General features: G+C 69.6%; 40 protein-coding genes, 1 pseudogene and 1 riboswitch. Of the genes and pseudogenes, 10 read left to right on the forward strand and 31 right to left on the reverse strand.

What is annotated here, in order from left to right; translation table 11 throughout:
• Positions 1 to 245: 245 nt before the first annotated feature.
• The 7 genes from NLI01S_RS06475 to ruvC form a co-directional block, all read right to left on the reverse strand.
• The gene (locus tag NLI01S_RS06475; protein WP_067600756.1) at positions 246 to 1,157 is read right to left on the reverse strand and encodes a GNAT family N-acetyltransferase; all 912 of its coding nucleotides are present in this window, start codon (positions 1,155 to 1,157) and stop codon (positions 246 to 248) included.
• Between the two features lie 96 nt (positions 1,158 to 1,253).
• Positions 1,254 to 3,434, reverse strand: coding sequence for a RelA/SpoT family protein (locus tag NLI01S_RS06480; protein WP_067600850.1), 2,181 nt, complete (start codon positions 3,432 to 3,434; stop codon positions 1,254 to 1,256).
• A gap of 665 nt (positions 3,435 to 4,099) precedes the next feature.
• The gene (locus NLI01S_RS06485; protein ID WP_067600759.1) at positions 4,100 to 4,648 is read right to left on the reverse strand and encodes an adenine phosphoribosyltransferase; all 549 of its coding nucleotides are present in this window, start codon (positions 4,646 to 4,648) and stop codon (positions 4,100 to 4,102) included.
• Positions 4,649 to 4,791: 143 nt separating this feature from the next.
• Positions 4,792 to 5,160, reverse strand: a complete 369-nt coding sequence (gene yajC, locus NLI01S_RS06490) for a preprotein translocase subunit YajC (protein ID WP_067600762.1) — start codon at positions 5,158 to 5,160, stop codon at positions 4,792 to 4,794.
• A 314-nt stretch (positions 5,161 to 5,474) separates the two neighbouring features.
• Positions 5,475 to 6,548, reverse strand: coding sequence for a Holliday junction branch migration DNA helicase RuvB (gene ruvB / locus NLI01S_RS06495; RefSeq protein ID WP_067600765.1), 1,074 nt, complete (start codon positions 6,546 to 6,548; stop codon positions 5,475 to 5,477).
• Between the two features lie 177 nt (positions 6,549 to 6,725).
• Positions 6,726 to 7,343 carry a Holliday junction branch migration protein RuvA gene (ruvA, locus tag NLI01S_RS06500; protein ID WP_067600768.1) on the reverse strand — a complete coding sequence of 206 codons (618 nt, stop codon included), beginning with the start codon at positions 7,341 to 7,343 and terminating at the stop codon, positions 6,726 to 6,728.
• Between the two features lie 48 nt (positions 7,344 to 7,391).
• Positions 7,392 to 7,940, reverse strand: a complete 549-nt coding sequence (ruvC, locus tag NLI01S_RS06505) for a crossover junction endodeoxyribonuclease RuvC (RefSeq protein ID WP_067600771.1) — start codon at positions 7,938 to 7,940, stop codon at positions 7,392 to 7,394.
• Positions 7,941 to 8,130: 190 nt separating this feature from the next.
• Between ruvC and NLI01S_RS06510 the strand changes: the two genes are divergently transcribed.
• The 5 genes from NLI01S_RS06510 to NLI01S_RS06530 are packed head-to-tail and all read left to right on the forward strand — an operon-like array spanning position 8,131 to position 12,858.
• Complete coding sequence (locus NLI01S_RS06510; RefSeq protein ID WP_223809135.1) at positions 8,131 to 8,907, forward strand: NUDIX hydrolase; 777 nt, start codon at positions 8,131 to 8,133, stop codon at positions 8,905 to 8,907.
• A gap of 35 nt (positions 8,908 to 8,942) precedes the next feature.
• Entirely contained in the window at positions 8,943 to 10,040 is a 1,098-nt protein-coding gene (locus NLI01S_RS06515) for a lipopolysaccharide kinase InaA family protein (protein ID WP_307600672.1), read from the forward strand.
• A gap of 46 nt (positions 10,041 to 10,086) precedes the next feature.
• Positions 10,087 to 11,073: a hypothetical protein gene (locus tag NLI01S_RS06520; protein ID WP_067600774.1), complete on the forward strand. Its 987-nt coding sequence runs from the start codon at positions 10,087 to 10,089 to the stop codon at positions 11,071 to 11,073.
• Complete coding sequence (locus tag NLI01S_RS06525; protein WP_084392369.1) at positions 11,070 to 12,428, forward strand: adenylosuccinate synthetase; 1,359 nt, start codon at positions 11,070 to 11,072, stop codon at positions 12,426 to 12,428. The genes NLI01S_RS06520 and NLI01S_RS06525 overlap by 4 nt, the downstream gene beginning before the upstream one ends.
• A gap of 4 nt (positions 12,429 to 12,432) precedes the next feature.
• The gene (locus tag NLI01S_RS06530) at positions 12,433 to 12,858 is read left to right on the forward strand and encodes a PPOX class F420-dependent oxidoreductase (protein ID WP_067600778.1); all 426 of its coding nucleotides are present in this window, start codon (positions 12,433 to 12,435) and stop codon (positions 12,856 to 12,858) included.
• Between the two features lie 149 nt (positions 12,859 to 13,007).
• Here the strand turns inward: NLI01S_RS06530 and NLI01S_RS06535 are convergent, their stop codons facing one another.
• The 13 genes and pseudogenes from NLI01S_RS06535 to NLI01S_RS06590 form a co-directional block, all read right to left on the reverse strand.
• On the reverse strand, positions 13,008 to 13,754 hold the full coding sequence (locus NLI01S_RS06535; protein ID WP_067600781.1) for a YebC/PmpR family DNA-binding transcriptional regulator: 747 nt from the start codon (positions 13,752 to 13,754) through the stop codon (positions 13,008 to 13,010).
• Positions 13,670 to 14,031 (reverse strand): annotated as a pseudogene (locus tag NLI01S_RS25110) (pyridoxal 5'-phosphate synthase glutaminase subunit PdxT); the annotation flags it as partial. The pseudogene NLI01S_RS25110 and the gene NLI01S_RS06535, both read right to left, overlap by 85 nt.
• Before the next feature lie 89 nt (positions 14,032 to 14,120).
• Complete coding sequence (pdxS, locus tag NLI01S_RS06540) at positions 14,121 to 15,032, reverse strand: pyridoxal 5'-phosphate synthase lyase subunit PdxS (RefSeq protein WP_067600782.1); 912 nt, start codon at positions 15,030 to 15,032, stop codon at positions 14,121 to 14,123.
• Between the two features lie 230 nt (positions 15,033 to 15,262).
• The gene (locus NLI01S_RS06545; RefSeq protein WP_067600785.1) at positions 15,263 to 15,769 is read right to left on the reverse strand and encodes a hypothetical protein; all 507 of its coding nucleotides are present in this window, start codon (positions 15,767 to 15,769) and stop codon (positions 15,263 to 15,265) included.
• Between the two features lie 26 nt (positions 15,770 to 15,795).
• Entirely contained in the window at positions 15,796 to 16,989 is a 1,194-nt protein-coding gene (locus tag NLI01S_RS06550) for a glycosyltransferase family 4 protein (RefSeq protein ID WP_067600787.1), read from the reverse strand.
• Entirely contained in the window at positions 16,982 to 17,881 is a 900-nt protein-coding gene (locus tag NLI01S_RS06555) for a phosphatidylinositol mannoside acyltransferase (protein WP_067600790.1), read from the reverse strand. Before NLI01S_RS06555 ends, NLI01S_RS06550 begins: the two co-directional genes overlap by 8 nt.
• A 55-nt stretch (positions 17,882 to 17,936) precedes the next feature.
• On the reverse strand, positions 17,937 to 18,572 hold the full coding sequence (pgsA, locus tag NLI01S_RS06560; protein WP_067600793.1) for a phosphatidylinositol phosphate synthase: 636 nt from the start codon (positions 18,570 to 18,572) through the stop codon (positions 17,937 to 17,939).
• Between the two features lie 135 nt (positions 18,573 to 18,707).
• Positions 18,708 to 19,277, reverse strand: a complete 570-nt coding sequence (locus tag NLI01S_RS06565; RefSeq protein WP_067600796.1) for an HIT family protein — start codon at positions 19,275 to 19,277, stop codon at positions 18,708 to 18,710.
• Between the two features lie 121 nt (positions 19,278 to 19,398).
• Positions 19,399 to 21,096, reverse strand: coding sequence for a DUF885 domain-containing protein (locus NLI01S_RS06570; protein WP_223809136.1), 1,698 nt, complete (start codon positions 21,094 to 21,096; stop codon positions 19,399 to 19,401).
• An 88-nt stretch (positions 21,097 to 21,184) separates the two neighbouring features.
• Positions 21,185 to 21,781, reverse strand: coding sequence for a GTP-binding protein (locus tag NLI01S_RS06575; RefSeq protein WP_067600800.1), 597 nt, complete (start codon positions 21,779 to 21,781; stop codon positions 21,185 to 21,187).
• A gap of 34 nt (positions 21,782 to 21,815) precedes the next feature.
• Positions 21,816 to 22,232 carry a DUF742 domain-containing protein gene (locus NLI01S_RS06580; RefSeq protein ID WP_223809137.1) on the reverse strand — a complete coding sequence of 139 codons (417 nt, stop codon included), beginning with the start codon at positions 22,230 to 22,232 and terminating at the stop codon, positions 21,816 to 21,818.
• A gap of 98 nt (positions 22,233 to 22,330) precedes the next feature.
• On the reverse strand, positions 22,331 to 22,732 hold the full coding sequence (locus NLI01S_RS06585) for a roadblock/LC7 domain-containing protein (protein WP_067600806.1): 402 nt from the start codon (positions 22,730 to 22,732) through the stop codon (positions 22,331 to 22,333).
• A 232-nt stretch (positions 22,733 to 22,964) separates the two neighbouring features.
• Positions 22,965 to 26,204 (reverse strand): sensor histidine kinase, encoded by a 3,240-nt coding sequence (locus tag NLI01S_RS06590; protein WP_067600809.1) that lies wholly within the window; start codon positions 26,202 to 26,204, stop codon positions 22,965 to 22,967.
• A 643-nt stretch (positions 26,205 to 26,847) separates the two neighbouring features.
• Between NLI01S_RS06590 and NLI01S_RS06595 the strand changes: the two genes are divergently transcribed.
• Complete coding sequence (locus NLI01S_RS06595; RefSeq protein ID WP_223809138.1) at positions 26,848 to 28,008, forward strand: M15 family metallopeptidase; 1,161 nt, start codon at positions 26,848 to 26,850, stop codon at positions 28,006 to 28,008.
• An 8-nt stretch (positions 28,009 to 28,016) separates the two neighbouring features.
• Here NLI01S_RS06595 and NLI01S_RS06600 read toward each other — a convergent pair whose 3' ends face one another.
• From NLI01S_RS06600 to NLI01S_RS06630, 7 genes are all read right to left on the reverse strand, one after another.
• Complete coding sequence (locus NLI01S_RS06600) at positions 28,017 to 28,682, reverse strand: hypothetical protein (RefSeq protein ID WP_067600814.1); 666 nt, start codon at positions 28,680 to 28,682, stop codon at positions 28,017 to 28,019.
• An 88-nt stretch (positions 28,683 to 28,770) separates the two neighbouring features.
• A complete protein-coding gene (locus NLI01S_RS06605; RefSeq protein ID WP_067600817.1) occupies positions 28,771 to 28,995 on the reverse strand; it encodes a hypothetical protein in 225 nt (74 codons plus the stop codon).
• A gap of 128 nt (positions 28,996 to 29,123) precedes the next feature.
• Positions 29,124 to 30,155, reverse strand: a complete 1,032-nt coding sequence (locus NLI01S_RS06610) for a LacI family DNA-binding transcriptional regulator (protein WP_067600820.1) — start codon at positions 30,153 to 30,155, stop codon at positions 29,124 to 29,126.
• A gap of 144 nt (positions 30,156 to 30,299) precedes the next feature.
• Positions 30,300 to 31,694 (reverse strand): GH1 family beta-glucosidase, encoded by a 1,395-nt coding sequence (locus tag NLI01S_RS06615; protein WP_067600822.1) that lies wholly within the window; start codon positions 31,692 to 31,694, stop codon positions 30,300 to 30,302.
• 173 nt (positions 31,695 to 31,867) lie between these two features.
• Entirely contained in the window at positions 31,868 to 32,734 is an 867-nt protein-coding gene (locus tag NLI01S_RS06620) for a MetQ/NlpA family ABC transporter substrate-binding protein (protein WP_067600826.1), read from the reverse strand.
• 69 nt (positions 32,735 to 32,803) lie between these two features.
• Positions 32,804 to 33,529: a methionine ABC transporter permease gene (locus tag NLI01S_RS06625; protein ID WP_067600828.1), complete on the reverse strand. Its 726-nt coding sequence runs from the start codon at positions 33,527 to 33,529 to the stop codon at positions 32,804 to 32,806.
• Entirely contained in the window at positions 33,526 to 34,482 is a 957-nt protein-coding gene (locus NLI01S_RS06630) for a methionine ABC transporter ATP-binding protein (protein WP_067600831.1), read from the reverse strand. The genes NLI01S_RS06625 and NLI01S_RS06630 overlap by 4 nt, the downstream gene beginning before the upstream one ends.
• Before the next feature lie 618 nt (positions 34,483 to 35,100).
• Between NLI01S_RS06630 and NLI01S_RS06635 the strand changes: the two genes are divergently transcribed.
• Together NLI01S_RS06635 and NLI01S_RS06640 are read left to right on the forward strand one after the other, a co-directional pair.
• Positions 35,101 to 36,150: a coiled-coil domain-containing protein gene (locus NLI01S_RS06635; protein ID WP_067600835.1), complete on the forward strand. Its 1,050-nt coding sequence runs from the start codon at positions 35,101 to 35,103 to the stop codon at positions 36,148 to 36,150.
• 519 nt (positions 36,151 to 36,669) lie between these two features.
• A complete protein-coding gene (locus NLI01S_RS06640) occupies positions 36,670 to 37,626 on the forward strand; it encodes a hypothetical protein (RefSeq protein ID WP_067600838.1) in 957 nt (318 codons plus the stop codon).
• An 86-nt stretch (positions 37,627 to 37,712) separates the two neighbouring features.
• On the opposite strand, the gene metE is transcribed toward NLI01S_RS06640, so the two are convergent.
• Positions 37,713 to 39,992, reverse strand: a complete 2,280-nt coding sequence (metE, locus tag NLI01S_RS06645) for a 5-methyltetrahydropteroyltriglutamate--homocysteine S-methyltransferase (RefSeq protein WP_067600841.1) — start codon at positions 39,990 to 39,992, stop codon at positions 37,713 to 37,715.
• Positions 39,993 to 40,132: 140 nt separating this feature from the next.
• Positions 40,133 to 40,355, reverse strand: a riboswitch (cobalamin riboswitch).
• Positions 40,356 to 40,581: 226 nt separating this feature from the next.
• Here metE and NLI01S_RS06650 point away from each other — a divergent pair.
• The gene (locus tag NLI01S_RS06650) at positions 40,582 to 42,111 is read left to right on the forward strand and encodes a polysaccharide deacetylase family protein (protein WP_067600863.1); all 1,530 of its coding nucleotides are present in this window, start codon (positions 40,582 to 40,584) and stop codon (positions 42,109 to 42,111) included.
• Between the two features lie 504 nt (positions 42,112 to 42,615).
• Complete coding sequence (locus NLI01S_RS06655; protein ID WP_067600867.1) at positions 42,616 to 44,061, forward strand: polysaccharide deacetylase family protein; 1,446 nt, start codon at positions 42,616 to 42,618, stop codon at positions 44,059 to 44,061.
• A 19-nt stretch (positions 44,062 to 44,080) separates the two neighbouring features.
• Here NLI01S_RS06655 and NLI01S_RS06660 read toward each other — a convergent pair whose 3' ends face one another.
• From NLI01S_RS06660 to NLI01S_RS06670, 3 genes are all read right to left on the reverse strand, one after another.
• Positions 44,081 to 45,256, reverse strand: a complete 1,176-nt coding sequence (locus NLI01S_RS06660; protein ID WP_067600870.1) for a quinone-dependent dihydroorotate dehydrogenase — start codon at positions 45,254 to 45,256, stop codon at positions 44,081 to 44,083.
• Entirely contained in the window at positions 45,253 to 46,176 is a 924-nt protein-coding gene (locus NLI01S_RS06665; protein WP_067600844.1) for a proteasome assembly chaperone family protein, read from the reverse strand. Before NLI01S_RS06665 ends, NLI01S_RS06660 begins: the two co-directional genes overlap by 4 nt.
• A 204-nt stretch (positions 46,177 to 46,380) precedes the next feature.
• The gene (locus tag NLI01S_RS06670) at positions 46,381 to 48,147 is read right to left on the reverse strand and encodes an ABC-ATPase domain-containing protein (protein WP_067600847.1); all 1,767 of its coding nucleotides are present in this window, start codon (positions 48,145 to 48,147) and stop codon (positions 46,381 to 46,383) included.
• Positions 48,148 to 48,487 lie beyond the last annotated feature (340 nt).

Consider the following 48,487-nt stretch of genomic DNA (forward strand, 5'->3'; position numbering starts at 1 on the left):
CCCGCCCAACAACCCCAAGGGTCTCTACCTCAGGCGCCCCACCAGGCGCCCCGGGCAGCACGAGGCCGGCGAAACCAGCGGCTCCCCCAAGATCAATGGGAACACGCCCGCCAACCCCACCACCAGCCCGAACTCCCCCGCCTGTGGATAACCCAGGGGAAGCCAACACCCGCAACCCGCTTCCCATATCCCGCTTCCCGACGGGACAAAACCGTCGAGGTGTCCGGGCTCCGGGGCCATGGTGCTCACCTGGCGCGACGCACGTACACGCGGCCGCGGTCGACCTCCTCGAAGCCGACCTTCGCGTAGGTCCTCGCCGGAGCCGGGTACAGCGGGTTGGGCGCGGTGTTGATGAACACGTGGTCACCACCTCGGCGGGCGGTCAGGGAGCACGCCTCCAATACCAGGGCGGCCGCCAGGCCTCGACGGCGGTGGACGGGGACCACTCCCAGGGGTTCGACCTCCGAGGTGCCGCTCTCGGCGTCGAACCACACCACGCAGCAGGCGGCCAGGGCGCCGTCCTGGGCCTGGACGACGAGGTCCAGTTCGGGATCGTAGAGCAGGGAGGCACGGGCCGCGTCGTAGTAGGCCCGGGAGAAACGGCTGTTCAGCGACGGGTCCACCGGACCCACGCTCTCCGGCCAGGGCAGGTCGGCGGGCTTCCAGGCGAGGCGGTGGCACTCCACCCGGGCCTCCTCCTCACCCGCGCGGACGGGCCGGATCACGTACCCCTCGGGCAGGGCCGGGGACTCCTCCGTGGCGGCTCGGCGCATCCAGGTGTCCAGAGCCCCTTCGTGCGCGAAGCCCGCCTTCTCGGCCAGGGATCGGAGCTCCTCGTCACCGTGGAAGACCGGCAGGTGCGTCTCGCCCTCGGTGCGCTCCAGGGCCCAATCCAGGAGGGCGGCCCCGGCCTCGGGGTCGGTATCGGCCCCTTCGAGGGTGATCCTGGTGTGCTCGGAGATGGCGTTGGCACCGGTGACCCCGGCCCAGGCGACGACCTCACCGTCTCGTTCGGCCACCGCCATCGGCCGGGGCATGTCCTCGGTGGCCGACTGCCAACCCAGACCACCGGGGTGGGTCCCCATCGGCCACGAGCGCCGGGCGAGCACTTCGAGCGCGCGAGTGTCCTCAGGGCACCGGGGACGGAGTTCGAGCACGAGGGCCTGCCTTCACCGATGGGGGCGTGTACGCGTACACGCTAACCACCGGCGTCCGGAGGGCACCATCGGTTTTCCAGCGAACCGAGTGTCGGGTCAGTTACGCACCCGGAAGACGTCGTAGACCCCGTCCACACCACGCACGGCGCGCAGCACGCTGCCCAGGTGGGTGGGGTCGGCCATCTCGAAGGTGAAGCGGCTCTGCGCCACCCGGTCGCGGCTGGTCTGCACCGTGGCGGACAGGATGTTGACGTGCTGGTCGGACAACACGCGCGTTATGTCGGACAGCAGCCGGGAGCGGTCCAGGGCCTCTACGTGCAGGGCGACCAGGAACATGGAGTCCTCGGTGGGCCGCCACTCGACGTCGACCATGCGTTCCTGGTCCAGGCTGGCGGCGTTGGCGCAGTCGGCGCGGTGCACCGACACCCCGTGCCCCTGGGTCACGAAACCGACGATGTCGTCACCGGGCACCGGCGTACAACACTTGGCCAGGCGCGCCCACACGTCGCTGTCGCCCGCCACGACCACGCCCGGGTTGCCCGAGCGTTGGCGCGTGGTGGCGGCCTTGGTCGGCAGCGAGGACTCGGCGATGTCCTCGGTGTGGCTGTCCAGCCCGCCCATGGAGTCCACGAGCTTGCTCACGATGCTCTGGGCGCTCACCTGGTGCTCGCCCACGGCGGCGTACAGGGCGTCCACGTCCGTGTAGCGCAGATCGCCGGCCAGGGCGATGATCGCCTCTCCGCTGAACAGGCGCTTGACCGGAAGCTCCTGCTTGCGCATGATCTTGGCGATCTCCTCCTTGCCCTGTTCGATCGCGGCCTCGCGTCGCTCCTTGGTGAACCAGTGCCGGATCTTGTTGCGGGCACGAGCGCTCTTGACGAAGTTGAGCCAGTCGCGGCTGGGCCCGGCGTCGGGGTCCTTGGAGGTGAGGATCTCCACGGCCTCGCCGTTGTGCAGCCCGTTCTCCAACGGCACGAGACGGCCGTTGATGCGAGCGCCGACGGTGCGGTGGCCGACCTCGGTGTGCACGGCGTAGGCGAAGTCCACGGCGGTGGCGCCCTCCGGCAGGGAGATCACGTCGCCCTGCGGGGTGAAGACGAACACCTCCTGCACCGACAGGTCGAAGCGCAGCGACTCCAGGAACTCGCCCGGGTCCTTGGTCTCCTGCTGCCAGTCGATGAGCTGACGCAGCCACTGCATGTCGGTGGTGCCCTTGGGCCTGGTCTCGGCCCCGGAGGAGTTGCGGTCCTCCTTGTACTTCCAGTGCGCGGCGATGCCGTACTCGGCGCGCCGGTGCATGGCGCGGGTGCGGATCTGGAGTTCGACCGGGTTGCCGGAGGGGCCGATGACCGTCGTGTGCAACGACTGGTACATGTTGAACTTCGGCATCGCGATGTAGTCCTTGAACCGGCCCGGCACCGGGTTCCATCGCGCGTGGATGGTTCCCAGCGCCGCGTAGCAGTCCCGCACGCTGTCCACCAGGACCCGCACCGCGATGAGGTCGTAGATCTCGTCGAAGCCGCAGTTGCGGGCGATCATCTTCTGGTAGATCGAGTAGTAGTGCTTGGGACGACCGCGCACGGTCGCCTTGAGCTTGGACTCGCGCAGATCACCCGAGACCGCCTCGATGACCTCTTGTAGGTACACGTCGCGCCGGGGAGCGCGTTCGGAGACCAGTCGGGCTATCTCGTCGAAGCGCTTGGGGTAGAGGGTGGCGAACGCCAGGTCCTCCAGTTCCCACTTGATGGTGTTCATGCCCAGGCGGTGGGCGAGCGGCGCGAAGATCTCCAGGGTCTCGCGGGCCTTCTTCTCGCGCTTGGCCTTCTTGGGCAGGTAGCGCAGGGTGCGCATGTTGTGCAGGCGGTCACAGAGCTTGATGACCAGCACGCGGATGTCGCGGGCCATGGCCACGACCATCTTGCGGACCGTCTCGGCCTGGGTGGCCTCGCCGTACTTGACCTTGTCCAGCTTGGTGACGCCGTCGACCAGGAGGGCGATCTCGTCGCCGAAGTCGGCTCGCAGCTCGTCGAGGGAGTAGTCGGTGTCCTCGACCGTGTCGTGCAGCAGGGCTCCGGCGAGGGTGGCCTCCTGCATGCCGAGTTCGGCGAGGATGGTGGCCACCGCGAGCGGGTGGGTGATGTAGGGGTCGCCGCTCTTGCGTTTTTGGTGGCGATGGTGGTGTGCGGCGACCTCGTAGGCGCGCTCGATCAGCCGGACGTCCACCTTGGGGTGGGTGGCGCGCACCGTCTTGATCAGTGGTTCGAGCACCGGGTTCATCGTCACTCCCCGCTGGGCGCCGAGTCGGGCGAGCCTTCTGCGTACTCGCACGGTGGAGGGCGTGGTGGTCGCCGGCTGCCGTCCCTGGGCCTCCTGCCCGGAGTCGTCCTGCTCGGATACGTCGGAGGGCGCCGCTTGTTCCGCAGCGCCCTCCGGCCGTTCGTCACGTGGTCTGTCGTCGGGACTGGTGTGGTCCCCGTCGTTACGCCCCTGCGGCATACCGGCGTCCGCGTCGGTGTCCCCCCGCGAGGCACGTCCCTCGTCGGCGGTCGTCTCCGGTTCGGCGGCCGAACCCCGCGGGTCCTTCGACCCCTGCTCCCGTGCGGACACCGCTCCGGTCGAGACCACTTCGCTTGGCATGCCTACCTCCCGCGGATCCGCCCGGTGGAGCCGACAGTCCAAGGATCGGCTGCCTCCGGAACGCGTGCGTGTCATCAGGGCCCGTCACCGACGTGGCCGCCGCGGTCACCTCTCCCACCAGTCTAGTGGCGCCCGCCCAGGTGGGGCGGGGTGGTGGAACCGGACCCCTCATGCGTCGCCGTACTCCGGCGACCCGATGGTACGCGTCGTGACCCTGGTCACCGATTGCGTCACACCGAGTGCTGGTGTAGGTCAACGAGGAGGAACCGTCGCGCTATTCCCACCGTGCGCGCGAGGCCGTCCGGTCAGACCGAGAGGAGGGTGTGCAGCTCCACGTCGGGCAGCTTCTCGCGTCCTCGGAGCGCGGAGAGCTCCATCAGAACGGAGAATCCCACGACCGTACCACCAGCTTTGTGGACCAACTCCACCGCAGCCCTGCCCGTGCCACCCGTCGCGAGCACGTCGTCGACGATGAGGACACGGCTGCCCGGAGTGATCGCGTCGGCGTGGATCTCGACGGTCGCGGTGCCGTATTCGAGATCATAGGCCTGATCGATGGTGTCCGCGGGCAGTTTCCCCGCTTTGCGCGCCGGAACGAAGCCCGCGCCCAGCGCCATGGCCACGGGGGCACCGAAGATGAAGCCGCGTGCCTCCAGCCCGACGACGTGGTCGACGCCGACCCGGCGGTAGGGGGCACTGAGTCCGTCGACCGTGGCGGCGAAGGCCTCCCGGTGGTTCAGCAGCGGGGTGATGTCCTTGAACAGGATGCCCTCGTGCGGGAAGTCCGGAACGTCGCGGATGTTGGCCTCGATCAAGGCGAGGTCCGCGTCGGGCGTCACGGTGTCGTTGGTCATGGCGGCTCAGGCCTTCGTTTCAGATGGGAAGCGGGTTCGGCTGAAGTCACCGAAAAGCAGCGGTACCGGCCCCGGTGTTCGGGGGCCGGTACCGAAGTCTGTGGTGCGCCATGGGCGCGGGAGGAAACGAGTCCTCCGGGCTCCTAGCCCTTGGGCTTGTCGTCGTCCCCGAAGTCGGGACGGTCCTCGACCGGGGTGTCGTCGGCGGCGGGGGTGATGACCTCTCCGACACCGGCCTTGAGCATACGGATACGGGTGCCCGGAGCGATCTCCAGCAGCACGTCCTGGTCGTGGATCTCGACGATGGTCGCGAAGATACCCGCCTTGGTCATGACCTCGACGCCGGGAACCAGGGAGGTCTGCATCTGCATCTCCTGCTGGCGACGCTTCTGGTTCGGGCGCCAGAACAGGAGCCAGAAGACCAGGAGGATCAGTACGAAGGGAAGCAACATGCCGATGATGCTGCCCTCGCCCTGGGGGGCGTCCGCTGCGAGATTGATAAGGCCCTGCACGGGGCGTCCTTCCTGACGGTTCTCGTGGACGACGGCTGTCGACTCGTGACACCCGTGACGACCACCTTGCGGGTCGCCCGACCACGGCGGCCGGATTCACACCCGGCTTATACAACGCACCAGAGTGCCAACTCGTTCCGCCGATGTCGAAACGACACCTCACGGGGTGGTGCCCCGCTCTTGGCCGATACGTCCCAGTTTACGTGGCACGGGTCACCGGTCGCCATCCCCCCGGGTTCGGCGGGCTAACGGTTCGGCCCCGTTTTCGTTCGCGGGCTCCATCGTGACAGGTGGGAGCGGTCGACGCCCGGGCTTCAGGGCGTGGCGCCGTTGTCGCTCGTGGTACCGCCGGTGTTCGCGGCCGTCTGGGCGGCACCGAACGCGGCGTCGGGCGGCGGAGTGAGTCCCATGTGCGCCCAGGCCTGCGGAGTGGCGACCCTCCCCCGTGGGGTGCGGGCCAGGAAACCGGAGCGGACGAGGAAGGGTTCGGCGACCACCTCCACGGTCTCGGCCTCCTCCCCCACCGACACCGCCAGGGTGGACAGTCCCACCGGTCCGCCACGAAAGCGGTTCATGAGCACGTCGAGGATGGCCCGGTCCAGTCGGTCCAGGCCCAACTCGTCCACTTCGTACAGTTCCAGGGCGGCGTGCGCGTTGGCCAGGGTGAGCTGCCCGTCGCCGCGCACCTCCGCGTAGTCGCGGACCCGGCGCAGCAGCCGGTTGGCGATACGGGGCGTGCCGCGCGAACGCCCGGCGACCTCGCGGGCGGCGTCCTCGTCCAGGGGCGCACCGAGCAGTCCCGCCGACCGGTGCAGGATGCGCTCCAGTTCGGCGGGTTCGTAGAAGTCCATGTGCGCGGTGAACCCGAACCGGTCACGCAGCGGGGCGGGCAGCATCCCGGCCCGTGTGGTGGCTCCGACCAGGGTGAACGGGGCGATGTCCAGGGGGATCGCGGTGGCACCGGGGCCCTTGCCGACCATGACGTCGACCCGGAAGTCCTCCATGGCGACGTAGAGCATCTCCTCGGCGGGCCGGGCCATGCGGTGGATCTCGTCGAGGAAGAGGACCTCGCCCTCCTGGAGGGTGGAGAGCACCGCGGCCAGGTCACCGGAGCGTTCGATGGCGGGGCCGGAGGTGATGCGCAACGGAGCACCGAGTTCGGCGGCGATGATCATGGCCAGGGTGGTCTTGCCCAGACCCGGACCGCCGGACATGAGGATGTGGTCGGGGGCGCGGTTGCGACGCTGTGCGCTGTGCAGGACCAGGGACAGCTGTTCGCGGACCCGTTCCTGACCGACGAACTCGTCCAGTATTCGGGGGCGCAGCGCACCCTCGATCCGGAGTTCGTCGACGTCGGCCTCGGGTGAGACCGCATCGCGTTCGTGCACGGGGTTCTCCTTCAGGCCTTGTTGTTCGGGGCCTCCGCTAGCGCTTCGGCCCGTGTTCGGCGCCTCGGGCGGAGGGTTCTTCATCGTCGTCTGCGCCTGCCGCTCGTTCCTCGCTCGCGGCTTGACTCCTCTCGCAGAACCCTTCGGGCTCCGAACGGACAATTCACAAAACAGAACTCAGGCGCGGCTGAGTTTGCGCAGGGCGCTGCGCAGCAGGACGGTGACGTCGCTGGTGGTCTCGGCCTCGGCGGCGACGGCGGAGGCGGCCGCCTCCGCGTCCTTGCCGGACCAACCGAGGTTGACCAGTCCGGAGACCACCTGTCCCCGCCAGGCGCCGTTGGGTCGGGCGGTGGCGGTGGGGTCCGCGCCGGGCAGGGTGCCGTCGGTGCCGATCGGCGCCTCCAGCTTGCCCTTCAGCTCCAGCACGATGCGTTGGGCCCCCTTCTTGCCGATGCCGGGCACCCTGGTCAGGGCCGCGGTGTCCTCTGCGTGGACTGCTTGGCGGAGGCTGTCGGGGCTGTGCACGGCGAGCATGGCAAGGGCCAGACGAGGGCCCACCCCCGAGGCGGTCTGCAACTGCTCGAACAGGTGCTTCTCGTCGTCGTCGACGAATCCGAACAGGGTGAGGGAGTCCTCTCTCACGACCATGCTCGTGGCCACGGTGCCCTCCTCCCCCACGCGCAGTCGGGACAGGGCGGAAGGGGTGCATTGGACGGACATGCCGACCCCGCCGACGTCGATGACGGCGCTTCCCGCGCCGCGTGCGGCCACCCGGCCGGTGAGGAACGCGATCATCTGTCGTGGACACCGGGAGGGGTGTCCGTCTCCTTCCTGGGGGAGGTGTCAGCGGCCGCGCGCTCGGCGGGCCAGTTCCACCTTGCGGGCGAAGTCCTGTTGGGCCTGGGCCACCCGGGACCGGGCACCGCCGCGCCAGATGTTGCAGATGGCCAGGGCCACGGCGTCGGCGGCGTCGGCGGGTTTGGGCGGGCCGTCGAGACCGAGGATACGCGCCACCATCGTGCCGACCTGCGCCTTGTCGGCACGGCCGTTGCCGGTGATGGCGGCCTTGGCCTCGCTGGGCGTGTGGGTGACGACGGGCAGGCCGCGGCGGGCGGCGCAGACCAGGGCGAGGCCGCTGGCCTGGGCGGTGCCCATGACGGTGCTGAGGTTGTGCTGGGCGAAGACGCGTTCGACGGCCGCGGCTTCGGGTTCGTACTTGTCCAGCCACTCCTCGATGCCGCGTTCGATGCCCAGGAGGCGTTGGGGCAGGTCGGTGTCGGAGCTGGTGCGGATCGCGTCGGCGGCGATCAGACGCAGTGGGCGGCCGATGGATCCCTCGACCACGGCGACGCCGCAACGGGTCAGCCCCGGGTCGATCCCCAGCACGCGCACGTGGCCACCCTGCTTTCCGTTGATTCATCGAACGTTCGTTCGCACCATGCTAGCGGCGTGGAGTGACAGTGCCCGCCGCCCGGCGGGCGTGTCGACGTCGGCGCCCTTGGACTGGACACCGGGCGAAGCGCGGGTTATGTTGTTCTCAACAAGAGAATTACTCAACTTGAGAACAACAAGGGGTGCAACGGTGTCCGAGGGGATCGATGGCCGCTACCACGACGAGGACGAGCGCGGGTTCCTCTCCTCCTACGACCCACACGTCTTCGCGCCCGCCGCGGTGACCGTGGACGTGGTCGCCCTGACCATCCGCGAGGGCCTCCCCCACGTCCTGTTGGCCCGCCGCGCCGCGCACCCCCAACGCGGGCTGTGGGCACTGCCCGGCGGATTCGTCCGCGCCCAGGACTCCGAGGCCGGACCCGCCGACCCCGACCTTCCCGACGCCGCGCTGCGGGTCCTCGCCGAGAAGACCCCGATGCCCGCCGAGATCCACCTGGAACAGCTGGGGACCTACGGAGCCCTCGACCGCGACCCGCGCATGCGGGTGATCTCGGTGGCGTACATGGTGTTCGCCCCCGACCTGCCCGACCCCGGGACGGGGCGCGACATCTCCGAAGCCGCGTGGGTGCCCTGGACGACGAAGGAGGAGACGGCCTTCGACCACGCCCGCGTCCTCGACGACGCCGTCGAACGGGCCCGTTCCAAGCTGGAGTACACGTCGCTGGCCACCGCGTTCCTGCCCCCGACCTTCACCATCACCGCCCTGCGCGGGGTCTACGAGGCGATCTGGGGGCGCGCCCTGCACGCCGCCAACTTCCACCGCAAGATCCTCGCCACACCCGGTTTCGTCGAGGACACCAGCGAACTGGCCGACCGCGGCGGCTCCGGTGGTGGCCGACGCGCCCGCCTGTACCGGGCGGGCGAGGCCGCACTGCTGCACCCGCCACTGCTCCGCGGCGCCCAATGACCGACCTCGACCCACATCCCAGAAGGGAGGACGGCGTGTACGGGGAATCGCGCACGCACCAGGACTTCGACTCGGCCCTGCGCGAGGTCGACATGGTCAACGACCCCACCGACCTGTTCGGACCGCCGCCCCGGGACGGCCGGGTCCCACCGGACGCCACCGCCGCCTACCGCCGACTCGCCAGACTCCTGCACCCCGACACCGCACCCACTCGGCGACGGGACGACGCGGCCGACGGGTTCGCCCGTCTCACCGACGCCTGGCACCGCTACCGGAACGCGGTCCAGGGCGGCCCGGGCCCGGGCGACCTGGTCCTGACCACCGAGGAGCACACCTACCACGTCGACCGCGGTCGCCCCTTGTACGAGGGCGACATCGCCGACCTGCGCGCGGTGCGCTACCGGGACGAGGACCGGTGGCGAGAAGCGGTGCTCAAGCTTCCCCGCGCGCCCCGCGACAACGACCTGGTGCGAGCCGAGGCGAACGCGCTGCGGCGTATCCACGAACGCGGCGCGCCCCGATACCGCGCGTTCAGGCCCGAACTGGTCGGGACGCTCCGGCACCGGGACCCGGCCACGCGGGTGGAGCGGCACGGCAACGTCCTGCGGCGACTGTCGGGGTTCCACGACCTGGCCGAGGTGCGGCGTGCCTACCCCGACGGGATCGACCCCCGCGACGCCGCCTGGATGTGGCGCCGATTGCTGGTGGCGATCGGCGACGCCCACCGGGCCGGGGTCGTGCACGGTGCCGTGGTGCCCGAACACGTGCTGATCCACCCGGACAAGCACGGTCTGGTGCTCGTGGACTGGTGCTACTCGGTGACCTTCGACGCGACCCGCACCGCCCCGCACGTCCCGGCGATGGTGCCGCGCCGCAAGGACCTGTACCCGCCCGAGGTCGCCGCCCGGCGCCCCGCGCGGCCCGCCACCGACGTGTACATGGCGACCAGGTGCGTGGAGTTCGTGACCGCGGGCCGGCTACCGCGACCGTTGGCGGCGTTCGCACACGGCAGTTCGCTGCCGGCGCCCGGGCGAAGACCATCCGACGCGTTCGCTCTGCTCGACGAGCTGGACCAGGCCCTGGAACGTGCCTTTGGGCCACCTCGGTTCCACCCCTTCCACATGCCCGACTGAAATCCCACCTCCGAACCCACCCTCATCACGCTCCAAGGAGACAGACATGGGAAGCAGCCACTGGTCCACCGACGCCTACCACGCCCGCCAGGCCTTCCGGGACTCGCGCGGCATCGGGGCGTTCGACTACCACGACAAAGCGACCAAGAAGGCGCGCTCCGGTTGGAAACCGCACCCGACCCTCGACCCGCACGGAGTGACCGTCCGCGAGAGCCGCGACTCCGACGCCCACCCGAACTCGCTGGCGGTGTCGGTGCTGTTCGACGTCACGGGCTCCATGGGAAGCGTTCCGCGCGTGCTGCGCACCAAGCTGCCCGACCTGTTCGGTCTACTGCTGCGCAAGGGATACGTGGAGGACCCACAGATCCTGTTCGGTGCCATCGGTGACGCCACGTGCGACCGGGTTCCATTGCAGATCGGCCAGTTCGAGTCCGGCAACGAACTGGAGGACGACCTCGGCAACCTGCTCCTGGAGGGCGGGGGCGGAGGCCAGATGACCGAGTCCTACGAGCTGGCCATGTACTTCATGGCCCGGCACACCGCCATGGACTGCCTGGACGAGCGCGGCCGACGCGGCTACCTGTTCATCGTCGGCGACGAGATGGCCTACGGCGCGGTCAAGGCCCGCGAGGTGCGCGAGGTGATCGGCGACGACCTGGACGAGAACATCGCCTTCCCCGCCATCCTGGACGAGCTGCGACGCCGGTTCGAGGTCTTCTTCATCATGCCGACCGGCAGCGCCCACTTCCGTGACGACCGGGTCCGGACGTTCTGGGAGAAGCACCTGGGTCAGAACCTGATCCTGCTGGAGGACCTGGACGCGGTGTGCGAGACCATCGCCGTCACCGTCGGTCTGGGCGAGGAGGCCATCGACCTGGAGGAAGGGCTGCGGGACCTGGCCGACTCCGGGTCGGACGCCGGTGAGGCCGTCGGCAAGGCGCTGCGACCGCTGTCGCGGGGCCGTGGAGCGGTCGTCTCCGACTCGGACGTGAGCGGGCTCGCCGGTGACGGACCGGGGGTGGAGCGGCTGTGACCGCGCACGCGATCGTCGTCGACCTGGGGTTCGGTGACGCCGGCAAGGGGGTGACCGTGGACCTGTTGTGCGCGACCGGGGACTACGGCGCGGTCGTTCGGGCCAACGGGGGCGCACAGGCGGCGCACAACGTGGTCGCCCCCGATGGTCGACACCACACCTTCTCCCAGTTCGGGGCGGGCACGCTCGCCCCGGGTGGGCCGGTACCCACCCACCTGTCCCGATTCATGGTGGTGGACCCGTTCGCGTTGGCGATGGAGGCCGCCCACCTGGTGTCGCTCGGGGTCGCGGATCCGTTGTCCCTGGTCACCGTGGACCGGCGGGCGTTGATCAGCACCCCGTGGCACCGGGCGGCCAACCGGGCGCGGGAGCGCGCCCGGGGCGCGGACCGGCACGGATCCTGCGGGATGGGCGTGGGCGAGACCATGGCCTACGCCCTGGACCACCCCGGCCTGGCACCCACGGTGGACGACTGCGCCACACCCGCGCGGCTGCGCCGCAAGTTGACGGCCCTGGACGAGGCGCTCGGGGTGCGGGGCCCGGGCGAGGAGTCCGGCCCCGATCTGGAGGAGTGCCTGGAGGCCTACGCCGCGTTCGCCGAACGAGTGCGCCTTGTGGACGAGACGTACCTGCCCCGGCTGCTGGCTCGGACTCCGGTGGTGTTCGAGGGGGCTCAGGGTGTACTGCTGGACGAGTGGCACGGCTTCCATCCGCACACCACCTGGTCCACGACCACGACCGCCAACCCGCTGACCCTGCTCGCCGAGGCGGGGCGCTCAGGAGACGCCCACCGGCTCGGGGTGCTGCGCACCTTCACCACCAGGCACGGTGCCGGTCCGCTGGTGACCGAGGACCCCGTGCTCTGCGCCCGGCTGCCCGATCGGCACAACCGCGACCATCCCTGGCAGGGGGCGTTCCGGGTGGGGCACCTGGACCTGGTGGCGGCCCGGTACGCGTTGGCCGCGACCGGCGGGGTGGACGCCCTGGTGGTGACGCACGCCGACGCCCCCGACCGGCTAGGACGGGACCTGCGCTGGTGCACGGACTACCGGGACGGCGCGGGCGCGTCACTGGACATCACCCCGGGCCCGGCCGGTGACCTGGACCGGCAGGCCGCGCTCACCCGGAGGTTGGCCGACGCCCGCCCGGTGCTCGCGTCGATCCCCGAGGATCCGGCCGAGGCGATCTCCCACGCCCTCGGGACGCCACTGGCCGCGGTGTTCTCCGGCCCGACCCGTGCCGACGCGCGCGTGGTCACCGAAAGGGGCCGCGCCGTCTCGGGCCCTTCGACCCGTGGACGACCGGGACCCGGCGTGTCGAGTGCGTGGGCGCGGGCGCGTGTCGATCTAGCGTGAGCGCATGGCTTCCATCACCGACCCCGAGGTCCGCGCGTTCCTCACCGAGGGAACCCGTACCGGCAAGTTCGCCTACACCTCCGCGGACGGTCGCCCACTGGCCGTCCCGGTGTGGTTCGTTCTGGAGGGCGACACCTTGGTGTTCAACACCGGCCAAGACACCGCCAAGGCACGTTCCATCGCCAGGGACCCGCGCGTCACCCTGGTGGTCGACCTGGAGGAACCTCCGTTCGGGTTCGTCCAGGTGCAGGGTGAGGCACTGGTGACCGAGGACCCCGGCGAGCTGGTCCGCACCGCCACGGAGATCGCCCGCCGCTACATGGGTGCCGAACTCGCCGAGGAGTTCGGCCGCCGCAACGGTGTGCCCGGCGAACTGGTGGTGCGGCTGCGGCCCACCAAGGTCGTCGCCGCGATGAACATGACCGCCTGACGAAACGACGCGGAAACGCCTGTGGCCGCACCCCGGGGTGCGGCCACAGGCGCTGAAGAGGAGGAACGGGAGCCAGGTTCTGGTTTGTGAACCACCGGAGGTCACCCGTTCGGGCGCCGAAGCGCCGGCGGAGGCTCTGAAGACACTGCCTAGAGCTCGGCCAGGACCTCGTCCGGGATGTCGGCGTTGGTGAAGACGTTCTGGACGTCGTCGGAGTCCTCCAGGGCATCCACCACGCGCATGACCTTCTTGGCGGCCTCGGCGTCGACCGGGACCTCCATGCTGGGCAGCCAGTTGGAGTCGGCCGAGTCGTAGTCGATGCCGGCCTCCTGCAGCGCCGTGCGGACCGGGACCAGGTCGGTGGCCTCGCAGATGATCTCGAAGGACTCGCCGATGTCCTCGACCTCCTCGGCGCCGGCGTCCAGGACCGCGAGGGTCACGTCGTCCTCGGTGGTGCCCTCCTTGGGCACGATCACGACGCCCTTGCGGTTGAACAGGTACGACACCGAACCGGCGTCGGCCATGTTGCCGCCGTTGCGGGTGACCGCCACGCGCACCTCGGAGGCGGCGCGGTTGCGGTTGTCGGTGAGGCACTCCACCAACAGGGCCACCCCTCCGGGGGCGTAGCCCTCGTACATGATGGTCTCCCACTCGGCTCCACCGGCCTCCTCACCGGAGCCACGCTTGCGGGCACGCTCGATGTTGTCGAGCGGAACGGAGTTCTTCTTCGCCTTCTGGATGGCGTCGTAGAGCGTCGGGTTCCCGTCGGGATCACCGCCGCCCGTACGGGCCGCCACCTCGATGTGCTTGATCAGCTTCGCGAAGAGCTTGCCGCGCTTGGCGTCGATGACGGCCTTTTTGTGCTTGGTGGTGGCCCACTTGGAGTGGCCGGCCATGGGAGTCCTTTCACGATGTCGACGAACAGGCGGTGGATACGAATGTCGCCGGTCGATTCCGGGTGGAAGGACGTGGCGATCAGACCGCCCTGTCGTACGGCGACGATTCTATCCCTCCCACCGGGACCGGTGGCACGACCCGGAACGGTGACCGTCGGCCCGACCCTCTCCACCCACGGAGCACGGATGAAGACCGCGTCGAGGGGCCCTCGTCGATGCCGTCCACGTGCACGCGCGCCTGGAACGACTCGGTCCGGCGGCCGAAGGCGGTGCGGCGCTCAAGTACGGTTCCTTCTCGGCCTGCGGGAACGGAGGCGGTGGGGCCGCCGTGGGCTCCACCGTCCCCGTTCGTTCCCGGACGCGTTCCTACCAGCCTCGACCGGCGTAACGCTGTGAGTCGGGCTGCTCTTCCAGGTTGATGCCGACCATGGCCTCGCCCAGGCCTCGCGAGACACGAGCGATCACGGCCGGGTCCTCGTAGTGCAGGGTGGCCCGCACGATGGCGTCGGCACGCTTGGCCGGGTCACCGGACTTGAAGATGCCCGAACCCACGAAGACGCTCTCGGCGCCCAGCTGCCGCATGAGTGCCGCGTCGGCGGGGGTGGCCACGCCACCGGCGGAGAACAGCGGTACCGGCAGCTTGCCGAGTCGCGCTACCTCCTCGACCACCTCGTAGGGGGCGCGCAGCTCCTTGGCGGCACCGAACAGCTCGGCCTCGTCCAGGGTGCCCAGGCGCTTGATCTCGCCCCGGATGGAGCGCATGTGGCGGGTGGCCTCGACGACGTTTCCGGTGCCGGCCTCGCCCTTGGAACGGATCATGGCGGCGCCCTCGGAGATACGGCGCAGGGCCTCGCCGAGGTTGGTCGCACCGCACACGAAGGGGACGGTGAACGCCCACTTGTCGATGTGGTGGGCCTCGTCGGCGGGGGTGAGGACCTCGGACTCGTCGACGAAGTCCACGCCGAGGGACTCCAGTACCCGGGCCTCGACGAAGTGACCGATGCGGACCTTGGCCATCACGGGGATGGAGACCGCCTCGACGATGCCGTCGATCATGTCGGGGTCGGACATGCGGGCGACCCCGCCGTCCCTACGGATGTCGGCGGGGACGCGTTCCAGGGCCATGACCGCCACGGCACCGGCGTCCTCTGCGATCCTCGCCTGCTCCGGGGTGACGACGTCCATGATGACGCCGTTCTTGAGCTGTTCGGCCATTCCGCGCTTGACGCGCTGGGTACCGACGGCGTTGTCGGAGCTGTTCTTTGCGTTCTCGGCCACGGTGGTGGGCTCCCGTTGTCGTTTCCGGTTGGGGCTCGGCCCTGACGTGCGGGCCTTGGTGCATCCTGGGCCCGCGGCTCACCGGCTCACGCGTGAAGGTCACGCGGGCACCATCGGCGCCGCGCACCCTGGGTCGACCAGGCCACCATCCTAGTCAGGCCCTTTTCGGGACTTTTGGCCAGATGGTCGATTGTCGCGGATCGTCCACTCCACAGTGGAACACGACGGGTTCAGCGGGACCCCGGGGCGGCGGCTCCGGGCGCTTGGTCGTCCATCTCGAAGAACTCGGGCAGGGCGGCGGTACCGGCCAGGCGTAGGAGCCGGACGAGTCGAGAACGTCGTGCGCGACGGGTGTCGCCGACCGCGTCGTTGTGGAAGACGCGGGCGAGGTGGACCCCGCGCGCGGCGACCCGCACCTCTTGGAGCTCCGGGGCGGTGGTGAGGTCGGCGCGTGCGTCCAGGGTCTCGCGCAGGGTCACCGACAGCGCGCTCTCGGCGAGCTCACGGTGGTCGTCCGCGCGGCGGGCCCGATTGGCGCTCTCGGAGAGTCCGGCCGACGCTTCGGGGGTCAGGTGCCCGGATGCGGCGAGGTCGAGGACGGCCGCGGCCCGGCGCAGCAGGGCGGCGTCCAGCGCCGCTCGCGCGGTCTCCACGCGGTGGTGGAGCCGGTCCAGCCGGGTGGCCCGCCAGGACAGGTAGAAGCCGACCAGGACCAGGACCAGCAGGATTGCGGCCACCGTGCCCGCGAAGGGGCCGTCACCGATCAGGGCCGCTCACCCCGGCGGTACGAGGCGGGGGTCAGGGGCCTGTTTCCGGCCAGGACCGTTTCGTACACGTGGGCGATGTCTGCGGCGACGGTGTCCCAGTCGTAGGCGCGCACGGCGGCGCGGGCCGCGCGGGACAGTTCCGCGCGCCGGTCGGGGGCGTCGAGCAGGGCGGCGGCACGTTCGGCCAGGTGTTCGGCGTCGCCGACCCGGAAGAGCTCCCCGGCCTCGCCTCCGTCCAGGACCGCGTCGAAGGCCGGGATGTCGCTGGCGACGATGGCGGCGCCCGCGGCCATCGCCTCGGTGAGGACGATACCGAAGCTCTCCCCACCCAGGTTGGGCGCACAGAAGACGTCGGCGCAATGGTAGGCGCGGACCTTGTCGGCCTCGTCGAGTCGACCGAGCAGGATCACGCGTTCGCGCAGGTCGTCGGGGACACCGGACAGGTCGGGATCACCCGGTCCGGCGACGAGCAGCCGCAGGCCCGTCCGGTGTGGGGCCAGGCGGGTGAAGGCCTCCAATAGCACTTCCAAGCCCTTGCGGGGTTCGTCCAGGCGACCGAGGAAGGCGATGGAGCCACCCTCGCCGGGCCACCCGGGGAGCGGGTCGGCGTGCGCGAAACGACGCACCGACACCCCGTTGGGGATCAGTACGGCGTCACCGCCCACGTGTTCGACGAGGGTGCGTCGCGCGGCCTCGGACACGGCGATGCGGGCGTTGACCTTCTCCATGGCCGAACGCAGGGCGGTGGATGTGGCCGACATCGCCCGTGAGCGCGGGTTGGAGGTGTGGAAGGTGGCGACGATGGGACCGTTCGCCGACCAACAGGCCAGCAGGGAGAGGCTGGGCGCGGCCGGTTCGTGGACGTGCACGAGGTCGAAGTCCCCTTCGGCGATCCAACGGCGCACACACGTGGAGGCCCGAGGTCCGAAGCGGATACGGGCCACCGAGCCGTTGTAGCGAACGGGCAAGGGGCGACCCGCCGAGACGAGGTAGGCCGGGGTCGGATGTTCGGGGTCTCCCACGGGGGCCAGGACGGACACGTGGTGACCCATCCCGATGAGTGACTCGGCGAGGTCTCCCACGTGCTGTTGGACCCCGCCGGGAACGTCCCAGGAGTAGGGGCAGACGATGCCCACCCGTCGCCCACCACCCTCAACGGACGCCTCCGGCGCGGTCGTGGCCCTACCCATGGTCCGCCTCGTGGTCGGAGCCGAAGACCGGCTGCAGCATGTGCCAGTCCTCGGGGTGTTCGGCGATGGCCCCCTCGAACACCCGGGCCAGCGCCTGGGTGGTCTCCTGTACCCGTTGGGCTCGGGTGGGCGCCTCGGCGACGGGGATCTCCTCGTGCACACGGATGTTCCAGTACGGACCGTCGTACCAGAGGGAGACCGGCATCAGGGCGGCGCCGGTGTTCAGGGCCAGGGCCGCAGGGCCGGAGGGCATGCGCGCCTTCTCCCCGAAGAAGTCCACCTCCGGACCGTTGCCGTGGATGTCACGGTCCGCGAGCAGACACACCAGGCCGCCCTCGCGCAGGCGCCGGGCGAGCACGCCCACGGTGTGGGCGCCCCCTCCGGTGAGAGGCAGCACCTCCATGCCCAGGGACTCGCGGTAGGAGGTGAAGCGCCGGTAGAGGCTCTCCGGGCTCAGTCGCTGGGCGACGGTGGTCAGCGGGGTGCCGCGTGCCGCGATCCAGGCACCGGCGTGGTCCCAGTTGCCCATGTGCGGCAGGGCGGCGACCACTCCCCTGCCGGAGCGGACGTGCTCCTCCAGGACCTCCACGCCGCTCTGTCGGGTGCGGGAGAGGATGTGGTCGCACCCCATGGCCGGCAGGCGGAAGAGCTCGTAGTAGTAGCGCATGTAGGAGCGCATACCCGCCTTGGACAGGGCCCTGAGCCGGACGGTGGAGGCGTCGGGGCCCAACAGCCTGCGCAGGTTGCGTTCCAGGCCCCTGGTGCCGGCGTCGTGGGTGCGCCAGGAACGGTCGGCGATCCGGCGGAAGACCGCCCGCCCGACGCTCTCCGGTGAGCGGCGGACCAGTGACCACCCGGCCGCGTAGGCCAGGTCGGCCATGCGTTCGTCCACGTCGTGCTTCCTCGTCCCGCTGCTTCTTCGTCGTCACGATGCCCGGCCGTGTGGCTCAGACGTCTTTGTCGGTCTTGTGGTCGGAGTCCTCACCCTGTTCTTCGGTGAAGTCGGGGTCGTTGAGGCGGGCGCGGGTCTCGATGAGCCGCTGGAGGATGGTGATGAGGCTCATTCCGGCCAGGAGCCACAGACCGCCGGCGAGGACGTAGGGCACCCCGAGCGCGCTCAGACCAACCGCGACCAGGATGATGACCAGCCGTTCGGTGCGTTCGGCGACACCGACGTCGCAGTTGACGCCCAGACCCTCCGCGCGCGCCTTGATGTAGGACACCATGAACCCGCCGATCAGGCAGAACAACGTGAGCCCCGCGAGCAGCGGGTCGTCGCCCTCACCGACGAACCACCACATGAGTCCGGCCAGGACGGCGGCGTCGGCGATCCGGTCGAGGCTGGAGTCCAGGAAGGCCCCGAAGGCGCTGGCGCTGTCCCCGGCTCGGGCCACCGCGCCGTCGAGCATGTCGAAGAGCGCGAAGACGGTGATGACCACCGACCCCGCGTAGAGCTGGCCGCGGGGATAGAAGTACAGGGCGCTGATGACGACACCCGCGGCGCCGACGATCGTGACGATGTTGGGGGTCAGGCCGATCCGGGCCAGGCTCCGGCCGAGCGGAGCGGTGACCCGGGAGATCATGGGACGAAGGATTCTCAGCATGTCTTCTTGTGATCGTAGGACGGGAACGGGCGTGGGGGTGGGAGCCGCTACCCGCTGGGGGTGGCGCGTCACTGGAACGGCGGTCTCACGGCTCGGGCCCGGGACCGATCGGGGTCACCCTCGCGGCCAGTACTCGGACAGGCGGCTCCGGGTCTGCTCCAACATCTCGGGCAGGATCCCGGTGTCGCCGATCACCTGCATGAAGCTGGTGTCGCCACCCCACCGGGGCACGACGTGCTGGTGGAGATGGGCGGCGATCCCGGCTCCGGCGACCGTACCGAGGTTCAGACCGACGTTGAAGCCCTGCGGTCGGTGGGAGTCGGTGAGCGCTCGGATGCCCGCCTGCGTGAGGGAGGCGATCTCGGCCGTCTCGGTCTCGTCCAGCGCGGTGTAGTCGGAGACGTGACGGTAGGGGCAGACCAGCAGGTGACCACTGGTGTAGGGGTAGATGTTGAGGACCACGTAGGCGGTCTCGCCGCGCGCCACGACGAGGCCCTCGGCGTCGGTCACCTCGGGAGCGCGACAGAACGGGCAGCCGTCCTCGGCCCGCGGGCCGGTGGGCTTGCCCTCGCCCTTGACATAGGCCATGCGGTGCGGGGTCCAGAGCCGTTCCCGACCGTCGGGGACACCGGTCCCCACCCCCGGCGGGGTCGCTTTGTCGGGCTCGTCGTCGGCGCCGCGCATGACTCGTCCGTTCCCTCGATGACCGTTTTCCTGCGTCTCGTCCCAGCATAGAAGCGTGGTGGAGCGCCCGTGTCGTGGACCACGGGCGCTCCGACGAGCGCGCGGTGAACGGGCGTGCCGCTCAGAGCCCCAGTAGGGCTCGTAGGTGACGCGGGGGCGGGGCCCCGTGGGCGAGCATCGCGTCGTGGCGTTCTCGCTCCGACGCCCCGGGTCGGGCGACCTCGAGGTCACGGGCGATGTCGGCCATCTCCGCCTGACCGACGTAGTAGGTGGACAGCTGGGCGCTGGTGAGTTCGGCCCGGCGCCACTTGCCGCGTGCCTCACCCTCCTCCTGGTGGCCGCGCTCGACCATCAAGGCGATCGCCTCTGCCTCGGTGATGTCCTTGGTGTGCACCCGAACGTCCAGGATGGCGTTGAGGATCATGCGCAGCCGCATCTTGAGCTGGACCAGGCGCAGCGCCAGGTTCTCCCTGCGAGAGGCCTCGTCGGTTCCGTCGGTCCAACCGTGTCCGGCCAGGACCGACTCGACGTGCACCGCCCACCCCTCGACGAAGGTACCGCTCCACAGCACCCGTCCCACCCGGGTGGAACCGTCGTGGCGGGCGGCGTGGGCCAACTGGAGGGCGTGCCCCGGCAGCGCCTCATGGACCATCAGGTTGCGCAGCAGCATTCCGTTGTACTCACGGAAGAACGACTCCCGCTGTTCGCGGGGCCAGTCCGCGGGCGGCGGGGCGACGGCGACCAGGGTGGGCAGTTCGGCCATGCGCGGGTCCAGCGGACCGGGCGGTTCGCAGTAGGCCACGGCCACGCCACGGCGCGATTCGGGCATCGGCACCACCCGCACCGGGTCGTCGTGCACGGTGACCAGGTCGAGTTCGCGCACCCGTTCGTACAGGTGCGCCAGGGCCCGTTCGGCGATGGGTCGGACCGTGTCCGCGTCGGTGGCGTTCTCCCGGGCCAGGGCGGCCAGGACCTCGCTCGCCTGCCCCGGGTGTCGGGGGCGGCCCTCGTACTCGGCGGCGACCTCCGCCAGTTCCTCTTCGGTGGCGATGAGGTCGCTCTCGGCGCGCACGCGCAGGGCCTCGGGTGAGAGTTCGGAGTCGAGGGTGTACCAGAGCCGAGCGGCGAAGACCCGCTCACCCAGACGGGGATCGGCGGTGGCGAACTCGCTCTCCGCCCGCAGCCACGAGGTGTACTCGTCCACGGCCGCCAGTGCCGCCTCACGGGAGCCCTCCAACCGGGATGGTGGGGTGGAAGCGGTCGCGGCGAGTGCGGGAAGCTCGTCGGTGAGCAGCGTGCGGGCGCCGGCCAGTCGGGCCAACGCGGTCTCCGCGTGCACACGTGGGACGCCCGGCCCCTCCGAGAGTCGCTCACGGGCGGTGGCCAGGTGGTCGGGAAGGGCCGCGCAGCGGGCCGCCAGGGCCTCCAAGCGCTCCGGCAACGGCAGGGAGTCGCGTTCGAGGAGGACGTGCAGGGCCTCTCCCGGCGCGTAGGTCAGGGGGTCCCAGGTGTGCGGTCGCAGTTCGGCGGTGTGCCAGAGATCGGCCGACACACGTGAACGCAGGACCTCCAGGTCGACCGAGTCCTCGGTCGGCAACAGGTCCTGGTCGATCTCGTCGAGGGAACCGAGTGCGTCGGTGAGGGTCGCCACGCGGCGTGTGTCGGCCTGAACCGTGTGATCGGTCAACCGGTGGGCGCCGCCTACGTCGCCGAGGTCCAACGCCCATTCGGGCGCGTCCTCCAGCAACGCGTCGAGCACCCGCTCGGCGACCTCACGGAACCGTCGGGTCATCGCGGCGGCGTCGGAGGAAGAGCTCATCCGGCCATGATGCCGGCACGGACGCCCGGTTCCCGTCAGACGGGAACCGGGCCGTGCTCGTGCGGGACCCCGGCCCGGGAGGTTCCGGTCACCGCCAGGAGTTCTGACCCCCGGTGGAGGTGGGCTGTTGCCCTGCGGCGCCCTCGGGGTCCCCCACCGTGATGGCGTGCTCGACGAGGGTGATGAGCGTCGACTTCGTGGAGCCCTTGTCACGGGCGTCCACCTGGACGATGGGGATCTCCGGGCTGAGCGTGAGAGCGTCCCGGACCTCGTCCGCGGCGTGGGGGTAGTAGCCGTCGAACCCGTTGATCGCCACGATGAAGGGCAAACGCGCCTCTTCGAAGTAGTCGATCGCGGGGAAGCAGTCCGCCAACCGGCGGGTGTCCACCAGCACGACGGCACCGATGGCGCCCTTGACCAGGTCGTCCCACATGAACCAGAACCGGTGCTGTCCGGGGGTGCCGAACAGGTACAGGATCAGGTCCGAGTCGAGGGAGACACGACCGAAGTCCATGGCGACGGTGGTGGTCTGCTTGTCCGGCGTCTTGGCGAGGTCGTCCACACCGACGCTGGCGCTGGTCATGACCGCCTCGGTCGTCAGCGGCACGATCTCGGAGACAGAGCCAACGAATGTCGTCTTCCCGACACCGAAGCCCCCGGCGACGACGATCTTGACCGACGTCATCGCGTTCCCCCCAGCACCGCCTTCCTCGGCTGGGCTAGAGCTTGCGAAGTCCACTGAGCACCCTTTCAAGCAGGTTGGTGTTGGGGCGAGCTTCGTTGTTGAGCGAAGACCTGATCTGGACCAGTCCCTGCTCGGACATGTCCGCCACAAGCACCCGCGCCACGCCGAGGGGCATCCGCAACAACGCGGAGATCTCCGCGACGGAACGCCATTCCCGGCACAGGTCACTGATCGCCTGCCATTCAGGCGTCAGCATGCCCGACTCGTTCCGGGCCGCCTCCGTGGCCGAGATCAGCGCTTCCAGTGGAAGCTGAGACTTCGGCTTGGTACGGCCCTTGGTGACCGCGTACGGACGCACCAGCGAACTGGGCGCGCTGCTCGACGCGGGTCGTTGGTCATACGGTTGTTGGATTGGTCGAGGAACATCTCCGCCGCCCGGCACGGCCGGCATCCCTCCCGTGGGGGGATGGCCCGGCTGTTGGCCGAACCACGAGGCGCTCCCGGCATCTCTACTGTGAGGTGCCACCACTTCCTCCTGTCGGTGGTGGATCAGTGGATTCCCGAGGTACGCGCCGTTGGTGTCAGCGCCCTCCCGGCCCGCTCTACGAGCAGGGTCATCTCGTACGCGACCAGACCGAGGTCGCTCTCGGCCGCCGCGAGGACCGCGAGACAGGAGCCGTCGCTGATGGCCATGATGAGCATCAGCCCCCGCTCCATCTCCACGACGGTCTGGGCGACCGCTCCACCCTCGAACACCCGGGACGCTCCCTGCGTCAGGCTGGACAGGCCGGAGGCGATGGCCGCCAGCTGGTCCGCCCTGTCGGTGGGGAAGCCCGAGGATGACGCCAACGGAAGGCCGTCCGAGGAGACGACGATCGCGTGGGCGACATCGGGTACCCGGTCGGCAAAGTCAGTGATCAACCAGTTGAGTTCATTGACCTGTCGACTCATCTGATCTCCTGTCCAAGTTCGCCGGCTGGTCTTTCGGCACTGCTACCGCCGGCACGGCATGTGACAGCACTGCCTCTGCGAACTGCCCGGCCCCTCCCGTGGGGGAGGCCGGGAGTCTGGTGTTCTGTTCTGGTCAAGTGACGGGTGTGGTGCGTCCGAGAAGCTCGATAGATGCTATTGCATCCTGCTTCCCGGAATAAGAGGGACCCCGTCCCACCACTGGCCACGTGAGTCACTCCTCCACCGGATTGTCGCCGAGTCGGGTGCGCCCGTCCCGGACGCCCTTCTGCAGGCCCGTGAAGCGGTTGCGGACGCGGTCCGCGCTTCGTGTGGGCATCTGCTTGAAGTTCTCCGGCTTGGGTGCGGTCCCTGGGACAAGGTTTGCCTTGGGAACCCGTTTTGGCAAGCCCGAAGTGGTCAGGCCACCCGCGAGCGGCTCGGCGGCGGTACGTGCGGCCTTCCAACCACGGTCCGCGGCGGAGTTCCAATCCTGCTCGGAACCCTGGGTCGACTCGGCCCGCGGAGCCCGTTCGGCGCGCGGAGCGGCCTCGGCGGCCGGGGCGCGCCCCTCCGCCGGCGAGACCTGCGGGATCGGACCGGTCTCGGTGGCGTCCACGGTGGGTCCACCACTGCGACGCTTGAACCAGTTGGACTCGATCGCGTCGAAGATCGGCAGCGAGTCGAAGCCTTCACCGGCGGGCGTGGGGGGAACAACGGTGTTGTTCGGCCCCTGAGCCCCACCATAGCGGCGCGAGAGGTAGGCGGTGGAGCCGTAACCCTCACGGCTGTCGCCGATACCGCTGCGGCGGCCACCGGTCTCGTTGGGGTCGGTCTGGGACGGCTGCTGCGACTGCTCCGGGCCGGCCGGCGCGGGGTCCCAGGCGGAGACCGCGGGGAACGACTCGGTGCCGGCCTCGTCGTGGCGACCCGCGCCCCGACCGGAGCCGGTGTCGAACGCACTCGTGCGGTGGGTCCCGGTGTCCGTGGGAGCGGCATCGGTACGACCGCCGAAAGCGTCGTAGGAGTCGGTTTCCCGCCGCTCGGCCTCGGTGGGCCGGCGGAAGGCGCCGGTGTCGGCGCCCGGTCGACGGAAGGCTCCGGTATCCGGTGCGGAGAACGATCCGGTGTCGGTGTTGCGCGGCGCCGGGTCGAACAGGCTGCGACCGGTCTGCTCCGGCTTCGGCTCGTCCTCTTCCGGCTTGTCGTAGGGGTCCACCACGGAGCCGACGTTGTCGCCGAAGGCGCCGTTGGTGGGAGAGATCCCCTCGGCCCGCTTGGGTGCTTCCCAGACCGAACCGGTGTCACCGCTCTTGTCGGTGTTCCACAGGTCCTGCCCGCTCGGCGGGTGCTCGTCCGCACGGGTACCCGCGCCGGGCGTGCGCTTGGGCAGGCCACCCAGGTCGCCCGGGGCGAGACCCGCGCCGTCCTGGTCGTCCCAGGGGTCGTTGCCCGGCTCCTGCGCCGCCGGGGTGGCCGCGAAGGCCGCCTGGGCGTCGGCGAAGGTGTCGGGCGTTCCAGCGGAGAGCTCGGGACGGGCGTCGGGGCCTCCCAGGGCGTGCTGACCGTCGACCGGGGTGATGAGGAGGTCCGGCGGGAAGGTCACGACCGCGGTGGTGCCGCCGCCGTGCGCCTCTTTCAGGTTCATCTTGATGCCGTGGCGGTGCGCCAGGCGCGAGACCACGAACAGACCCATGCGGCGCGAGACCGCGACGTCGATGACCGGCGGGGCCGCCAGTCGGGCGTTGACCGCGGCCAGGTCCTCGGGCGCCATGCCGATACCGCTGTCGGTGACGTCGACCTGGACGGCTCCGCTGTCCAGGCTCTTGGCGCTCACGAGCACCTCGGTGTCGTGCGGGGAGAACGCGGTGGCGTTCTCCACCAGCTCGGCGACGAGGTGGATGACGTCGTTGACCGGACGGCCCAGGACCGAGATGTGGGAAGGGGCGCGCACGTTGACGCGCTCGTACTGCTCGACCTCGGAGACGGCGCCACGGAGGACGTCGACCAGCGGGACGGGCTGAGCCCACTTGCGGGTGTTGTCCTGGCCGGACAGAACCAGGAGGTTCTCGTTGTTACGACGCATACGCGTCGCGAGGTGGTCCAGCTGGAAGAGGTCGGACAGGCGGTCGGAGTCCTGTTCGGACTGCTCCAGACCGTCGATCAGACGCAGCTGCCGTTCCACCAGGGTCTGGCTTCGACGCGAGAGGTTGACGAACATCGCGTTGACGTTGCTGCGCAGCGCGGCCTCGTCGGAGGCCAGCGTCAGGGCGACGCGGTGAACGTCGTCGAAGGCACGGGCCACCTCGCCGATCTCGTCGTGGGTGTCGACCTCGATGGGTGTCACCTTGACGGTGTCGGGGACCGCTCCGGCCTCCTGCATCCGGTTGATCGCGTCCGGCAGGTCGCGTTCGGCGACTCGGCGGGCGCCGTCCTCCAGGATGCGCAGCGGGCGCACCAGGGAGCGGACCACCAGCGAGGTCAGGATGAAGACGGCCAGGAGCACGCCGGCGACGATGACGAGGTCCATGATCGTGCGCAGCAGGGCCGTGCCGCGCAGGTCGTTGGCGTCCTCTGCGATGCCCTCGGCAAGGCCGGTCTCGACCAGCTGGAGACGTTCCAGGGCGATTTCGGCGATGGCCTTGTAGTCCTCGGGACCGTCGTTGGCGGTCACACCGGTGAGGTCGTCCCCGCGCTCGGCGCGGTACATGACGCGCATGCGCATGGTGGAGACCTGGCTGACCTCCAGACCGGTGAAGTTCTCGTCGAAGATCGCGCGCTGGTTCGGGTTGGCCGCCTGAACGAAGTTCGAGATCTCGTTCTCGTAGCGGGCCCGGCTGGAGTCGATGGCCTCGGAGATACCGCCGGTCATCGAGTTCCGCGCCAGGGAGTGGCCCATCAGCGCCGTCTCGTAGGAGAGCTGGTCTCGCGCGTTCGACAGTGCGGTGAGGGCGCGGACGCTCTCCCGCAGCTCGGTGTCGTTGGTCTCGTCCGCGATCGTCTGGTTGAAGTCCGCGAGGGACCGGGCGATGGTGCGGTACTTGGTGACCACCGGAAGGACCGTGATGCGGGTCTCGTCCACCTCGGTGCGCAGGGCTTCGAGGGTGGCGAGCTGACTGCGCATCGTGGAAAGGCGACCTTGGGCAAGGTCCCCGTCCATCTCGCCCATGTCGTCCAGGCGAGCGGTCAGTGTGCTCTGGAGGTCACGGGAGGAGTCCCGTTCTTCGTCCAGTTCTTGACGGAGGGAGTCCGAACGATTGTTCGGGTCCGCACTGTCGGAGATGTAGACCGCGCTGGCCGTGCGCTCACGACCCAGTTGGTTGGCCAACTCCACGATGAGGACGCCGACCTCGGCTCTGTCCTCGATGTGCGCGTGGGTGACGGTCGAGACCGAGGCCTCGTAGACCCTCAGACCACCGAGCGCGAGCGCCACGGCGGTGGGAATGACGATGAGGGCCACCAGTCGGGAGCGCACCCGCCAGTTACGTGGCCGCCACCAATTGGCTCTGCGCCGGGGCGTGGCATCGGCGCTGTCGGCCTGCGCGGCCTCACTCTGCGCGCCGGCCCCGTTTTTCGTCGCTCGTGTCGACACGGACCCTCGCAACCTTTCGTGTCACCGCCTCGAACGGCTGTTGAACCCAGGGGTTGGACCGCTCCGGACCGGAAAATCGGTTGAGACCACATGGTCCACCAGATGCAGAAAGCGGTGGGAGTGTGGGGAGATGTGAAGACTGTCCGCCGGACTCGCCTGGGAGGAGAGGAGCCGCACACCTAGAGATTTCGAGGTGCGCGTGCGGTGGATAGCGTATCAATGGGCGCGAAGCACTCGCTTCGGTCGTTTGGTGCCGATCAGCAAGATCATCATCGTTCACCCAGGGACATAATGCCCCCTACGCCCACATTATGACCAATCACCCAGGTCAGACGGGGAGACCGAAACCACCTCAGACATTGAGGTAACTATTTGGACACACCCCCCGCTTCATTACCAAGAGCGACGACCCGTGACATCCTGACAGGCCACATATGCAGGTCCGGGGGAGTTTTCGGGAATGCACACCGCACGACGCTCGAATACGAACACCCAGAGTGATGATTCTGACACCCTGGGCTCTACCATGGAATCGGATCGGACCGGCGTACTCGGACATATTTCGGTCATAGGTCTGCTCCCGTTGAGCGTCACCCTGCTGTGCTCGCTCTCCCTCGCCGCACCCGCCGCGGCCGAGCCCGCCGACGAACTCCGGACGCTGCGTGTCGAGCTCGCCACCGCCCGCTCGGAGGTGGCCACCCTTCGAGACGAGGCCACGGAGAAGATCGACCTCTACAAGGAGGAGGCCGGGCGGCTGGAGGAGGCGACCCGAACACGAAAGGCCGCCGACCGACGGTCGGAAACCGCGGCGGAACGCCACGACGACCGTCGCCTGGGCGCCGCCCGCCAGGCCGCCGGCGCCTACAAGGGGGCCGACCTGAGCATCACCCGTGCCTGGGCCGGTCCCGAAGGTCCCCTGGGACTCCTGGAACGCGGCGCCTACCTCACCCTCCTCGGCGAGCACCGCTCCGCCGACGTGAGTCGAGCGGAGGCCGCCAAGGTCGCCGCCGCCACTCTGGCCGAGGCCGCCGGTACCGCTGAGGAGGAACAGGCCGAGGCGACCGACGCCGCCGACGAGGCCCGCAAGGAGGCCGAGGACGCGATCGAGAAGCAGCAGGAGCGCGCGCGGGAGCTGCTCGAACAGCAGACGGAGCTGGAGGAGGCTCTGGCCGACGCACGGGCCGCCAACACACCCCGGGACCCGGCGGGGACGGAGCCCACGGCGGACGGGGCGGAGGATCGTGGGCCGGGCGAGGCCCGGCCGGCCCACGGGAGCGCGTGCGATCCCGGCGACACCACCGGGCTGAAGAACGGTCATGTCCCGAACACCATGCTGTGCCCGCTCCCCCAGGGCGGGGAGAGCCTGCGTTCCGACGCCGCGGAGGCCTTCATCGAACTGGACGGTGCCTACCGGTCCGAGTTCGGCCGTCCGATGTGCGTGACCGACTCCTACCGGCCCTACCACGAGCAGGTGCGGCTCTTCGAGGAGATGCTGCCCGGCATGGCGGCCCACCCCGGGACCAGCGCGCACGGGATGGGCGTGGCCGTGGACCTGTGCGGCGGCGTCAACGAACCCGAGACCGTCGAACACCGCTGGATGCTCGAACACGCCCCCGGGTACGGATGGGACAACCCCGACTGGGCTCGCGGCGGTTTCGAGCCCTGGCACTGGGAGTACACGCCCTGACCCCTCGGTCAGACCTGGGAGCCGACCCTGACCTCGAAGGTACCGAGCTCGCCCACGTCGACGAACAGCTCGTCGTCGACCTCCAGGGCCGGTGTGACGACGGTGAGCAGCGCCCGCACCCGACCAGGGCCGTGGGCGAGCTCCTCGTCCTCCAGGTCGATCCGGCCGCGGCCGTTCTCCTCGTCCTCCACCGAGGTGGCGATCTCCACCGTGCCGCCGACGATCTCGTCGGCGGTGGTCAGGACCGGACCCAACATCAGCTGCACCGCGTCTCCGGTGGCGTCCAGCCACAGGCAGGCGGGCGTGTAGGCCAAGGCCTCGCCCCGGCCGACGGTGAGCGCGGCCACGCCGACACAGGCGACGCGGGCCTCGGAGAGCACGGCGTCGTCGACGCCGCGCACCATCTCAGGGTGGATCTCCAGCTCGCGGTCGCCGATCCGGACCGGGATCAGTGTGGTGGGCGCGACCGGGGCGCACATCCGCGTCTCCGGTTCCACGATGATCTCGATGGCGTGCTCCACGGCGCGCTCGTGTGCGGCCTCCAGAACCGCTGGACCGCCTTCCAACAGCCGGTCCAGGGTGCCCTCGTCGGGGCTGCCCATCACGTCGCCGTCGTCGAGCGCCCCCACTCGGGTACCGCCGCCGCTCGGCGACAGATAGGTGACCCAACGCAATGCGCCCACTCCCCCGTACTGGTCAGGCTCCTCGCGAGGTCGGTCCCCGCGATCGTCCATCTCACGCGGCCATGATCCCACCGCGCCCTCAGATGGCGGCCACCGGGCCGTGTTCCTTTCCGGTCCCGGCGCAACCCCGACAGGGCTCGTCGATCCGCGACCAGACGATCACACCGCTGACCTCCCGGTACGGCCGTTCCGGCCGCCACCATCCGGTGCCACGGCAGTATCGGCATTGCAGCCCGTCCCGATCGCACCAACCGCACTCGGCGATGGCGCACCGGGCGTGGGTGGGCTCCCCCGTCGAATCCATGCGCTCCCACCGTCCCGAAACCTGGACCAGCCTCGCACAGGCCGGACCGACGAGTCCAGAGGGACGAAAGGGACGAAAGTCCGGGTCAGCGGCGTGGTCGGGGTTCCCGTACCGATCCGGATCCCGGTTCAGGCCGACTCGCGAACCACCAGGTGGGTCTCCAGCGTGACGCGTTCGGAGTCGGCGGCACGCGGGATGGCGACGTCCACGAGGAGTCGGGCCATCTCCTGACCCATCTGAACGGTGGGCTGGTGGACCGTGGTCAGCGCCGGGGTGCTGTGCTGGGCCATGAGGCTGTCGTCGAACCCGACCAGGGCCACGTCCTCGGGCACGCTCAGGCCGCGCTCGCGCAGGGTGCGGATGGCACCGATGGCCATCATGTCGGAGGCCACGAACAGGGCGTCCGGGTTCCCGCCCTGGTCGAGCATCCCCGCCATGGCCACGGCCCCGCCCTCGACGCTGAAGTCGCCCTGCGCCACCAGGTTCGGGTCGACCTCACGACCACTCTCGGCCATGGCCTCCCGGAAGCCCCGCAGGCGGCTGATGCCGGCGTTCATGTCCTGGGGGCCGGTGATGGTCCCCACGCGCTCATGTCCGGTCTCCAGCAGCCGGCGCGTGGCCACGCGCCCGCCCTCCACGTTGTCGATGTCCACGAAGAAGCGCGCGGGCACCACCTCGGAGTAGGGCCGACCTCCGTGCACGACCGGCACGCCGGAGTCGGCCAACCGAGAGGTGAGGGGGTCGTCCCGGTGCAGGGAGACGAGCATGGCACCGTCCACGTGCGAGCCGCTGAGGTACTCGCCTACCCGCTTGTGCTCGGCGTCGCCCCGGGCGGTGGTGAGCATCAACTGCAGGTCGCGTTCGTGCAGCACCGAGCTCACGCCACGGATGATGTCGGCGAAGAACGGGTCTTCGAACAGTCGGTCCCTGGACTCCGAGACGACCAACGCGACCGTGTCGGTGCGTCGGGTGACCAGGGTTCGCGCGGCGTGGTTGGGGCTGTAGCCCAGTTCCGAGATCGCGTCGTGGACCGCCTCGCGGGTACGGGGGCTGACCTGTGAGGATCCGTTGATCACCCGGGACACGGTTCCCCGGCCGACCCCGGCCCGCTGCGCCACCATTTCCAGGGTCGGTCGCTGTCGACCGCCGCTCTTGGCCACTTCGAGGCTCCTTGCGCGTTCTCTACCGATCCGACCGGACCTTCCGGACGGCGGGCGTGGACGGGTCCGGTCCCGTGCCCGGGGCCGAACCCGTCCCGGAGCGCGTGGGGTGCCCCGGAGGGACACCCCACGAACTCTCGTGGTTCACCGTGTGGGGAACCTGCCGGTCCTGGCCAGTTCGGCGTACCAGTGGCCCGTGTCCTTGACGATGCGCTCCTGCGTCTCGTAGTTCACGTGCACGATGCCGAATCGGCGGGAGTATCCCCACGCCCATTCGAAATTATCCAGTAGGGACCAGGCGAAGTAGCCGCGCAGGGGGATTCCGGCGTGGATCGCCTCCTTGGCGGCCCGTAGGTGACCCTCGTAGTAGTCGGTGCGGTCCACGTCGTGGACGGCACCGTCGACCACGGTGTCCTCGAAGGCACAGCCGTTCTCGGTGACGTACAGGTCGATGCCGCCGCTTTCGCCCGCCAGTCGTTGGAGGACGTCGAACAGGCCGCTGGGGTCGATCTCCCATCCCATGTGGGTGACGGGCAGCCCCTGGGAGACGTGCACCTCCTCGGGGTCGGCGCCCAGCCAGGCCTGGCCCTCGCCGCTGACCAGGGCCGGGTCGAGGCCCTTGGCCGAACCCGCGACGAACTCGGGTGAGTAGTAGTTGACCCCCAGGAAGTCCAAGGGGGCGGAGATGGTGGCCAGGTCCCCCTCCTTGACGAAGGAGAAGTCACTGATGTCGGCGAGGTCCTCCAGGACGTCCGCCGGGTAGGCGCCCTTGAACAGGGGGTCGGTGAAGATGCGGTTGCGCACACCGTCGGCCCGTCGGGCGGCCCGGGTGTCGGCGGCGTTGGCTCCGTGCGGTCGGATGACCGCCTGGTTGTGGGCCAGGCCCACGGTGGCCGGGCGACCCGTGGAACGGATCGCTTCGACCGCCAGGCCGTGGCCGAGGAGCAGGTGGTGGGTGGCGGCCAGGGCCTTCTCCGCATCCCGGTGACCGGGGGCGTGGTGGCCGTTGTGGTAGCCCAGGAAGGCCGAGCACCAGGGCTCGTTGATGGTCATCCAGTGGGAGACCCGGTCGCCGAGGGCGTCGGCGACGACCTTGGCGTAGTCGGCGAAGCGCAACGCGGTGTCACGCTCGGGCCAGCCGCCCGCGTCCTCCAGTGTCTGGGGCAGGTCCCAGTGGTAGAGCGTGGCCCAGGGCTGGATACCGGCTTCGAGGAGGCCGTCGACGAGTCGGTCGTAGAAGTCGATGCCGGCCTGGTTCACCTTGCCGCCGCCCTCGGGCAGGATCCTCGGCCAGGCGATGGAGAAGCGGTAGGAGCCGAGGTTGAGGCGCTTCATGAGCGCGATGTCCTCGGCGTACCGGTTGTAGTGGTCGTCCGCGGGGTCACCGGTGTCCCCGTTGAGCACCTTGCCCGGGGTATCGGCGAAGGTGTCCCAGATGCTGCGGCCTCGGCCGTCGGCGGTGGTGGCGCCCTCGATCTGGAAGGAGGCGGTGGCCGCCCCCCAGAGGAAGCCCTCGGGGAAATCGTTGGGGTTACTCACTGCTTTGTTACGCACCTTCCATGACGAGCGAAATCAGCTTGGGAGCGCTCCCATAACCGAAGCAGAACCCGAGGGTCAAGTCAACTCGCCAGTAGCCCCCCGAAACCCAACCGTTACCGACATGGCTCGGGCGTCGAAGGCCGATCCGCCTTCGACGCCCGAGCACCAGACCTCTAGTCTTCGTCGTCCCGCATTCCGCCCATGGGGATGACCACGCCCTGCCAGCGCTCCTCCATGAAGTCGCTCACCTGCGGGCTGTGCAGCAACTCGTCGAGTCGCTCGATCTCCTCGGACTCGGCGTCCTGCGCGCGCACCACCAAACCGTTGCCATACACACTGCCCTCGGTCTCCTCCCAGGACAGCACGTTCGCGTTCTCGGCCAGGTCGGCCTCCAGCGCGTAGTTGCCGTTGACCACGGCCGCGTCCAGGTCCTCCAGGGAACGCGGCAACTGCGCGGCCTCCACCGGGGTGAGGGTGACGTCGAGCGGGTTCTCCTCGATGTCGGACTCCGTCGCGTTGTCCCCCGCGTCCTCGGCCAGGGTGATCACGTCGTTCGCGTCGAGCAGGTTCAGCGCCCGGCCCATGTTGGACACGTCGTTGGGCACCCCGATCTCCGCGCCCTCGGGCAGCTCCGCCAGGTCGGAGAACTCCTCCGAGTACAGACCGAAGGCCTCCAGGTGCACGTTGCTCACGTACTCCAGGTCGGCGTCGGTGTTGCCCTGCTGATACTCCTCCAGGAACGGGACCGTCTGGTAGTAGTTCGCGTCCAGCTCTCCCTCGACGAGGGCGGCGTTGGGCTGGTTGTAGTCGGTGTACTCGACCACCTCGATGGCCAGCCCCGCCTCGGCCGCCAGCTCATCGTTCACGAACTCCAGGATCTCCGCGTGCGGCATCGGTGTTGCCCCCACCTTCAGGGTCACCACGTCGTCGTCGCCACCACCCTCGTCGGCCCGCTCACTCGGGCTCCCGCACCCCGCCAGCAGCACGGTCGCGGCGCCGAACACCGCGGCGCCCCGCAGCACGTTCGCTCTCCCTGTCATGGCTGTCTCCTTGCCGTTGGTACCGGACGACTCAGGGGGATCACGGGGGACGGGATCGAGAGGGGCACGTCAGCGCCTGGACAGTCGGCGCACCAGCAGGTCGCCCAGACTCTGCGCAACCTGCACGATCACCACGAGCAGGATCACGGTCGCCCACAGGTAGTGGTCGTTGAAGCGCTGGTAACCCTCACGGATGGCGAGGTCGCCCAGACCGCCGCCGCCGATGGCGCCGGCCATCGCCGAATAGGAGATGAGCGTGACCACGGTCATCACCAGGCCGGCGATGAGCCCGGGCATGGCCTCGGGCAGCAGCACCTTGCCCACGATGGTGAACTTGCGCGTGCCCATGGCGTGCGCGGCCTCGACGACGCCCCGATCGACCTCGCGCAGCGCGGTCTCCACCAAGCGCGCGAAGAACGGGATGGCGCCGATGCTGAGCGGCACGATGGCGGCCGTCGGGCCGAGCGTGGTGCCCACCAGGAAGCGGGTCAGCGTCAGCACCGCCACCATCAACACGATGAACGGCAGCGAACGGCCGATGTTGACGATGGCGCTGAGCACCGCGCGCGCAGTCGGAGCCGGAATGAGGCCGCCCTTGTCGGTGGCCACGAGCAGCACACCGAGGGGCAGACCGAACAGGACGCTGAAGACCGTGGCCCACCACACCATGTAGACGGTGTCCATGGTGCCCAGCCACAGGCTCGGCCACATGTTCGGCCAGTCCTGGACGAAGTCGGTGATCGCGGTCACCGCGTTGCCCTCCTGGGCCAGGTAGAGGATCTCGTTGGTGATCACTTTCCGGCCTCCTCGACCAGCAGGCCGTGCTCGGACAGGTAGGTCAGTGCCTCACCTCGACGGCTTCCGCGCATGTCGACGCTGAGCCGGCCCACGGACTGACCGGCGACCTGCTCCACACCACCACCGAGGATGTTGACGTCCACGTCGAACCGACGGGTCAGTTCGGACATGAACGGTTCGTCGAAGGAACGCGGGTAGGTGATGAACACCGTCTCCGGGCCCCCGTGCTCCGGCAGCGGGAACAGCGAACGCGCCAACAGCGAACCGGGGGTCCCGATCAGGTCCAGGACCCGGCCGGACTCACGGAACTCGCCGTCCTCCATGATCGCGGCGGAGTCACAGATCCGCTTGATCACGTCCATCTCGTGCGTGATGAGCAGAATGGTCAGGCCGAGCTCGTCGCGCAGTCGGCGCAGCAGCGCGAGGATGGACTCGGTGGTGACCGGGTCCAGGGCGGAGGTCGCCTCGTCGCTCAGCAGCAGCTTGGGGTCGGAGGCCAGGGCGCGGGCGATGCCCACGCGCTGCTTCTGGCCGCCGGAGAGCTGGGAGGGATAGGCGCGTGCCTTGTCGCCCAAGCCGACCAGCTCCAGGAGTTCGCCGACCCGGGTGGCGCGCGCGGCGCGGGACGCCCCCGCGACCTCCAGCGGGAAGCCGACGTTGCCGGCGACCGTGCGCGAGGCGAGCAGGGCGAAGTGCTGGTGCACCATGCCGATGTGGCGTCGGGCCTGGCGCAGGCGGGCACCGCGCAGCGAGGTGAGTTCTTCGTCTCCGACGCGGACGGTGCCGCCGTCGGGGCGTTCCAGAAGGTTCACCGAGCGCAGGAGGGTGCTCTTACCCGCACCGCTTTGGCCCACGACCCCGTAGATCTCGCCGGACTCGACGTGCAGATCGACCCCCTTCAGGGCTTCGATCCGACGTTTCTTCAACCTGTAGGTCTTGTGGAGACCCACTGCGTCAATCACGGTTTTCCCATCGACGTCTGGCGGTGGTGTCACGGCTCCCACGCGCGTGCGGGCGCGAAAGGAGACCGGACTCAGCGTGGGGGGTCGACGCCCGCGTCCGAGCGTACGAAGCGCGCGGTGGGCGAGCGGCGGCGACGCGCCGAAGCGGCGGTCGGAGGGCGCGGTGGCGCCGAACGGGGCGGATTCTCGCCTCGGGCTCAGGAACGACGGGACGGACGACAACGGCCACCGGGCAGAGGCACGCACCGCCGGGTGGTCTCCGCCAAGGTGGCGGAGGTCGTTTCGTAGTGTTCAGGAGCCATCACGGCACCAACTCAACCATCTTGAACGCCTCGATTCGGCAAAATCCTTGACCCGAATATGGTTATTTAGACCACATCTACGGCTTTGCTAGGGGATGTGATCCTCTCGTCCCTCCCGAAGACCCGTGAGAATGCTTAGACTCATTACCGTCCCGTGACCTTCCCCCTTCGAGCGGGGTGAGTGCGGCGCGGCCCGCGAAGACGTCGCGCCCCGTGCCCTGTCCGGGAAAGACGAGCATCTGCGTCCACAGCGCCCCCGTGCCCGCCAGGGGGTCCGCGTGTGGGCACGAGGAGCGACCACACCTTGCAGTCAGACGATCCGAGCCGAGTGGCCGACCACGCCGACTTCTGGGCACCCGATCCTCCCGTCCGCACCTGGCGGGAGCTGATCGCCGACTGCGCGCGCCCGTTTCCGACGGTCGTGCGCACGAACCCGGGCCCGGGCCGCACCGCGGCGGTGGTCCTGTCGCTGTTGGCCGCCTTCGCCCTGCCTTCGCCCGCCGTAGCCGCGCCGGCTCCCCGGGACAACGAGGACATGAGCACCCTGGAGTCGCGCGCCGAGACCCTCACCGAGGAGTACAACGGCGAACTCCGGGACATGGAGAACGTGATGGAGGAGGCCGACCGCGCCCAGTCGCGCGCCGACTCCACCCGCGAGGACGTGGAGGCCGCCCGCGGGCAGGTCCGTTCCCTGGCGGTGGCCACCTACACCAGCAGCGGCATCGACCCCTCCATGTCGCTGTTCGTCGAGGCCGAGCCGGACGAGGTCATCGAGCGCGCGATCGTCATCGACTACCTGTCCACCAGTAACCAGGACAAGATCGACCAGCTGGACCAGGCCCTGTCCCGGGACGAGGTCGCCCAGGACAACGCCGAGGACCGCCTGGCCGAGGCCGAGGCCGACATGGACGAGTTGGAGGAGCGTCGCATGGACGTCCGCCGGCTCATCGCCGACCACCCGGAACAGCCCATGCGGCCGCCGGACAACATCACCCCGCGCACCGAGCAGATGCGCGACCTGGGCATCGAGATCTTCGGGCGCGGGTCGGAAGTGGGCGGTGTCGGCTGCTACCGCGCGGTGGGCGGCTGGGTCGTGGGTGAGCACCCCAAGGGCCGGGCCTGCGACTTCATGGTGGACGGCAACGGTTCCATGCCCTCGGAGGACCAGGTCGAGCGCGGTTGGGACATCGCGAACTGGGCCAGGGACAACGCCGACGACCTCGGGGTCATGTACGTGATCTACCGCCAACAGATCTGGGACGTGCGTCGAGGCGACACCGACTGGCGCCCGATGTCGGACCGCGGCAGCATCACCGAGAACCACTTCGACCACGTGCACATCTCGATGTTCTGACCCCGGCGGGTATGGAAGAACGAATTTCCTCGCACCGCCCTCTCGGGACCAAGGGCAGAAAATGGCTCCTCCTACCGGTGGAACGACTCGAAAGCCCGCACAGGATAATCACGATCAAGCAACACCAAGGGTGACGTGCGGCTCGAGCGGAACGAATCGATGACGATTCGCCCCGTTACCCCTGGTCCGCTACCCCGCTTCCCTTAAGGTCACGGTTAGGATGCTCGTCGTCCCGACCCCGGTCGCCGTGGCCCGTCCCCTCGGCATCGTCTCGGCGGTCGGAAAGAACCCCGCGCGCAGTCGGGGCATCCACTCACGACACGGGGAATTCCCGCTCCTCGCCGTACCGCACTCGCCCGCGGAGCGGCGTTGGTCCCGGGCTCTCCTCCCCCACGGTCTCCCGCGCCGTCACCCACCCGGCGATCCGCCGACGGTCGGCACGGGAAACTCGTGAGAACCCACCAGTGGACACACGCGTCCCAGAGAACACGGCCAATACTTCACCGGGCGAGGGGAGCCATGAGCGAAAACGGACCTTACAACCAGCCTCCGCAGAACCCCTATGGGGGCGGCACCGGCGGGCAGCCGGGCTATGGCCAGGGCCCCTACCAGGGCGGCCCCGGTCAGGACCAGGGCATGTACGCGGGCGGTCAGCCGCCCTACGGCGGCCCCGGCGGTCCGGGTGGACCCGGCGGATACCCCCCGCCCCCGCCGCCCCAGAGCGGTGGCGGCGGCAGCAAGGCCGGCCTCTGGGTGGTCATCGGCGGCGGCGCGATCATCGTGGTGCTCGTCATCGCCGTGATCGTCATGCTCGTCACGCGTGAAACCGGCGGCGAGGAGATCGCCACCGGCCCCGACACCACCCAGGGCACCGAAGAGACCGACGAGCCGGTCGACGACGACACCGAGGAACCCGACTCGGGCGGCGGTGACGGGCCCGCCGGGGAGCCGCCCTACGCGCTGCCCATCGAGCCCTGCGACGCCATCACCGAGCAGGTCTCCACGGACTTCATCCTGCGGGACAACCCCAGCAAGAGCGTCTCCGACAACCGCGCCAGCTGCACGGCCACGGGTGACGCCCCCGACGGCAACCCGGAGCGCGCCTACAGCAGCCTCTGGCTGGAGTACGCCACGCCCTACGCCGGCAGCGACTCCGTCGAAGGCGCCTCGTCGGACTACCAGGACTCCCTCGCCAACTACACCGGTGGTAGCGACTACTACCCGGAGGAGAACCTGGAGGAGGAGAAGGAGATCGACGGTCTCGGCGATGAGGCGCACCTCGTCATCACCGAGAACATCATCCTCGACGACCCCGCTCCCACGGCGATCATGCTGGTCCGTTCGGCCAACATGAACATCGAGATCACCTACCAGGTCTCGGACTTCGAGGGCGCCGACCTGACGATGGTCGACGACGTCGAGGCCCTGCTCACCAACTCCGCGGAAGAGGCGATCGCCCTGCTCGGCGCCGAGTAGGCGACCACCGACTCCTCCCCGGAAGAGACGACGAGAGGGGGCCACGGCTTCGCGCCGCGGCCCCCTCTTCGTGTGTCGGGGTGGGATCAGAGGTCGGCGCGCACCCGGCGGGCCGCCTCCACCATGTTGCGCAATGCCTGTTCGGTCTCGGTGTAACCGCGCGTCTTCAGACCACAGTCGGGGTTGGCCCACAGGTTCGCGGCGTCCACGTGCGACACCGCCAGCCGCAGCGAGGCCTCGATCTCCTCGACCGACGGCACCCGCGGCGAGTGGATGTCGTACACGCCCGGACCGATCCCGCGCTTGTAACCGCGCTCGCCCAAGGCCTCCACGAGCTCCATGCGCGACCGGGCCGCCTCGACGCTGGTGACGTCGGCGTCCAGCGCCTCGATCCCGTCGACGATCTGGTTGAACTCCGAGTAGCACATGTGCGTGTGGATGGTCGTGCTCGACGCGACCCCGGAGGTGGCCAGTCGGAACGAGTCGACCGCCCACTTCAGGTACGCCGCACGATGCTCCTCGCGCAGCGGAAGCAGCTCGCGCAGAGCCGCCTCATCGACCTGGATGTGCCGGATGCCGGCCCGCTCCAGGTCGGAGACCTCGTCACGCAGGGCCAGACCCACCTGACGAGCGGTCTCTCCCAGCGGCTGATCGATGCGCACGAACGACCAGGCGAGCATGGTGACCGGGCCGGTCAGCATGCCCTTGACCGGCTTGTCGGTGCGCGACTGGGCGTAGGTGATCCACTCCACCGTCATCGGCTCGGGACGCGAGACGTCACCGAACAGGATCGGCGGGCGCACGCACCGCGAACCGTAGGACTGCACCCATCCGTTCTCGGTGGTGGCGTAGCCCTCCAGCTGTTCGGCGAAGTACTGGACCATGTCGTTGCGCTCGGGCTCACCGTGCACCAGCACGTCCAGACCGATCTCCTCCTGGAGCGCGATGACCCGGTCGATCTCCGCGCGCAGGAGTGCCTTGTAGTCCTCGGTGGGCAGTTCGCCCCGTCGGTGCGCGGCGCGGGCGCGACGCAGCTCGGCGGTCTGCGGGAAGGAGCCGATGGTGGTCGTGGTCAGTGGCCGCAGTGCGGCCGCGTCCCGGTCCTGGGGGCGCTCGTAGGCGTCCGGGCCGAGGGCGTCCAGGCGTGCGCGCACCCGGGCGTCGGTGAAGGACGCGTCCTGCGGCTCCGACGCGCCCTGGTAGTCGGCGTCGGCCCCCTCCGAGAGCACCCGACCGAGCAGCGCGACCTCCCGGGTCTTCTGCTCGGCGAAGGCCAGGGTGGAGCGCAGCCCGGGCGCCAGGGAGGTCTCGGCGTCCAGGTCGATGGGCACGTGCAGCAGCGAGCAGGAGGTGCTCACCGTGAGCTCGTCGGTCAGCGCCAGGAGGGTGCCCAGTTCGGCGACGGCGGCCGGCAGGTCCGTACGCCAGACGTTGCGGCCGTCCACCACGCCCGCGACCAGGCGGGTGGAACCCAGACCGGATACGGCGGTGAGGTCGGAGGCACCCTCGGAGTCGGTGACCAGGTCCAGGCCCACGGCCTCGACCGGAGAGTCCTTGAGCACGCGCAGGGCGGCGGCGCCGATGGAACCGAAGTAGGTGGACACCAGGAGCGAGGGGCGCTCGGTGAGCGACCCCAGACGCCGGTAGACGCGCTCCAGGTGGTCGACGGCGGCGCGACCCTCGTCGGTGGCCAGGATCGGCTCGTCGAGCTGGACCTCGGTGGCGCCCGCGGCCGACAGGTCGCCCAGGAGCTTGGCGTAGGCGTCCAGGAGCTGGTCGAGGAGCTCGATGGGCTCCCAGCCCTCGGGGGCGTCCTCGGCGGCCTTGGCCAGCAACAGGAAGGTCAACGGACCGACCAGGACCGGTCGGGTCTGGAAACCTGCCTCGGCGGCCTCACGGAACTCGGCGAGGGGCTTGTCCCCGACCAGGCGCGGGCGGGTGCTCGGGGAGAGCTCGGGGACCAGATAGTGGTAGTTGGTGTCGAACCACTTGGTCATCTCCAACGGCGGCGCGCCCTGCTCGCCCCGGGCGAGGGCGAAGTAGCGGCGCAGCTGTTCGTCCCGCTCCTCGGCCTGGGCCGGGGAGGTGAAACGGGCGGGCACGAGGTCGAACAGGACCGCTGTGTCCAACACCTGGTCGTAGTAGGAGAAGGTGTTCGACGGGATGTCGTCCACCCCGGCCTCGCGCAGCCGGGCATAGACGCCCCTGCGCAGGTCGGCGGCGACGGCGTCGAGTTCGGCGGCCGTGGTGTCGCCCTTCCAGTAGGACTCACTGGCGCGCTTGAGTTCGCGGGCGGGACCGATGCGCGGGTAACCGTGGACCGTGGAGCGCACGGACGGCCCGGAGGCCGCGGGGTTGCTGACCATGAAGCTTCTCTCCCTCGTCGAAAGCCGGGTACCGGCCACGAGGAAAGGGCGAGGAGCGCGGCACGACGAGGGGCGCACCCGGGGGCACGTGCCTGACGACCTCGGCCCTCCCTCGGGGCGCGGGACCACCGGCGGCACAGGCGCGCCACCGGGTGGAGGCAGGTCTTCGGACTCGTGGGCGTTTCCGGCGCTGCGCGCCGGTCTTCCTAATGATCACCGCTTCCCGGTTTTCCGACCTTTCCGGTCGGATCACCAGTGCTCATGGCGACGCTCGTTCCCACATACCGCTGCGGGGCAGTCCCGGATTCGCACCGGGTTCCCTCTTTCGACACACTCCGACCGACCGGAGCAGGCTCCGGGAACCGATGGTGGGAGTGTGTACCTTCCACGCCTGCAAGTATAGGGAGCATCCCCTTCGCCCCTGCACCCGGCGTGACCCCTTGGCCCGGAGAACACGAGCGAACCCATTTCGTGTGCCCGGCATCACACCCGAAACCAGCGTTACGCGAAAGACCCCCGTCCTTTCGCGAACGTTCGTCTGACGATGAGCGTGGAGAGCCCCCAGGTGAAGCAGCAAGACGGTCCCGGCATGGCCCCCGACCGCCCCGTTCTCGCGGCAGCGATCGCGGTGGTCGTCCTCTTGGGACTGGTGCTGTCGGCGACACGACCACCGGTCCTGCCCGAGGACGAAGTCATCGAGAGCATCACACGGAACGCGGCGGTGGAAACCGACGACGACCCTCCGGCGGAAGGTTCCGAGGAGGGGATGACCGTGGTGGACACGGCCGCGCTCCCCGGCACCGAGGAGACATCGGTCGACTACGAGGGCGACAGTGAGGTGGCCGTCGCCTACCCGGTCATCCCCAACGCCGACCCCCTCACCGACTTCCTGGACCGCACCCTGACCGACCAGGTACACGCCTTCGACGCCGCCAACCCCGGCGCGGCGTCCTTCGAGGGCGAATGGCGCCTGACCGCCGCCCGTGACGGGGTCGTGGGTGTGCGGATCACCACCACAGAGACCGACTCGGAGGAGACCCGCGTCGGTCACAGCACCTACTGGTACGAGACCGATGACGGCTCGGTGCACGGTTCCAGCGGTCTGCTCGCCGGCCAGGACGAACTGGCCGCGCTCAACGACCTCGTGCTCGACGAGGTCCCGGACACCGTCTCCACCGGGTCCCTGTACCCGATCAGCGTCCTCTATGACTCCCTCGCGTTCAGTCCCGAGGGTGACCTGATCGTGGAGTTCGACGACGGGCAGGTCGCGCCCACCTCGGAAGGGCGCGTCGACGTCGTGATCGAACGCGAGGAGGCCGAGGAACTGCTGTCGGAGTTCGGGGTGCGGGCGCGCGAGGCCGCGACCAAGGGCGTCGAGGAGTTCACCGTGGCCGCGGCCCCCGAGGCCGAGAAGGACGGAACCGGCGTCGCCTCCCCCGGTGAGTTCTCCCCCGTGGACGACGGCATCGACTGCGCCGATCCCGAGACCCGCTGCGTGGCGCTGACCTACGACGACGGCCCCGGTGGCCGGACCTCCGAACTGCTGGACACACTCGCCGAGTACGACGCCAGGGCGACCTTCTTCGTCACCGGCCACCCCGTGATGGAGAATCCGTTCACGGTGCGCCGCACCTACGCGGAGGGCCACGAACTGGCCAACCACACCTTGTCCCACCCCGACCTGGCCACGCTCGGCGCGGGAGGCGTGCGCACGAACCTGGAACCGGTCCAAGCGCTGGTGTACCGGGAGACCGGGTACACGATGGACCTGATGCGTCCGCCCTACGGTTCCACCGATGGCACCGTCGCCCAGGTCACCGAGGAGATGGGCATGGCCCAGATCCTGTGGAGCGTGGACACCAACGACTGGAAGGACCGCAAGGCGGGCGTGGTCGCCGACCGGGCCGTGGACGGCGCCTCGGACGGGGCGATCATCCTGATGCACGACATCCACGACTCCACCATCGACGCGGCCCGCGAAATCGTCCGTGAGCTGGACGAACAGGGCTACACCATGGTGACGGTGTCACAACTGCTCGGCACTCCGAAGCCGGGTCACAGCTACGTCGACGGGGTTCCGGAGGAGGACGAGGCCGAGGGGGCTGCCGAGGACGGCTGACGGGGACCCTGAGACTACCGGGCCCGGGGCGCTGTCCACATGTGGACAGCGCCCCGGGCCCGGCGTTCTTATCCCCTATGTTGCTCCCTTGACCTCCTCCCCACGGCTGAAGCCGGGGGATTCCGACCCGACCTGACGGCCGGGTGGCGCTACGCGCCTCGCGGCCGTGGCTGGTTCCTGCTTCACGGACCGCCCAACGGCGAGGTCTCCCGCCCCTACTGCGCGGGCTTCGCCATGATCGCGCAGCGGGGGCCCGGCCGGCACGCATGCCCTGCGGCGCGTGTCCACTTGGCTGTCGTGAACGAAAAGTGGTCTCCCGGATACGAAGAGCGTCTAACCTCACGGTTGAAGCAGGGGTTCTGCGCCGCTAAGAATTGATCAGGTACGAGAGCATCCGCTTTCAGGGAAAGGGAACCGGGTTTGTCGTCGAGCGAGAACGCACCGGGACACACCACCGCCCGACGTCGTGGGAGCGGTGGGGGACGGATCTGGCCCGGATCCCTGATGGTCGCCCTGGCCCTCCCTCTCACCGCGTGTGCGCAGGACACGGTGGGCGGCGACGACCCCGAGTCGATCGGACTCCTGTCCGCGGAAACCGGTGACGGTCTCCGGGAACGGACGACCGGCGCGGAGGGATACGAGGACCACCACTACGTCCCGGAGACCGAGGTCGCGATCTCCGTCTCCCTTCCCGAGTTCGCGAACGCCGAGCCCTTCACCGAGACCCTCGCAGCCCGAGCCGACGACGAGGTCCAGGACTTTCGCGCGGGAACCCGCGACCCGGTGAGCCTGGACATCGACTGGGAGCTGGTGGCCGCCGCCGACGGAGTGCTCGGTGTGCGACTCCTGCGCACCGAGGAGGACATGCACGGCCTACGCGAGGGCTATGCCACCTACTGGTACGACGGGTCCTCCCGGCACACCGCCTACTCCACCGAGCTGCTCGCCGGGCAGGAGGAGCTGGACACGCTCAACGACATCGTCCGCGAAGGCCTCTCCGAGGACATTGAGGTCGACCCCGACTCCCTCTTCCCGATCCTTCGCACCTACGACTCCATCGGTTTCAACGGCGACGGCGACCTGGTGGTGGAGTTCGATGACGGGCACCTGTCACCCGTGGAGGAGGGGCACGTGCCCTCCGCCGAGTTCGGCCGCAAGGCCGTGGTGGTCGACCACGAGACCGCCGCGCCGCTCCTGTCCGACCTGGGCGAGCGGGCCAGGGAGGCCTCCCTGGTGGAGGAGGCCGATCCGAGGCTGCCCACCGCCGAGGACCACGACGCGCAGGACCCGCCGCCCGGGGTGTTCGTCCCCCACGTCCCGGACGTGAACTGCCACGACGGAGAAACGCGTTGTGTGGCGCTGACCTTCGACGACGGCCCGGTGGAGGCCACACCGCACCTGCTGGACATCCTGGCCGAGGAAGGGGTCACCGCGTCGTTCTTCCTGAACGGAGGGCCCACCCTCACCCGGCCGGGGGTCCTGCGTCGCGCCTACGCCGAGGGGCACGAGATCGCGAGCCACGGCGACGTGCACGACCCGATGAACCGGATGGAAGCCGAGGAACTGCCCGGCCAGGTCGCGGCGGTGGGAGCGATGATCCGCAGGCAGACCGGACACACGGTGGAGCTGTTTCGGCCACCGTTCGGCGCCACCGACGAGGACGTACACGGGGCCATCGCCGAGCAGGATCTGGTGGAGACCATGTGGACGGTGGACAGCCGGGATTGGGAGAACCTGAAGCGCGACGAGATCGTGGAGAACGTGATCGGCCGGGTCGAGCCGGGTGCGGTGGTACTGATGCACGACCCGCTGCCCGAGACACTGGCGGCCGTCCCCGAAATCATCGAACGCCTGCGGGGACTGGACTACGTGTTCGTCACCCCGACCCAGGCGATGGGCCACCCCGACCCCGGTTATAGCTTCCCCGAGGACTGGGACGGCGACTGGTGACCGGTCGCCGTCCCGAACGTCAGCCTGCCTCGGTGGTCTGCGGGACCGCCTTCAGGGCGGGGGCCGGGGCGTCCACACCCACGGCCTCCTGGATCGACCGGTAGCCGGCGGCGCGTACCAGGCGGGCCAGCCCACGATGGATGCGGCGCGGCCACAGCGCACCGCCGTAGATCAGACCGGTGTAGCCCTGCACCAGGGTCGCCCCGGCGCGGATGCGCGCCCAGGCGTCCTCGGGGGTCTCGATACCGCCGACGGCCACCAGGGTGACGCGGTCACCGACCTTGGCTCGCAGCCGGCGCAGCACCTCCAGGGAACGCGCCTTGAGCGGGGCGCCGGACAGACCACCGGCGCCGGTCTCCGCCACCCGCTCCTCCGGGGCGTCCAACCCCTCCCGGGAGATGGTGGTGTTGGTGGCGATGATCCCGTCCAGGCCCTCGGCCAGGGCCAGGTCGGCGACGGCGTCGACGTCCTCGTCCGCCAGGTCGGGGGCGATCTTGACCAGCAGCGGCAGCGTGGGGCGGCCGGCCTCGACCAACGCCCCGCGGACCGCGGCCACCAGGGGACGCAGTCGTTCCACGCCTTGGAGGTCGCGCAGGCCGGGGGTGTTGGGCGAGCTGACGTTGACGACCATGTAGTCGGCGTAGCGGGCCAGTCGCAGGGCGCTGAGCGCGTAGTCGGCGGGAGCCTCGGCCTCCGGGGTGACCTTGGTCTTGCCGATGTTGACCCCGAGCAGGGGACGTTCCCGACCTGCTCGGCCGGCCTGGCGCTCCAGACGGACCTGCTCGTGGTGCAGCCGCTCGGCGACCAGGGCCGAACCCTCGTTGTTGAAGCCCATCCGGTTCACGATGGCGCGATCCTCGACCAGGCGGAACAGGCGGGGCCGTGGGTTGCCGGGCTGCGGGTGGGCGGTGACGGTGCCCACCTCCACGTAGCCGAAGCCGAGCGCGGCCAGGCCGCGTGGACTCTCCGCGTTCTTGTCGAACCCGGCGGCCATGCCCAGGGGGCCGGGGAAGTCCCGGCCCAGGGCGTGCACGGTCAGCTCGGGCTCACGAGGCCCCAGGACCCGGGTCATGGTCTCGGCCACGCCGGGGATCGCGGTGACTCCGCGTAGTGCGGCGAAGCTCAGCTTGTGGGCCTTCTCGGCGTCCATGTGCCGAAGGACCGAGCTGAAGAGGATCTGGTAGAACACGGCTATCCGTTTCCGTCGCCCTCGCGCTCTGCGAGGAAGCGTTCGAGTTCCGCGCCGAGTTCGTCGGCGGTGGGCAGGCCTACTTCGTCCTCGCCCAGCGGGGAGCCCGGGGTATCGCCCTCGGAGTGCGAGGACATGATGTCGTCGTACTGGCGTTCCAGGTTGGTGACCACGCGCTGGATCTCCTCGGAGGCCGCTACCTGCTCGGCGATCTCCACGTCGGTGGTGGCCGCCGTCTCCTCCATCTCGGTGGTGGACACGGCCAGGCCGGTGGCCCCGGTGACGTAGCCCAGGGCCGCGATGGCCGCGCGCGGGTACTGGGACTGGGACAGGTAACTGGGTACGTGGACGGCGTAGCCGATGAAGTCGTGACCGCTCTCGCCCAGGCGGAACTCCAGCAGCGACACGGCGCTGCCGGGCACCTCGACCCGACCGATCCAGGGTGTGTGACCGGCGACCAGTTCGGGGCGCGTGGAGTGCGGGGTGACCGTCACCGGCCGGGTGTGCGGCACCGCCATGGGGATCCCATGGGCGCTGACGGACAGCGAGACGGCGAAGCGGTCGACCAGCTGCTGGACGGCGGCGACGAACAGCTCCCACTCACGATCCGGCTCGGGTCCGTGCAGGACGAGGAAGGGCGCGCCCTCGTCGTCGTACATCCGGTACAGGGCCAGTTTGGGCGCCGTGTAGTCGATCCAGGTGTTCTCACGGAACGTCATCGATGGTCGACGGTCGCGGTAGTCCACGAGCCGGTCGCTGTCGAAGGTCGCGATCTCCTCGGCGGAGAACCGTTCGAAGAGCAACTCGGCCATCTGTCGTCCCGCGTGTCCGGCGTCGACGAAGCCGTCCAGGCAGACCAGCATCGCCTGCCCGGCTACATCGTCGAAACCGGGGTGGAGTTGGTACAGATCTGCGGGGTCACGCACCGGATTCTCGTCTCCAAAGGGGTCGGGATCGCAGGATGGCCTCACACCGACATCGACCCGAGATATTCCGTTTCGATGTCCTTCGGGGTTGCCGCACCCTGCGTTTCCACAATACCGACCCGCCCCGACCAACGACCGACCTCGACCCCCCGCAGGTGACCACGGCCACACCGCGGCCACCTAGCGGGCGGTTTCGGTGCGAACTCAGCGTTGTTCGGCCACACGCATGCTTCGCAACCGGTTGAGGACGGCGGCGATCTCCTGCCTGCGCGGCAGCGCGTAGTCCCCGCCGAAGTCCTCGCCGAGCAGGGTCACGCCCCGCTCGGCCAGCCCCTCCTCCAGGGAGTCCAGGGCCTGGGCCAGGGTCCTCTCACCATCCAGGTGGCCACCGGCCACCAGGGCGCGCAACGCCAGCCCCGCCCCGGTGATCTGCCCGGCGTCGACGAACTGCTCCACCGCGCGCACGTCGATGTCGCTCTCGCCGAACACCAGCACGTCCATGTCTCGTCGCTTGAGCTTGGATCGGCCCCGGTCGGTGCGGTCGTCCACCGACGCGCGATCGACGACCCGGGCACGTGGCAGCGCGAACTCCGCGTCGGTACGGTCCCGGGCCAGAGCGCGTGCGCGTTCGGTGACGTCGTGCGGGTGGTAGGCGTCCAACATGATGACGTGGTCGGCCACGTCGAAGTAGTCGCCACTGCCGCCCATGACCAGCACGGTCGAGACGCCGTGCTCGCGGCGCAGCGGGCGCACCAGGTCCACGAAGGGCACCAGGGGTTCGCGGTCTCCGTGCACCAGGGACTGCATGCGTTCGTCGCGGATCATCAGGTTGGTGGCGGTGGAGTCCTCGTCCACCAGCAGGGTGCGCGCACCGATCTCCACCGCCTCGCAGATGTTGGCCGCCTGCGAGGTGGATCCGGAGGCGTTCTCGGTGCGGAAGTCGCGGGTGTCCGCCCCGGTGGGCAGGTTGCGCACGAACGGGCTGACGTCCACGCGCTCCACTCGGCGGCCCTCCTCGGCGCGGATCTTCACCGCGTCGTCCCTGGTCACCACCAGTTCCCGGCCGTCCTCGGGTACGTGGTCGTACACCCCGCGTTCCAAGGCGTGCAGCAGGGTCGACTTGCCGTGGAATCCACCGCCCACGATCAGCGTGATGCCCTCGGGCACCCCCATCCCGGTCACCGTGCCCCGGTGTGGCAGGTCCACGCTCACCCGTAGGGAATCCGGGGAGGTGAAGGGCACCACTCCCTCACCGCGCATGGGTTCGTCGCTGATTCCGCTGATACGGGGCAGGATCGCTCCGTCGGCGACGAACGCCACCAAACCGCGCTCGGCCAGGGAGTCGCGCAGCGCGACGGTGTCGGCCACGCTGTCGGCGAAGGCCCGGGCGGCGTCCTGGTCGATCTCCTCCCAGTCCAGGTCGTCGACCAGGTCGGGGACGGTGCGGCACAGCTCGCGTTCGGCGGTACGGCCGTCGATGCGCCGCCCGTGCCCGGGCAGGTCCAGGCCGATCCGTAGGTCCAGTGAGCCGTCCGCGCCCACCTGGCAGGACGAACGCGCGATGACCTCCTGGCCACCGGTGTCGACCCGCAGCAGCGACCCCTTGAGTCGGCGGCGGGCCAACCGGCCGAGGAAGTCCGCGGTGGCCCGGCGGCGCACCGGATCGGTGTAGGCGCTGCTCGGGATCCCGGCGTCGGGACGAAGGATGCGCACCCGCGAGGGTGGGGCGAACGGGTCGGCTTGGACCCGCTGCACGGTCAGGGTGAAGTCGCCGAAGTCCCAGTCGCCCTTGAGGGACTTGTAGCGCCCGTAGGAGGCGCCGTCCATCTTCAGCAGTTCCTGGGACAGACGGGCGTCGTCGCGCACGCCGCGGATGGGTTCGGGTTCGGGCCTGCGGCCACCGCTCCCGCGGCCGCCCCCACGGCCTCCGCCACCTCCACCGCGGTGACCGTTCCCCTGACGTCCCGACATCGTTTCCCCCAGTTCGGTGTACTGCGCTGCCCCGCCAGGTTAGGACTTTCCCGAAGTTCTCGCTCCGAGCCTGTGGACAACGTTGCCGTGTCGCGGACCGGGCGACTACTTTGCCTAGAGGCCCTTCCAGACAAGGAGTTCCGCAGTGAACACGGTCCTGTTCGCCCCGGAGACCTTCAATCTCCGGAGCCACTACCGCCGGGGCTCCCCCACTACAGGTACTGGCAGCACCGCCCTGGCCGGCAGTGGTCGCCCCTCCCGTTCACACTTGCGCCAAACCAAGCCCCGCCCCTCCACCAGGCCCGGAACCGTGTTGATCTTGCTACCAGAAGCGAAGCAA

This window comes from Nocardiopsis listeri NBRC 13360 (assembly GCF_001570765.1).
In the GTDB taxonomy this organism is placed as follows: Bacteria; Actinomycetota; Actinomycetes; order Streptosporangiales; family Streptosporangiaceae; genus Nocardiopsis; species Nocardiopsis listeri.

Bases quoted from the DNA above. Each gene is read 5' to 3' on its own strand.
- NLI01S_RS06480 (WP_067600850.1), bottom strand. From the start codon at position 3,434: ATGAACCCGGTGCTCGAACCACTGATCAAGACGGTGCGCGCCACCCAC.
- NLI01S_RS06485 (WP_067600759.1), bottom strand. From the start codon at position 4,648: ATGACCAACGACACCGTGACGCCCGACGCGGACCTCGCCTTGATCGAG.
- ruvA (WP_067600768.1), bottom strand. From the start codon at position 7,343: ATGATCGCGTTCCTCACCGGCCGGGTGGCCGCACGCGGCGCGGGAAGC.
- NLI01S_RS06520 (WP_067600774.1), top strand. From the start codon at position 10,087: ATGGGAAGCAGCCACTGGTCCACCGACGCCTACCACGCCCGCCAGGCC.
- NLI01S_RS06530 (WP_067600778.1), top strand. From the start codon at position 12,433: ATGGCTTCCATCACCGACCCCGAGGTCCGCGCGTTCCTCACCGAGGGA.
- NLI01S_RS06535 (WP_067600781.1), bottom strand. From the start codon at position 13,754: ATGGCCGGCCACTCCAAGTGGGCCACCACCAAGCACAAAAAGGCCGTC.
- NLI01S_RS06550 (WP_067600787.1), bottom strand. From the start codon at position 16,989: ATGGGTAGGGCCACGACCGCGCCGGAGGCGTCCGTTGAGGGTGGTGGG.
- pgsA (WP_067600793.1), bottom strand. From the start codon at position 18,572: ATGATCTCCCGGGTCACCGCTCCGCTCGGCCGGAGCCTGGCCCGGATC.
- NLI01S_RS06565 (WP_067600796.1), bottom strand. From the start codon at position 19,277: ATGCGCGGCGCCGACGACGAGCCCGACAAAGCGACCCCGCCGGGGGTG.
- NLI01S_RS06570 (WP_223809136.1), bottom strand. From the start codon at position 21,096: ATGAGCTCTTCCTCCGACGCCGCCGCGATGACCCGACGGTTCCGTGAG.
- NLI01S_RS06575 (WP_067600800.1), bottom strand. From the start codon at position 21,781: ATGACGTCGGTCAAGATCGTCGTCGCCGGGGGCTTCGGTGTCGGGAAG.
- NLI01S_RS06580 (WP_223809137.1), bottom strand. From the start codon at position 22,232: ATGCCGGCCGTGCCGGGCGGCGGAGATGTTCCTCGACCAATCCAACAA.
- NLI01S_RS06585 (WP_067600806.1), bottom strand. From the start codon at position 22,732: ATGAGTCGACAGGTCAATGAACTCAACTGGTTGATCACTGACTTTGCC.
- NLI01S_RS06595 (WP_223809138.1), top strand. From the start codon at position 26,848: ATGGAATCGGATCGGACCGGCGTACTCGGACATATTTCGGTCATAGGT.
- NLI01S_RS06605 (WP_067600817.1), bottom strand. From the start codon at position 28,995: ATGGATTCGACGGGGGAGCCCACCCACGCCCGGTGCGCCATCGCCGAG.
- NLI01S_RS06620 (WP_067600826.1), bottom strand. From the start codon at position 32,734: ATGACAGGGAGAGCGAACGTGCTGCGGGGCGCCGCGGTGTTCGGCGCC.
- NLI01S_RS06640 (WP_067600838.1), top strand. From the start codon at position 36,670: ATGAGCGAAAACGGACCTTACAACCAGCCTCCGCAGAACCCCTATGGG.
- metE (WP_067600841.1), bottom strand. From the start codon at position 39,992: ATGGTCAGCAACCCCGCGGCCTCCGGGCCGTCCGTGCGCTCCACGGTC.
- NLI01S_RS06650 (WP_067600863.1), top strand. From the start codon at position 40,582: ATGGCCCCCGACCGCCCCGTTCTCGCGGCAGCGATCGCGGTGGTCGTC.
- NLI01S_RS06655 (WP_067600867.1), top strand. From the start codon at position 42,616: ATGGTCGCCCTGGCCCTCCCTCTCACCGCGTGTGCGCAGGACACGGTG.
- NLI01S_RS06670 (WP_067600847.1), bottom strand. From the start codon at position 48,147: ATGTCGGGACGTCAGGGGAACGGTCACCGCGGTGGAGGTGGCGGAGGC.